We start from the raw sequence: 57,671 nt of genomic DNA, 5'->3' as shown, positions 1-57,671 counted from the left end.
TGGACGCGGGGGCCTCGACCGGTGGCTTCACCGATGTGCTGCTGCGGGCCGGCGCGCGCCAGGTCGTGGCGGTGGACGTCGGCTACGGGCAGCTCGCCTGGTCCCTGCAGTCCGATGAACGCGTCGTCGTCAAGGACCGTACGAACGTACGGGAGTTGACGGTGGAGCAGATCGACGGAGAGCCGGTGGACCTGGTGGTGGGAGACCTGTCGTTCATCCCGCTCGGCCTGGTGCTGCCCGCGCTCGCCCGCTGCGCCGCCCCCGACGCCGACCTGGTGCTGATGGTCAAGCCGCAGTTCGAGGTGGGCAAGGAGCGCCTCGGCAGCGGCGGTGTGGTCCGCAGCCCCGAGCTGCGCGCCGAAGCCGTACGGGAAGTGGCGCGCCGGGCCGGGCTGCTCGGCCTCGGCGTCCAGGGCGTCACGGCGAGCCCGCTGCCCGGCCCGTCGGGAAATGTCGAGTACTTTCTGTGGCTGCGGGCCGGCGCACCTGAGCTGGATCCCGCGGACGTCGACCGCGCAGTGGCGGAGGGGCCCCGTTGACAACGCATGCGGCACAACCCGGGAACGCGGAACGCACCGTCTTCCTGCTGACGCACACCGGCCGCCCGGCCGCGATCCGCAGCGCCGAACTCGTCGTCCAGGGCCTGCTGCGCAACGGCCTCGGCGTCCGGGCGCTCGCCGCGGAGGCGCAGGACCTGCCGCTGCCCTCGTCGGTGGTCACCGTGCCCGACGCGACGACCGCGGCCGTGGACGGCTGCGAACTGCTGATCGTGCTCGGCGGGGACGGGACGCTGCTGCGCGGGGCGGAGATCTCCCGCGCCTCCGGCGTACCGATGCTCGGGGTCAACCTCGGGCGGGTCGGGTTCCTCGCCGAGGCCGAGCGCGACGACCTGGACAAGGTCGTCGACCGGGTCGTCACCCGGGCGTACCAGGTCGAGGAGCGGATGACGCTCGACGTCATCGTCCACAGCAACGGCGACATCGTGCACACCGACTGGGCGCTCAACGAGGCCGCCGTCCAGAAGGTCTCGCCCGAGCGGATGCTCGAGGTCGTCCTGGAGATCGACGGCCGGCCGGTGACCGGCTTCGGATGCGACGGGATCGTCTGCGCCACCCCGACCGGGTCGACCGCGTACGCCTTCTCGGCGGGCGGCCCCGTCGTCTGGCCGGAGGTCGAGGCCCTGCTCATGGTCCCGATCAGCGCCCACGCGCTGTTCGCGAAGCCGCTGGTCACCTCGCCCGACTCGGTGCTCGCCGTGGAGGTCCAGCCGCACACCCCGCACGGGGTGCTCTGGTGCGACGGGCGCAGGACCGTCGAGCTGCCCGCGGGGGCCAGGGTGGAGGTGCGGCGCGGCGCCGTGCCCGTACGGCTCGCGCGGCTGCACCAGGCGTCGTTCACCGACCGTCTGGTGGCCAAGTTCGCCCTGCCCGTGCAGGGCTGGCGCGGCGCCCCGCACTGATCCGCCGGGCCGCTGCTCACACCCTCCTGAGTGAATCCGCCACCGGGGCCCGTCGCACAGCGGGCCCCGGACCTCGTAAGGTCATGTCCGTGTTGGAGGAGATGCGGATACGGTCGCTCGGAGTCATCGACGACGCGGTGGTGGAGCTGTCACCCGGTTTCACCGCCGTGACGGGCGAGACCGGCGCCGGCAAGACCATGGTCGTCACCAGCCTCGGGCTGCTGCTCGGCGGGCGCGCCGACCCCGCCCTCGTGCGGATCGGTGCCAAGGCCGCGGTCGTCGAGGGGCGGATCACGGTGTCCCCGGGCGACGCGGCGGCGGTGCGCGCCGAGGAGGCCGGGGGCGAGATCGAGGACGGTGCGCTGATCGTCAGCCGTACCGTTTCGGCGGAAGGGCGCTCCCGGGCGCATCTCGGGGGCAGATCCGTGCCCGTGGGGGTGCTGTCAGAGCTCGCCGACGAACTCGTCGCCGTGCACGGCCAGACCGACCAGCAGGGGCTCCTCAAGCCCGCACGGCAGCGCCAGGCCCTCGACCGTTACGCGGGCGACGGGGTGGAGGTCCCGCACGCCACGTACGCGGCGGCCTACCGGCGGCTGCGCGCGGTCGTCACCGAGCTCGACGAGCTGACCACCCGGGCCAGGGAGCGTGCCCAGGAGGCGGATCTGCTGCGCTTCGGCCTCGAAGAGGTCGCCGCCGTGGAGCCGCTGCCCGGGGAGGACACCGAACTCGCCGCGGAGGCCGAGCGGCTCGGGCACGCGGAGGCGCTGGCCTCGGCCGCCGCCCTCGCCCACACGGCGCTCGCTGGGAATCCGGAGGACCCGGAAGGCGTGGACGCCACCACCGTGGTGGCGGCCGCCGGGCAGTCCCTGGACGCCGTACGGGCCCACGACCCCGCGCTGGCCGCGCTCGCCGACCGGATCGGGGAGATCTCGATCCTGCTCTCCGACGTGGCCGGGGAGCTCGCCGGATACGCCGACCAGCTGGACGCCGATCCGCTGCGGCTCGCCGCGGTGGAGGAGCGGCGGGCCGCGCTCACCGCCCTCACCCGCAAGTACGGCGAGGACATCACCGCCGTGCTCGCCTGGGCCGAGAGCGGCGCCTCACGGCTGACCGAGCTGGAGGGCGACGACGACCGCATCGGCGAGCTGACGGCCGAGCGCGACGCGCTCCGCGGTGAGCTCTCCGTGCTCGGGCAGGCGCTGACCGACGCGCGGACGGAGGCGGCGGACCGCTTCGCGGCGGCCGTCACCGAGGAGCTGGCCTCGCTCGCGATGCCGCACGCCCGGGTCTCCTTCGCCATCCGGCAGACCGAGGCCCCGGACGAGCAGTCCGGCATCGACGTCGGCGGCCGGAGCGTGCTCTACGGCCCTTCCGGTGCCGACGAGGTCGAACTCCTGCTGGCACCGCACCCCGGCGCCCAGCCCCGGCCGATCGCCAAGGGCGCCTCCGGCGGTGAGCTGTCCCGCGTGATGCTCGCCGTCGAGGTGGTCTTCGCGGGCTCGGACCCCGTGCCGACGTACCTCTTCGACGAGGTCGACGCGGGCGTCGGCGGCAAGGCGGCCGTCGAGGTCGGCCGGCGGCTTGCCAAGCTCGCCCGGTCCGCGCAGGTCGTCGTGGTCACCCACCTCCCGCAGGTGGCGGCCTTCGCCGACCGGCAGCTGCTGGTCGAGAAGACCGTGGACGGATCGGTGACCAGGAGCGGTGTCACCGTCCTCGAAGGCGAGGACCGGGTGCGGGAACTCTCCCGGATGCTCGCCGGGCAGGAGGACTCGGAGACCGCCCGGGCGCACGCCGAGGAACTCCTGGAGACCGCGCGGGTGGACGGGTAACAGCCCCCACCGGCGTCAGCCCGACGCCGCCCGCCTCACTCGAACGGGTGGGGCGGGCCGTCCCGTCGCCGACGCGACGAGGGGAACAACGTTTCGTCAGTGCCGGAACGCACGTACGGACTGGCATCCTTGGCGCCGTACCCACCACCGACTCGGGATCCAGGGATCCCCGGGAGCAGATCAACGTGTCACAGCTGCGTACGGTCCAAGTCCTGGGCGGCGGTGCCGGAAGCAGCGCTCATGTCAGCTCGCTCGCCGCGGGGCTGGTCGCCAGAGGCGTACAGGTCACCGTCTGCGCCCCGGCCGGTTCCTGCCGCGCCCACGGCCTGCCCGCGACCGGTGCCCGCTTCGTCGCGGTGCCCCGGCGCAGCGACCCGGCGGCCGTCGCCGCGCTGCGTACGGCCTGCACCGGCGCGGACATCGTCCACGCGCACGGGCTGCACGCCGCCGTACGCGCCGGGATCGCGCTCAGCGGCCGGGGCATCCCGCTGGTCGTGACCTGGCACACCCGCGCCCATGCCGACGGCGCCCGCGGCCGGCTGCTGCGGCTGCTGGAGCGCAGGGCCGCCCGCGCGGCCGCCATCGTGCTCGGCACCTCGTGGGAGCTGGTCGACCGGGCGCGCCGCAGGGGTGCCAGGGACGCCCGGCTCGCACCGGCGGCGATCCCCGCGGGCCGTTTCCCCGACGCCCCCGACGACGGCAAGACGCGCGCCGAACTGGGCGCGGTCGGAAGGCCGTTGGTGGTGTCGGTGGCGCAGCACGGCCACGAGACGCTGCTGGACGCGGCCCGGGGGTGGCACGCCCTGGACCCGGTGCCGCTGCTGGCCGTCGCGGGGGAGGGGCCCCGGGCCGGCGCCCTGCGGCGCCGGATCGCGGCGGAAGGACTGCCGGTCGTCCTCGCGGGCGGCCCGGAGGACATCGGCGGGCTCCTCGCCGCCGCCGACATCGCCGTACTCTCCGGACGGGGCGAGGCCGGGCCGCTGCTCGCCCAGGAGGCCCTGCGGCTCGGCATCCCGCTGGTCGCCGCCCGCGCCGACGGGCTGCCCGAACTCGTCGGCGACGCGGCCGAACTCGTCCCGTACGGGGACGCCGACGCGCTGTCCGGAGCCGTCGTACGGCTGCTCGGCGACCCCGAGCGGCGGGAGCGGCTCGCCGATGCGGGGCGCGAGCGGGCCGCGGGCTGGCCGACCGAGGACGACACGATCGCCCATGTGCTCTCCGTCTACGACGAGTTGGCGCAGCCCCTGACCGCCGCCCGCGGCTGAACCCTCAGCGGGTGTGCCGGCGGGCCCGCAGCGCCAGGCTCAGGGCGAGCACCGACCGCGGGTCGTCCAGATCGGTGCCGAGCAGCTCGCCGATGCGGGCCAGCCGGTTGTAGAGGGTCTGCCGGTTCAGATGCAGTTCCCGCGCGGCCTCCGCCTTGCGGCCCGCGTGGGCGAGGTACGCCTCCAGCGTGGGCAGCAGCGCCGGACGCGAGGTCCGGTCGTGCTCGCGCAGCGGCCCGATCGCCCGGTCCACGAAGGACGCCAGATCGGGATGGTCGCGCAGCCGCCACAGCAGCAGATCGATGTCCAGGCCGCGCGCGTCGTACCAGGGGCGCTCCCCGAGCCCCTGCGCGGCCGTCGCCGCGTCCGCCGCGTGCCGCAGACCCGCGCCCGCCGCCGCCCAGTCACCGGCGGCCCCGACCACCACGACGAGCGGCGCACGGTCCGCGGCCCGCTCCAGCCCGGCCCGCCCGGCGCCGGTCCGCAGCGCGGCCGCCACCCGGTCCGCGAGCGCCGTGCGCGTGGTCCCCGGACGCAGCGCCAGCAGCAGCGGGACCCTGCCCTCCACCGGGCGCACCCCCACCAGCACCGGGGCCCCCACCGCCACGAGCTCCTCGGCGACGGCCCGGGCCAGCAGCGCCCAGCTGCCCGACGGCGCCGACTCGGGCGCGAGCCGCATCACCACCGGCAGCAGCGGATCCCCGCCCGGCCTGAAGCCCAGGACGCCGGCCTGCGCCGGGGCGTCCTCGGGGGCGATCCGGCCCTCCGCGAGATCCGTGAGGAAGTCACCGCGCCCCCGCGCCGCCACCTCGTCCTCCTGGCGGGCCTGCATCAGCACGACCGCCAGGATCCCCGCCGCCCGCTCGGCCGCCATCCGGTGCACCGTCACCAGCGGACCCGACACCGCGAGCAGCACCAGCCGCGCCCGTACGGAACCCGTCCCCTGGCCGCCGCCCGGCACCTCCACCAGGACCGCTCCGGCCGGTGGCGCCTCACGGGCCGCACGCGCCCCGCGCAGCCCCTCCCAGACCTGGAGCGGATCCGCGCCCACCGGTCCGGTGCCGCTCCCCGCGGCGAACAGCAGCCGGCCGTCCGGAGTCTCCAGGAAGACCGGGTTCGCGGCGAAGTCCGCCAGGATCCCGAGGACCTGAGGCACGCCACCGCCGCCGAGCACGGCCTCCGTACATCGCCGGTGGACCTCCTCCGCCCGCTGGAGCAGGGCGTAGTGGCCGTTGACGATCTCGGTGTGGATCTCCTCGGTCACCGCCACGAACGGCACCTCACGGTGCAGCTGGACGAGCGGCAGCCCCGCCGTCCTGGCCGCCTCCACGATCGCCGCGGGCAGCCGGTCGAAGCGCGGGCCGAGCTCCACGACCAGGGCGGCGATGCCCCGGTCGGCCAGCTTGCGGACGAAGGCGCGCTGGTCGGCGGGGCGCGAGCCCAGGCCGAGCCCCGTCGTGAGCAGCAGCTCCCCGCCCTTGAGGAGGGCCGGAATGTTCGGCGCCTCACCGGCGTGCACCCAGCGCACCGTACGGTCCAGCCGGTCCGCGCAGGTCAGCACCTCAGGGACCCCGCCGCGCAGCCCGGGCAGCTCCAGCGCCCGCCGCACGGTGATCCCGCCCTCTGTCTCCACCGGTCCAGGCCTCGTGCTTCCGTGTCCGCGCGTCCGCGCTCGTGCCCCGTCTGCGAGGGACGCGGAGCGCCCCGTCAGGAAGTTACCGGCAGCCGGCCGGGCACGTCACACCACGGCCACGGCCGGCTTGACGTTGTGGTTCAGGTGGAACACGTTGTCCGGGTCGTGACGCGCCTTGACGCGCGACAGCCGTTCGTAGGCGCCCTCGCCGAAGCCGGAGACCACCCGTTCCTGGCCCTCCCGCCCGATGAAGTTGAGGTAGACCGCGCCGCTCGCCCACGGCATGACGGCGCTCCGCACCCGGCGCACCCACGCCCTGACCCGGTCGTCGTCCGCCTCGTCCTCCCAGACGCCGAACGGATGCACGGCCCAGGGGGAGGAGCGCCAGGGCAGCGGGTAGTCGGCCGGTCCCCGGGCCACCGCGCCGCCCATCGGGAACAGCACGTGCTGGGTGGCCGAGGGGACGGGCATCGTGGCGGCGCCGGCGCAGTAGGCGTCCACGGCGTCGTCGGGCAGGCCGTCCAGATACTCCGCCGACCAGTAGTTCCGCATGCCGGGCGGGTCGTCGAGCATGCACTGCAGGTCCGCGTACGGAATCTCGGTGATCACGTCCGCCTCGCGCTCCAGCGCCAGCAGCGGCGCGACGACATCGCGCAGCTCCGCCTCCGGGCCGGTGTACGTCACCAGCACCCCACACACGAGCCGGCCGACCAGGGCCTCGGGCACCCACTCCTCCGGCGGCCCGGTGATGTAGATGCAGGCACCGCCCGCCGCGTCCGGGGCGGACTCCAGCACGTCCCGGTACGTACGCACCGCTTCCGGGCCGTTCTCGGGGCGGAACAGGAGCAGCGCGATGCTCATCACCGGCAGGTCGTGCAGCCGCAGGGTCAGGGAGGTCACCACGCCGAAGTTGCCGCCGCCGCCGTGCAGGGCCCAGAAGAGCTCCGGATTCTCGTCCGCGTTCGCGTGCACGGTCCGCCCGTCCGCCGTCACCACGTCGGCGGCCAGCAGATTGTCACAGGCCAGCCCGAAGGCCCGCTCCAGCCACCCGGAGCCGCCGCCCAGCGTGAAGCCGCCGACACCCGTCGTGGAGACCCGGCCGCCCGTGGTCGCCAGGGAGTACGGCTGGGTGGCCCGGTCCAGGTCACCCATGACGGCTCCGCCGCCGACACGGGCCGAGCGGGCGTCCCGGTCGACCTCCACGGTGTGCATGCGGCGCAGGTCGATCACCAGGCCGCCCTCGCTCAGCGCCATGCCCGCCACGCTGTGCCCGCCGCCGCGCACGGCGACCTCCAGGTCCTGCTCACGCGCGAGACGCAGCGCCCGCGCCACGTCCGCCGCGGAGGCGCACCCGGCCACCACCGCGGGTCTGCGGTCGATCATGCTGTTGAAGACCGTGCGGGCCTCGTCGTAACCGGGGTCGCCCGGGACGTGGATCTCACCGGTGAACTCGGCGCGGAAGGCCGCCGGAACGGCCTCCGCCGCAGGGGTGCGGGTCGTCATGACGACCCCCTTCGCAGGGCGTGACAGTTCCCTTCCATCGTAGGACCGGCCGCCGGCATCGGCCGTCCCACAGAGGCCCTGTCACGCCCGGGAGGTCAGCCGACGTACGCCCCGCTGGCCGTCAGCCGCAGCGCCGTGTCGATCAGCGGGACATGGCTGAACGCCTGCGGGAAGTTGCCCACCTGGCGCTGGAGCCCCGAGTCCCACTCCTCGGCCAGCAGGCCCAGGTCGTTACGGAGGGACAGCAGCTTCTCGAAGAGCCTGCGGGCCTCGTCGACCCGGCCGATCATCGCCAGGTCGTCCGCCAGCCAGAACGAGCAGGCCAGGAACGCCCCCTCGTCGCCCTCCAGACCGTCGACGCCCGCGTCGTCCCCCTCGGTGGGGTAGCGCAGGACGAAGCCGTCCTCCGTGGACAGCTCCCGCTGGATCGCCTCGATCGTGCCGATGACGCGCTTGTCGTCGGGCGGCAGGAAGCCCATCTGCGGGATCAGCAGCAGGGACGCGTCCAGCTCCTTGGAGCCGTAGGACTGGGTGAAGGTGTTGCGCTCCGGGTCGTAGCCCCGCTCGCAGACGTCGCGGTGGATGTCGTCGCGCAGCTGGAGCCACCGCTCCAGCGGCCCCTCCGCGTCCCCGGACTCGATCAGCTTGATCGTGCGGTCGACGGCGACCCAGGCCATCACCTTGGAGTGCACGAAGTGCCGGCGCGGCCCGCGCACCTCCCAGATGCCCTCGTCCGGCTCGTCCCAGTGCTTCTCCAGATAGCTGATCAGCTTCAGCTGGAGGCCCATGGCGTAGTCGTTGCGGGTCAGCCCCGTCATGTGCGCCAGGTGCAGCGCCTCGGTGACCTCGCCGTACACATCGAGCTGGAGCTGGTTCGCCGCGCCGTTGCCGACCCGGACCGGGGCGGAGTTCTCGTACCCCGGCAACCAGTCCAGCTCCGCCTCGCCGAGCTCACGCTCACCCGCGATGCCGTACATGATCTGGAGGTTCTCCGGGTCGCCCGCGACGGCCCGCAGCAGCCACTCGCGCCAGGCGCGGGCCTCCTCGCGGTATCCGGTGCGCAGCAGGGAGGAGAGCGTGATCGCCGCGTCCCGCAGCCAGGTGTAGCGGTAGTCCCAGTTCCGGGAGCCGCCGATGTCCTCGGGCAGGGAGGTGGTCGGCGCCGCCACGATGCCGCCCGTGGGCGCGTAGGTGAGCGCCTTGAGCGTGATCAGCGAACGGACGACGGCCTCCCGGTAGGGGCCGTGGTACGTGCACTGGTCGACCCACTCGCGCCAGAACTGCTCCGTGGCGTCCAGGGAGGCCTCGGGCTCCGGCGTGGCGGGCGGCTCGTGGTGGGAGGGCTGCCAGCTGATGGTGAAGGCGATCCGGTCGCCGGGGGCCACGGTGAAGTCGGAGTACGTGGTCAGGTTCTGGCCGTACGTCTCCGCGTCCGTGTCCAGCCACACCGAGTCCGGGCCCGCGACGGCGACCGTACGGCCGTCGACCTTGTGGACCCAGGGGGTGACCCGCCCGTAACTGAAACGCATGCGCAGCTCGGAGCGCATCGGCACCCGGCCGCTCACGCCCTCCACGATGCGGATCAGCTGGGGGGCGCCGTCACGCGGCGGCATGAAGTCGGTCACGCGGACGGTGCCGCGGGGGGTGTCCCACTCGGATTCCAGGACGAGGGAGTCACCGCGGTAGCGCCGCCGGTCCGCGGCCGGGGGTTCCGCCCCTTCGGGACGGGCGGGTCCCAGCCGCCAGAAACCGTTCTCCTCGGTACCGAGAAGTCCGGCGAAAATCGCGTGCGAGTCGAAGCGTGGGAGGCACAGCCAGTCCGCTGTGCCGTCCCGGCAGACCAGGGCTGCGGTCTGCATGTCTCCGATGAGTGCGTAATCCTCGATGCGCCCGGCCACGTGCGTCTCCAGTCGAACGGCCATGTCGCCCCGCAGGGCGCTTACTGCTGGTCAAGGGGTCGTTGTAATCGAACCGACGAGCTCTTGCACGGGTGAGCGGGCTGGGGTGGAGCCGCTGGGCCGGCCAACTCGGCAGCGAGTGTCCGAGCAGGATACGACGCACCTGGGGGTTCCGCGCGACTGTCCGCCAGTTGTCCTCCGCTTGTCACCGGCGAATGGGTGGGACCTGAAACGGACGTGATGATCTTGTGCCGGTACGGGAGGAGGCATGGCCGGAAGCGGCCTCCCTTCGTCGCTGTTACCCTGGTAGCCCGTGGACCGGTGGTCGTCCCGACAGTGGACGAGGCCCCCGAACCGCAGCGACGGCACCTGAAGAAAATCTTCCTAGGCACGCCGGTACGCACCTCACGATCGCGACCACGGGAGCCCCCTTTGGCTATGCAGCCCACATCCACGACGACCAAGCACATCTTCGTCACCGGGGGTGTCGCCTCCTCCCTCGGCAAGGGTCTGACTGCCTCCAGCCTGGGTGCCCTGCTCAAGGCACGTGGCCTGCGGGTCACCATGCAGAAGCTCGACCCCTATCTCAACGTCGACCCCGGCACGATGAACCCCTTCCAGCACGGTGAGGTGTTCGTCACCAACGACGGCGCCGAGACCGACCTGGACATCGGCCACTACGAGCGCTTCCTCGACGTCGACCTCGACGGCTCGGCCAACGTCACGACCGGCCAGGTCTACAACACGGTCATCGCCAAGGAGCGGCGCGGCGAGTACCTCGGCGACACCGTCCAGGTCATCCCGCACATCACCAACGAGATCAAGCACCGCATCCGCCGCATGGCGACCGACGACGTCGACGTCGTCATCACCGAGGTCGGCGGCACGGTCGGCGACATCGAGTCGCTGCCCTTCCTGGAGACGGTCCGCCAGGTCCGCCACGAGGTCGGCCGCGACAACGTCTTCGTCGTGCACATCTCGCTGCTCCCCTACATCGGCCCCTCCGGCGAGCTGAAGACCAAGCCCACCCAGCACTCCGTCGCCGCGCTGCGCAACATCGGCATCCAGCCGGACGCCATCGTGCTGCGCGCCGACCGCGACGTACCGACCGCCATCAAGCGCAAGATCTCGCTGATGTGCGACGTCGACGAGTCCGCCGTGGTGGCCTGCAAGGACGCCCGGTCGATCTACGACATCCCCAAGGTGCTGCACACCGAGGGCCTGGACGCCTACGTCGTCCGCAAGCTCGACCTGCCGTTCCGCGACGTCGACTGGACCACCTGGGACGACCTGCTGGACCGCGTCCACAACCCCGACCACGAGGTCAACGTCGCCCTGGTCGGCAAGTACATCGACCTGCCCGACGCCTACCTCTCCGTCACCGAGGCCATCCGGGCCGGCGGCTTCGCGAACAAGGCCCGGGTCAAGGTCAAGTGGGTCGCCTCCGACGACTGCAAGACCCCGGCCGGCGCGCAGAAGCAGCTCGGCGACGTCGACGCGATCTGCATCCCCGGCGGCTTCGGCGAGCGCGGTGTGGTCGGCAAGGTCGGCGCCATCCAGTTCGCCCGTGAGAACAAGGTGCCGCTGCTCGGCCTCTGCCTCGGCCTCCAGTGCATCGTGATCGAGGCCGCGCGGAACCTCGCCGGGATCCCCGACGCCAACTCCACCGAGTTCGACGCGGCCACCGGCCACCCCGTCATCTCGACGATGGAGGAGCAGCTCGCGTACGTCGAGGGCGCCGGCGACCTGGGCGGCACCATGCGGCTCGGCCTGTACCCGGCCAAGCTCGCCGAGGGCTCCCTGGTCCGCGAGGCCTACGCCGACGAGCCGTACGTCGAGGAGCGCCACCGCCACCGCTACGAGGTCAACAACGGCTACCGCGCGGAGCTGGAGAAGAAGGCCGGACTGGTCTTCTCCGGCACCTCCCCGGACAACAAGCTCGTCGAGTACGTCGAGTACCCGCGTGAGGCCCACCCCTACCTGGTGGCCACCCAGGCGCACCCGGAGCTGCGCTCCCGCCCGACCCGCCCCCACCCGCTCTTCGCCGGCCTGGTGAAGGCCGCCGTGGAGCGCAAGGTCGCGGCGCGGGGGACCGGCGCCGACGCGTAAGGCGATACGGTTGACCGGGGTACGGATCCTTCACGGGATGCGTGCCCCGGTTTCTGTTTGTTCGTGGAAGGACGTACATGGGTTTCCAGGACACGCCCGAGGAGTGGCAGGTCACCGCGACGGTGACCCCCTTCACCGGTAACAAGACCAGCGTCCGCACCGACGACGTCGTGATGCCCGACGGAAGTGTCCACAGCCGCGACTACCAGGTCCACCCCGGTTCGGTGGCCGTGCTCGCCCTCGACACGGACGGCCGCGTCCTCGTCCAGCGGCAGTACCGCCACCCGGTGCGCCACAAGCTGTGGGAGATCCCGGCGGGGCTCCTCGACATCCCCGGCGAGAACCCCCTGCACGCCGCGCAGCGCGAGCTCTACGAGGAGGCGCACGTCAAGGGCGAGGACTGGCGGGTGCTGACCGACGTCTACACCACGCCCGGCGGCTGCGACGAAGCCGTGCGCGTCTTCCTCGCCCGGGACCTCTCCGAGGCCGAGGGCGAGCGCTTCGAGGTCTCCGAGGAGGAGGCCGACATGGAGCAGGCATGGGTCCCCCTGGACGAGCTCGTGCGGGGCGTCCTCGCCGGCGACCTGCACAACAACTGCCTGGTCGTGGGCGTGCTTTCGCTCACCGCGGTGCTCGCCGGCGACGGTGTGGACGCGCTGCGCCCGGCCGACGCGCCCTGGCCGGCCCGCCCGTTCGACGCCTGAGGCCGCCCGGCCCGTCCGCCCTCCGGTGAGGGCGGACAGGCGGGGCCGCTCGGAGGCCGGTCAGGGGCCGGTCAGGGGCCGGACAGGGGTCGGTCGGGGGTCGGTCAGGGGCTGATCGTACGAAATTCTGATCCGATCGAGGGACCTGTCCGCCGCGCTCGGCCGTGATCGTCCGCACCACTGAACTACGCTCGAAAGGCCCCGACCGGACTTCCGGCGGGCAACCGCGTGCAGCGAAGTGGAGCGTGGCCCGTGACCGATCAGGCGGTGGACACCAACGGCCCGGCCGGAGTGGCGGGGACGGCGGGAGCCAAGGAACCGCCGGATCTCACTCCACGTCAGTTCTTCGGCCGCGAACGCGAGTTGAAGGCACTTCAGGAAGACATCGAGCGCGCGGGACTGGACACCCTGGCAGGGCGCAAAGCGGCTCGTGCCCGGGTCCTCCTGATCGCCGGCCGGCCCGGATCCGGACGCACCGCACTCGCCGCCGAACTCACCCGCAGGCTCGTCGAGCCGGGCGACTATCCCGACGGGGTGTTCCGGGTCCCGCTCACCGAACCCGGCGGCGCACGCGTCCCGGCGGAGCGCACCGCACGCGCGCTCCTGGACCAGCTCTCCGTCACCACCCCGCCCGGGGCGGACGAGGACGAGCTCTCCGAGATGGTCCGCGAGGCGTTCGCCGTACGCCGCGCGCTGATCCTCCTCGACGACGCGGTGGACGCCGAGCAGGTCGACCCGCTGCTGCCGGACAACCCCGACTGCCTGGTCGTCGCCACCTCGACCGGCCCGCTCACCGGCATCCCCGACGTCCGCCCGTGCACCATCGGCGGTCTGGACGCGGGCTCGGCCGTACAGCTCCTCGCCCGCACCATCGGACAGGTCCGCATCACGGTCGACCCCCGGACCGCCGAGGCGCTCACCGAGGAGTGCGGCGGGCAGCCCGCCGCACTGACCCTGGTCGCCGGGTGGCTCGCCGCCCGCCCCGGCGCGTCGGTCGCCGATGTCGCCAAGCAGCTGCGCGACCAGGAGGGCGGACCCGAACTTCCCGCCGCCGCACGGCCGTTGGCCCGGGCCTTCGGGCTGGTCCACGACTCGCTGCCGCCGGCCGCCGCCCGGATACTGCGTCTGCTCGCCCTCGCCCCCGCCGGGCTGGCCGACGCCCACACCGCCTCCGCGCTGGCCGGGTGCTCCGTGTCGGTGGCCCAGACGACCCTGGACGACTTCGTCCGGTTCGGGCTGCTCGGCAGCAACGGCGCCGAGCAGCCCCAGTACGAGGTGCCCGGCTGCCTCGCCCCGCTGCTCCGCGCGGCGCTGGAGGAGCAGGAGCGGCCCGCCGAGATCCAGCTGGCCCGGGCCAGGATGCTGGAGCGGACCGTGCGCCGGCTCCAGGCCTGCCGCGCGGTCACCGAGCCCGAGGACTCCCCGGCCCGCCGCCGCCTCGCGGGCCTGCCGCGCTCGCTCCGGTTCCCCGGCCCGGAGGCGGCGGCCGAGTGGCTGCGGATGCGGGAGCCCGCGCTGCTGGCCTGTGCCCGCGCGGCCGTCGGCGACGGCGGCCTGGACACCCTCGCCCGCCGGCTGGTGGCCGCGCTCGTCCGCGCCCTCGCCGTGCACCGGGGCACCGAGAACGCCGCTCCCGTGCTGTACGGGCTGCACGGCCTGGTCCTCGACGTGGCCGAGCGGCGGGACCTGCCCCGGGAGAAGGCCGCCGCCCTGCTCAACCTCGCCGACCTGGACGCCAGGACCGGCCGTACGCGGGAGGCGCTGGCCCGCTACCGGGCGGCGCTGGACGCCGGGCGCGCCGCGAACGACCTCTACGCGACCGGCCGGGCGATGGAATCCGCAGGCGGCGCCTACGCGGAGCTCGGGGACTTCAACCGCGCCTCCGACTGGTACGGCCGGGCGCTCGCGCAGCGGCTCACCCAGGGGGAGCGGGCCGACGCGGCCCGGCTGTACGGGCGGCTCGGCGCGGTCCACACGTACGCCGGACGCTACGGCCAGGCGCTGCGCGACTGGCGGGCGGCGGCGGCCGGGCACCGCAGGCTCGGGGACCTCCCGGCCCAGGCGCGCGCGCTCAGCGAGGCCGCGCGGGTCCAGGAGTACGCGGGCAGGCCGCAGGAGTCGCTGCACACCTGCCGGGAAGCGGTCGACCTGGCGCGCCGGGCGGGTGACGTGCGGCTTCAGGCCGCGCTGGAGCTCAGGCTCGCCGACACCCTGGACCGGCTCGGGGACCCGGCGGCGGCCCGTCTGCACCGGTCGACGGCCGACAGGCTGCTGGGCGAAGAGGGCTTGGCCTACGAAATCCGCAGTGGTTCGATCAAAACTTAATGCTTTGTAAGGCTGGACAGCGAGAAGTCCTTCATTAATGATGGCTCTGCCGCGCAACCCTGCGGTGTCTCCCCCTATGCTTGATTCATACGGGTTCGCCCCGCTATGTCCGAGCGACTCTCCGAGCCAAGGACCGTGATCGACGTGAAGGTCGGCATCCCCCGCGAAGTCAAGAACAACGAGTTCCGGGTGGCGATCACCCCTGCCGGAGTGCATGAGCTCGTCCGCCACGGCCACCAGGTCCTCGTCGAGCGGCACGCCGGCGAGGGTTCCTCCATCCCGGACGAGGAGTACATCGCCGCCGGTGCGCTGATCCTGCCCACCGCCGACGAGGTCTGGGCCGCCGCCGACCTGCTGCTCAAGGTGAAGGAGCCGGTCGCCGAGGAGTACCACCGCCTCCGCAAGGGCCAGACGCTCTTCACGTACCTGCACCTCGCCGCCTCCCGCGCGTGCACGGACGCCCTGCTCGAATCGGGCACGACCGCCATCGCGTACGAGACCGTCGAGACCGCGAACCGCGCGCTGCCGCTGCTGGCCCCGATGTCCGAGGTCGCCGGCCGTCTCGCCCCGCAGGTCGGCGCGTACCACCTGATGCGCTCGGTCGGCGGGCGCGGTGTGCTCCCCGGCGGCGTCCCCGGCACGGGGTCGGCCCGGGCCGTCGTCATCGGCGGCGGGGTCTCCGGCTGGAACGCCACGCAGATCGCGGTCGGGCTCGGCTTCCACGTGACGCTGCTCGACAAGGACATCAACAAGCTGCGTGAGGCCGACAAGATCTTCGGCACCAAGGTGCGGACGGTCGTCTCCAACGCCCTCGAACTGGAGAAGGCGGTCGTCGAGGCCGACCTCGTCGTGGGCGCCGTGCTGATCCCGGGTGCCAAGGCGCCGAAGCTGGTCACCAACGAGCTCGTCGCCAAGATGAAGCCCGGAAGTGTTCTTGTCGACATTGCGATCGACCAGGGAGGCTGCTTCGAGGACTCGTATCCGACGACGCACGCCGAGCCGACCTTCACGGTCCACAACTCGGTCTTCTACTGCGTCGCGAACATGCCGGGCGCCGTGCCGAACACCTCCACCTACGCCCTGACGAACGCCACGCTGCCGTACATCCTGGAGCTCGCGAACCGGGGCTGGGCCGACGCCCTGCGCCGTGACGCCGCGCTCGCCAAGGGTCTCAACACCCATGACGGCCAGGTGGTTTACCGCGAGGTGGCCGAGGCGCACGGTCTCGACCACGTCGAACTGAGCACGCTTCTCGGCTGAGCGGTCAACCCGCTCCGTCAACCTCACGCGTCCGGCCGGACCTTGCCCAGCAAGGTCCGGCCGGACGCGTGAGGGGCCCCGGCTGAACTCGCCGGAGACGTAACCCTCTACCCTTTTTGCACCCCCGCGAAAGGTGCGCCCCGGGCGCTCCGTGCTCTTGACAGAGGGGTGTTCGATTGCCGACACATCGGGCCGGGTCCGGCGGATTGTGTTGCTGCGAACCGGTGACACGCCATAGAGTCGCCAATCGTCGGCATGGTGCCACGCTGACCTATCGATAAGTTTCCTGGTCACATCCAAGGAGGTAAGACGACTTGTGAATGAGTCGACAATTACTCCCGGGGGTGGTCAACCAGGGATGCCTGCACGGGGTCTGAGCCCGACCGGGCTCGAAGCTGTCGGCTCCGTCGCTGTCCGCACCTTCGCCACCCACCAGCACATGACGACAGCCCCCCAGATGATGGACGGCCTACACGTGAACGCCATGGCCGGCAACGAAAGTGGCCGAGAGACCTCCCACTTCGCCGACTTCGCCGAGGTGCCCGAGGGGCACTTCTACGACCCCGATGCCGAATACGAGCCCGATCCGGAGTACGCGGCCACCCTCGCGCCCGACGCCGCACGCCAGCGCCGCGAGCGGATCGGCCCGACCGGCCGGCCGCTGCCGTACTTCCCGATTCCCGGTCCGCTGACCGATCACGGCCCCGCGAAGATCATCGCGATGTGCAACCAGAAGGGCGGCGTCGGCAAGACCACGTCGACCATCAACCTGGGCGCCGCGCTCGCCGAGTACGGCCGGCGTGTCCTGCTCGTCGACTTCGACCCGCAGGGAGCCCTCTCCGTCGGCCTCGGGGTGAACCCGATGGAGCTCGACCTCACCGTCTACAACCTGCTCATGGAGCGGGGCATGGCGGCCGACGAGGTCCTGCTGAAGACGGCCGTCCCCAACATGGACCTGCTCCCCAGCAACATCGACCTCTCGGCCGCAGAGGTGCAGCTGGTGAGCGAGGTGGCCCGGGAGTCGACGCTGCAGCGTGCCCTCAAGCCGCTGATGGCCGACTACGACTACATCGTGATCGACTGTCAGCCCTCGCTCGGCCTGCTCACCGTCAACGCCCTGACGGCGGCTCACAAGGTGATAGTCCCGCTCGAGTGCGAGTTCTTCGCGCTGCGCGGTGTGGCGCTGCTCACCGAGACCATCGAGAAGGTCCAGGAGAGGCTCAACCCCGAGCTCGAACTGGACGGCATCCTCGCCACCATGTACGACTCCCGCACGGTGCACAGCCGTGAGGTGCTCGCGCGCGTCGTCGAGGCCTTCGACGACCACGTCTACCACACCGTCATCGGACGCACGGTGCGCTTCCCGGAGACCACGGTCGCCGGTGAGCCCATCACCACGTACGCGTCGAACTCCGTGGGTGCCGCCGCCTACCGCCAGCTCGCCAGGGAGGTGCTCGCCCGGTGTCACGCCGAGTGAGTCTGCCGGGGGCCGACGAGCTGTTCCGTACCACCGGGGGCATGGGCCTCCAGGCCTCGTCCCCCGCCGAGCGGCGACGCAAGGCGAACGGCGAGGCGCGGGTTCCCGCACCGGCCGGAGGCAGTGACTCGGCACCGTCGGAAACCGGCCAGGGCGGTGCCCAGGGGAGCGGCGACACATCCGCCGGGGCGTCCCGGGAGTCCCGGGAGGAGCACTCCGCGGCGGACGCCGACGGCGGCGGCTCGCGCAGCCGCGCCGAGGGGGGCGACCGGGGAGCCGCTGGTGCCCAGCCCCAGTCCCAGCCCCGGGTTCGTACGGCGCCGCCCCAGGAGGGGACCGCCACCGTCCAGCCGCAGCGCGGACGGGGCGGCGGGCGGGGAGCGAACCGCCGGCCCAGCGGCCGGGAACGACACGACGAGAAGATCACCGTCTATGTGTCGGCCGAGGAACTGATGGACCTCGAACACGCGCGCCTCGTGCTGCGCGGGGAGCACGGGCTGGCCGTCGACCGCGGGCGCATCGTCCGGGAAGCGGTCGCCGTGGTGCTGGCCGACCTGGAGTCGCGCGGCGACGCGAGCATCCTCGTACGGAGGCTGCGGGGCCGCTGACCGGCGCCGCGCCGGTAGCCTGCCGGGGGAGGGCCGCCGTACGGACGGCCCCGCCCCGGGGCCCACCGCCCGCCTCCCGCCGCACCCCCTGGACCCCAGTACATGCCGACTGCCGACGACCCGCCCCGTCCGACCCGCCGCGCCCTCGGCCGAGGACCGGGGATACGGCCTGCGGAGGCTCCCTCGGCCCCGGCGGCCCCGGACCAGGGCCCTGCGGCGGCCCCTGCGGCTCCTGCGGCGGCCCCTGTGGCTCCCGCAGCGGCCACGGAGGCCCGTGCGGCCGCTGCGACGCCCTCGGAGGCCGCGACGGAGCCGACGGAGCCCCTGGAGGCCACGACGGAGCCGACGGAGCCCCTGGAGGCCGCGACGGCGCCCACGGAGCCCCTGGAGGCCGTGGTGGCTCCTGCGGCGCCCACGGAGCCCCTGGAGGCTCCGGCACCGTCCGCCGAGGCGCCGGCGGCCCCGGACGGCGACGACCGGCGGTTCACCGTGCGGCTGGTCAACTTCGAGGGCCCCTTCGACCTCCTCCTCCAACTGATCTCCAAGCACAAGCTCGATGTGACCGAGGTCGCGCTGTCGAAGGTCACCGACGAGTTCATGGCGCACATCCGGGCCATGGGCGCGGACTGGGACCTCGACCAGACCACCGAGTTCCTCGTCGTCGCCGCGACCCTCCTCGACCTGAAGGCCGCCCGGCTGCTGCCCACCGCCGAGGTGGAGGACGAGGCGGACCTGGCGCTCCTGGAGGCGCGCGACCTGCTCTTCGCGCGGCTGCTCCAGTACCGCGCGTACAAGAGGATCGCGGAGATCTTCAGCGACCGGCTGGAGTCCGAGTCCCGCCGCCACCCCCGCACCGTGGGCCTCGAACCCCAGCACGCCGAGCTGCTGCCCGAGGTCGTGATCAGCATCGGCCCCGAGGGGTTCGCGCGGCTCGCGGTGAAGGCGATGCAGCCGAAGCCCAAGCCGCAGGTGTACGTCGACCACATCCACGCCCCGCTGGTCAGCGTCCGCGAACAGGCGGAGATCGTGGTGGCGCGGCTGCGGGCGGAGGGCGAGATCAGCTTCCGGGAGCTCACCGAGGACGCGGGGGACACCCTCACGGTCGTCGCCCGCTTCCTGGCGCTCCTGGAGCTCTACCGGGAGAAGGCGGTCGCGCTCGACCAGGAGGAGGCGCTCGGCGACCTCCTGGTGCGCTGGGCCGGCGGTGAGGGGGCCGAACCGGTGGTCACGGACGAGTTCGACCAAGAGGTGCGCGAGCCGGAGGAGGACGTACAGGCATGAGCGGAGACGACGAGGGGCGCGAGGCGACGGTCGCCGGGCTCGACCTCAAGCCCGCGCTGGAGGCGGTCCTCATGGTCGTCGACGAGCCCGCCACCGAGGAACACCTCGCCAAGGTGCTCCAGCGGCCCCGCAGGGCCGTCGCGGACGCGCTGCGGGAGCTGGCCGACGAGTACACCGTCCAGCGCCGTGGATTCGACCTGAGGCTCGTCGCCGGAGGCTGGCGCTTCTACACCCGCCCGGAGTACGCGGAGGCCGTCGAGGGCTTCGTCCTGGACGGCCAGCACGCCCGGCTCACCCAGGCGGCACTGGAGACGCTCGCGGTGGTCGCGTACCGTCAGCCGGTCAGCCGTTCGAGGGTCTCGGCGGTACGCGGGGTGAACTGCGACGGCGTCATGCGGACCCTCCTCCAGAGGGGGCTCGTGGAGGAGGCGGGCGCGGAACCCGAAACAGGTGCGATCCTGTACAGGACGACGAACTACTTTCTGGAGCGCATGGGCCTGCGAGGCCTGGACGAGCTCCCGGAGCTCGCGCCCTTCCTCCCGGAGGCGGACGCGATCGAGGCTGAGACGCTAGAGGGTGTGCCGTCGTTCGATCCGGACGCACCGGACACCCCGGATACTCACGCACACGACAAGACGGATTTTTGATGCGAAGCAGTGGCAGGAACAGCGGAAGCGGCAGCGGCGGCAACAGTGGCGGCCGCAGCGGTGGCGGCGGCCGGAGCGCCAGGAACAACGCCGGCACCGGCAGGAACAGCAACCCGAACCCCCGGGTCTCCGGCTCCGGGCGCGACGACAAGCAGGAGCAGCGCCCCCGCCGGCCCCGTCCCGAGGAGCGCCGCTACGACGTGGGCTCCGACAGGCCCGGCGGCGACGGCGGCCCCCGCAAGGGCCGCGGCGCGGCCGCGCGCGGCGGTGCCAAGGGCGGCCCGAAGCCCGCACAGAACGTGAGCAAGGGCGGCCGGCGCCAGGGTGCGCCCGCCCGCCCCCGTGAGCTCGACGCCAAGATCGAGCAGCGCAACCGCGACCGGTACGCGGAGAAGCCCGAGATCAGGACGCCGAAGACGCACCCCGGCGCCGAGCAGGAGGGCGAGCGTCTGCAGAAGGTCCTCGCCCGGGCCGGCATGGGCTCGCGCCGGGCGTGCGAGGAGCTGATCGAGCAGGCCCGTGTCGAGGTCAACGGCGAGATCGTCCTGGAGCAGGGCAAGCGCGTCGACCCGCAGAAGGACGAGATCAAGGTCGACGGCCTGACCGTCGCGACCCAGTCGTACCTCTTCTTCGCGCTGAACAAGCCCGCCGGCGTGGTCTCCACCATGGGCGACCCGGACGGCCGTCAGAACCTCGGGGACTACGTGAACAACCGCGAGACGCGGCTGTTCCACGTCGGCCGGCTCGACACCGAGACCGAGGGCATCATCCTGCTCACCAACCACGGCGAGCTGGCCCACCGTCTGACGCACCCCAGGTACGGCGTGAAGAAGACCTACCTGGCGGCCGTCCAGGGGCCGCTCCCGCGCGACCTCGGCAAGCGGCTCAAGGACGGCATCGCGCTGGAGGACGGCTACGCCCGCGCCGACCACTTCCGGGTCGTCGAGAACACCGGGAAGAACTACCTGGTCGAGGTCACCCTCCACGAGGGCCGCAAGCACATCGTCCGCCGGATGCTGGCCGAGGCCGGCTTCCCGGTCGAGCGCCTCGTGCGGACGTCCTTCGGGCCGATCCCGCTGGGCGACCAGAAGTCGGGCTGGCTGCGCCGCCTGACCAACACCGAGGTCGGCATGCTCATGCGCGAGGTCGGCCTGTAGCCACCGCGCACCCCGAACGGCCCGCGGCCGGTCCCTCGTTCACTTTTTCGAACGGGACCGGCCGCGGGCCTTTCGCGTCCGCCGTTTCTTCTTTATAGTCATAGTGACCATAAAGAAGGAGGCGGCGTGACGCTCGCGGACGTACTCGATCCCCTGCAACAGCCCCTGGTGACGGTCCTGGACACCCCGGTCAGCTGGACCGAGGTGCTGGGCTTCGGCAGCGGTGCGCTGTGCGTCTGGCTCGTCGCCCGCCAGCACCTCGCCAACTGGCCGATCGGCATCGCGAACAACCTGTTCTTCATCCTGCTGTTCGCCCAGTCCGGTCTGTACGCCGACGCCGGCCTGCAGATCGTCTTCATCTCCCTCGCCGCGTACGGCTGGTGGACCTGGACCCACGGGGGTGGACCAGGGACATCCGTCCTGCCGGTGCGGAGCACCACCCGCACCGAATGGACCTGGCTGCTCGCGGCGGGGGCGGTGGGGACCCTCGGGCTCACCCTGCTGCTGTCCCGGGCCACGGACTCGACCGTGCCGTTCTGGGACGCCCTCACCACCTCGCTGTCGCTCATGGCGACGTACGGGCAGTGCCGCAAGCGCGTCGAGTCCTGGTGGCTGTGGATCGCCGCCGACCTGGTCTACATCCCGCTGTACGCCTACAAGGAGCTCTACCTCACCTCCCTGCTGTACGCCGGTTTCCTCACGCTCTGCCTCGTCGGGCTGCGCCACTGGAACCGCGATCTGGCCGCCGGCCGGCGCGAGGGCGCGGTGGTGCCGGTATGAGGCGCCACGGGCACGGGCTCGTCCTCGGGAAGTTCTATCCGCCGCACGCCGGCCACCACCACCTCGTACGCACCGCGCGGGACCGCTGCGAGAAGCTCACCGTCCTGGTCTGCGCCGCCTCGGTCGAGTCCGTGCCGCTGGCCGACCGGGTCGCCTGGATGCGGGACGCGCACCCCGACGTCCGGGTGGTGGGCGCCGTCGACGACATCCCCATGGACGTCACCGACGCGGCGGTCTGGGACGCCCACATGGACGTCTTCACCGCGGCCGTGCCCGAACGGGTCGACGCCGTCTTCACCTCCGAGGCGTACGGCGGGGAACTGGCCCGCCGCTTCGGCGCGGAGTCCGTCCTCGTCGACCCCGGCCGCACCCTCTTCCCCGTCTCGGGCACCGCCGTCCGCGCCGACCCCGCCGGCTGCTGGGACTACCTGGAGCCGCCCGTACGGGCCGGCCTCGCCCGCCGGGTCGTCGTCCTGGGCGCCGAGTCCACGGGCACCACCACCCTGGCCCTGGCGCTCGCCGAGCACTACCGGCGGCGCGGCGGGATCTGGGCACGCACCGGGTACGTCGCCGAGTACGGGCGGGAGTTCAGCGAGGCGAAGCTCGCCGCCCTGCGCGAGCGGTGGCCGGACGCCCGGTGGGAGGACGTCTCCTTCACCACCGACGACTTCCCCCTCATCGCCGAGACGCAGAACGCCAGGGAGGAGGCCGCCGCACGGACCGGGTCCCCGGTGCTCTTCTGCGACACCGACTCCTTCGCCACCACCGTCTGGCACGAGCGCTACGTCGGCGGCCGCAACCCGCTCGTCGAGAAGACCGCCGACCGGGTCACCCACCACCTCTGGCTGCTCACCGGCCACGAGGGTGTCGCGTTCGAGGACGACGGACTGCGCGACGGGGAGGAGCTGCGACCCTGGATGACCGAACGCTTCCGCGCCGAACTGACCCGTACCGGAAGGCGGTTCGTCGAGATCACCGGCGACCGGACCGAACGCCTCGGGCAGGCGGTCGCCGCCGTGGACGAACTCCTCGCCGACGGGTGGCACTTCACCGCACCCCTGCCGGAGAAACGATGAGCACCGCCCCCGAGGGGTACGACCCCCACGCCTTCGTCCCCTTCGCCGTCACCGTCGACCTCGCCGTCTTCACGGTCCGCGAGGCACGGCTCCACGTCCTGCTCGTGGAGCGCGGCGAGGCCCCCTACAAGGGGCGGTGGGCGCTGCCCGGCGGATTCGTCCTGCCCCGGGAGTCCGCCGAGGAGGCCGCCCGCCGCGAGCTCGCCGAGGAGACCGGCCTCACGAAGAGGTCCGTGTGCTCCTTCCACCTGGAACAGCTGCGCACCTACAGCGACCCGGACCGCGACCCCCGGATGCGAGTCGTCTCCGTCGCGTACGCCGCACTTGTGCCCGACCTCCCGGAACCCCGGGGCGGCGGGGACGCGGCGCACGCGCAGTGGTGGGACGCGGCCTCCACCGGGCCGCTCGCCTTCGATCACGACCGCATCCTGGCCGACGCGCACGACCGGATCGGTGCCCGGCTGGAGTACTCCTGCCTGGCGACCGCCTTCTGTCCCGCCGAGTTCACCCTCGGGGAGCTCCAGGGGGTCTACGAGACCGTCTGGGGCGTCGAGCTCGACCGGCCCAACTTCCGGCGCAAGGTCCTCACCACACCCGGCTTCGTCCAGGCCGTGGACGGACCGCCGCGCCGCACCGGCGGACGGGGAAAACCGGCCGCCCTCTACCGGGCGGGTACCGCCACCGCCCTGCACCCACCACTCCTGCGCCCGGAAGGACGCCCTGAAGGACGGACATCATGATCCCGACACGGATTCTCACCAAACAGGCGGCCACGGGCACGCTGACCGGGCTCGCGCTCGGCGACGCGCTGGGCTTCCCCACCGAGTTCAACGACGTCCCCGCGATCCTCGCGAAGTGCGGGCCCTGGCGCGGGATGCGGCTCCCGGAGCCCGCGTTCGTCACCGACGACACCCAGATGACGCTCGCCCTGGGGCGCGGCATCCGGACCGCCATGGACCAGGGACTCCTCACCCCCGAGCGGATGACGGACCCCGTACGCCAGGAGTTCGTCCGCTGGAACCGCTCACCCGACAACAACCGCGCTCCCGGCCGCACCTGCCTGGAGGCGTGCGCGCTGCTGGAGGGCGACCGGGTCTGGCAGGAGGCCAGCCGTACGGGGTCGAAGGGCTGCGGCGCCAACATGCGTGTCGCACCCGTCGGGCTGGTGCCCGGCCTCAGCGACGAACAGCGTGCCGGGGCCGCCCAGCTCCAGGCCGCCCTGACCCACGGCCACCCCACCGCCCTCGCGGCCTCCGACCTCACGGCCCGCGCGGTGTACCTCCTCGCCCAGGGGGCCGAACCGCTCGGCCTGGTGGGCCAGCTGCGCTCGTACGCGTACGAGAACCGCGGCCGCTACCTCACCCGGTGGCTCGGTGACCTGTGGCGGTACACCCATGACGCCTCGCCGGAGGCGTTCATCGGCCGCGGCTGGGACGAGTGCCTGGCCGCGCTGGGACACGTCCAGGACGCCCTTCTGCGGCCGTCACCCGAGACCGACCCGTGCGAGCGCACCGGGGACGGCTGGATCGCCGAGGAGGCACTCGCCACCGCCCTGCACTGCTTCCTGCTCTTCCCCGAGGAACCCCTGACCGCCCTGCGCCGGGCCGCCTGCACCCGGGGCGACTCCGACTCCATCGCCTGCCTCACGGGCGCATTCGCCGGCGCGCACCTGGGGGCCGGCGCCTGGCCCAAGGAGTGGTCGGAGCGCATCGAGTACCGCAGCGACCTGCTGTCGCTGGCCGCGCTCTGGGACGCTTGATCCATGCCCAGTGACACGACGCTCCTGCGAGAGGCCGGGCTGCCGGTCACCGACCTGACCCCGGTCCTCGGACAGGAGCCCTGCCCGCTGCTGTTCGCCACGGTCTCGGGCGCCCATCTGTACGGCTTCCCCTCACGGGACTCGGACGTGGACCTGCGGGGGGTCCACGTCCTGCCCGCCGAGGACCTCGTCGGCCTCCGGACACCGGAGGAGACCCGGTCACGGATGTGGGACCACGACGGGGTCGAGATGGACCTCGTCACCCACGATCTCCGCAAGTTCGTCCGCCTCATGCTGAAGCCCAACGGCTATGTGCTGGAGCAGCTGTCGTCCCCGCTGGTGGTTCACACCACGGAGCTGCACGCCGAACTCGCCGCGCTGGCACCGGCGGTGGTGACCCGTCATCACGGCCACCACTACCGGGGGTTCGCCGGGACGCAGTGGCGGCTGTTCGGGAGGACCGGCGAACTGAAGCCGCTCCTCTACACGTTCCCCGCCGTGCTCACCGGCATCCACCTGATGCGCTCCGGCACGCTGGTGGCGCATCTGCCGACGCTGCTGGACGAGGTGGCCGCGCCCGGCTACCTGCCCGCGTTGATCCAGGCGAAGGCGGAGGCCGAGCACGGGGCCGCGCGGCTGCCCGACGGCCCGGACGTCACCCGTGACGTCGAGGCGCTCCACGCCGTGCTCGACGAGGCGCAGGCCGCCTCACGGCTCCCGGAGGCCCCGTCGGCCTTCGACGCCCTGCACGACCTCGTCGTCCGCGCGCGGCTGGGGGAGACCCTTCCGTCCTGACGGCCCGCCGGCCGCCCTCTCACCCGCGTTCGCGCAGATGGGAGCGGCGGCCGTCCCGGTCGAAGATGCCGAGGACCTCGGCCGGGCCGCCGACGGCGCCCAGCGCGTGCGGGAGCATCGTGGTGAACTCCGCCGCCTGTCCCTTCTCCACCCGCAGCCGCCGCTCGCCGAGCAGCAGCAACGCCGTGCCGGACAGCACCGTGAACCACTCGCGGCCGGGGTGCGCCTTGAGCGCGGAGGGGCCTTCGGGCGGCGGGCCGGTCAGCCGTATCCGGGCCACGGTGACGCCGGGATCGCCGCGCATCGCCCACTGGGTCAGGCCCCGCGCCAGGTCACGGGTGGGGTTCATGACGACGTCCTCGGCGTCCGTCTCGACGAGCTGGTCGAGCGAGGTGCCCAGCGCCCTGGCGATCACGGTGAGCTGGTCGAGCGCGATCCTGCGGTGACCCGTCTCGATCCTGCTGAGGGTGGAGGGGCTGAGGTGGCAGCGGGCGGCGAGATCGTCGAGCGACCAGCTGTGCGCCGCGCGCAGCGCCCGGATCCGCATGCGCACGAGGCCGTCCAGATCACTTCCTTCTTGCGTCATGGGCAAGACGGTATGCGATGCACGCAAAGATTCGTAGGCTCGGTGGCATGACATCCGCCGCTTCCCACTCCCACGCCGCCACCCCGCACCACCACGGTCCCGGCCACCACCACGAGCACAGCCATGAGCACGGCCACGAGCACGGGCACGCGGACGCCGGCCAGGACGAGGTGCTCGCCCAGGTGCTCGACCTCGACGCCGCGATCGTCGCCCCGTACCTCACCGCGGTGACCGGCCGGATCGCCGGCCTCGCCGGGGACAGCGTCAGCCACGTCGTCGACCTGGGATCGGGCACCGGGGCCGGCACCTTCGCCCTGCTGGAACGCTTCCCCCACGCCCGGGTGACCGCCGTCGACAGCTCTCCCGCGATGCTCGCCCGGCTCGTCGCGGCAGCCCGCGCCAAGGGCCTGGGCGACCGGGTGGACACCCTGGAGACGGACGCGGGCGCCGGACTCGCCGGCATCACGGACGCCGACCTCGTCTGGGCCTCGGCCTCCCTGCACCACGTGGACGACCCGGCCGCCGCCCTCACCGGGGTCCGCACCGCGCTGCGCCCCGGCGGACTGCTGGCCGTCGCCGAGCTGGACGGGCTGCCGCGCTTCCTCCCGGACGACGCGGTGGCCAGCCGGCCCGGCCTCGAAACCCGGTGCCGCGAGGCGCTGGACGGCCTGCACGCCGAGCAGGTGCCGCACCTGGGCGCCGACTGGGGAGCCCTGCTGGGCGCCGCCGGCCTCACCGTCGAGGAGGAGCACACGGAGTCGCTGGAGCTGCGCGCCCCCCTGCCCGCCGGCACCGGTGACTACGCCCACCTCGTGCTCGGCCGCATCCACGGCGCCCTCGACGGCCGGGCGGACCCCGCCGACCTCGCGGCGCTCTCCACCCTGCTCGACGGCGGCCCGGCGGACGTACGGCACCGGGACGACCTGGTCGTCCGCTCGACACGGCAGCTGTGGGTGGCGCGACGCCCCGCGGACACCACCGCCTGAGGGCCGATCCGCCAGGAATCGCAGGACAGCCCTCAGCCGCTCGCCGACGCCCGCCGGGTCCGTACGAGGAAGGCCTCCACCCGTTCCCGGGCGGGCTCCGGGGGCAGCGGGGAGCGGGAGGCGGCCTCGTCGTTCTCCTCGGCCAGGCGCGTCATCCGGCGCTCCACCTCGGCCCACGGGACCTCGCCCCGCTTCACCGCCAGCAGCTCCTCGCGGGCGTCCCCGACCCCGATCCTCAGCTCGCCCGTCCGCAGCAGGTCCCGCCCCGACGTCAGCAGCCGCAGCAGGTGCATGGCGTGCTTCCAGCGCGGAGCGCCGTGCGTCCGGACGTCGGCCTCCAGCTTCCGCCGCTGGCCGAGCGCGTAGCGTACGAACGTCCCGTGCGCCTGCCGGGACAGGAAGGCGCCGCGCAGGCCGATCAGCTCCCGGCCCGTGGCGTCGGCGTGCTCCACGAGCGGGGAGTGCAGGCACTCCAGCACATTCGGGTTCGCCCGCAGGGCCAGCTCGCAGAAGCGCTCCAGCTCCCACGAGAACTGTTCGTCGGCCGGACCCTCGACATGCGTCGGCGGCTTCGTGAAGCCCCAGAACAGCGGGGTGGGAGCGAGGAAGACCCCCCGCCGGTCCGTGTCGCTGTCGTCGGTGGCCAGCCCGAAGGCGCGGGAGCCCATCACACAGGAGTAGACGGTGTGCTCCCGTACGAGCCGCTCGCCATCAGGGGTGATCATGCGCGCGAGGGTACGCGGCCACCGCGTCCTCCGTCAGGCGAGCCGGATGCCGCCGCCCTCCACGGTGATCCGCTCGGCGGGCAGCGGGCGGGTCGCGGGGCCCTGTTCGACCGCCCCGTCCTCGATGGCGAACCGGCTGCCGTGGCACGCGCAGTCGATGGTGCCGTCGGCGACCGAGGACACGATGCAGCCCGCATGGGTGCACACCGCGGAGAAGGCCTTGAACCGCCCGGCGGCCGGCTGGGTCACCACGACCTTCCGGTCCTCGAAGATCTTGCCGCCGCCCACCGGGATCTCCGACGTCCCGGCCAGCTCCGCGCTCCCGGACGCGGGCGGGGAGCTCTCGCCGCCCCCGCCCCCGCCGGACGACCCGCAGCCGGTCACCAGGGTCGCGGCTCCCGCCGACAGGACCGTCCTTCGCCGTGCGTTCATGTCTCTCCTCGCAGGATCGATGCGTCCGGACGAACGAAGGCATCCTGACCCCGCGGGGCGCCCCGGCCGCGCAGACACGGCGGCACGCACGCCCGCCGTGTCCCTGCGTGTCCTTCCGAGCCCCGCCGTGTCCCTCCCGTCGTCTCACGGAGAGAGCACCGATGACCGGCGGCGCCGCCGCACCTCTACGCTGAAAGGGCACGCAGCACGAGCGACGAGGGGTACAACGACGTGGCGGTACGAGCAGTCCGTGGAGCCGTCCAGCTGGACCGGGACGAAGCCGGACACATGGACGAGCGGGTGAGCGAACTCCTCACCGCGGTCCTGGAGCGCAATCAGCTCGTCGCCGACGACCTGATCAGCGTGTGGTTCACGGCCACCCCCGACCTGCACTGCGACTTCCCGGCCGCGGCCGCCCGGGGCCTCGGTATCGTCGACGTACCGCTGATCTGCGCCCAGGAGCTCGACATCACCGGGGCCATGCCCCGCGTGGTCCGCATCCTGGCGCACGTGGAGACGTATCTCTCCAAATCCGAGATCAGCCACGTCTACCTCGGCGCCACCGGCGCCCTCCGCAAGGACATCGCCCAGTGAGAACAGCCCTCGTCATCGGTACCGGCCTGGTCGGCACCTCCGCCGCCCTCGCCCTCGCGGGGCGCGGCGTCCAGGTCCACCTGGCCGACCGCGACCCGTCGTCGGCGCACACCGCCGCCGCCCTCGGCGCCGGCACGGACGAGGTGCCCGACGGACCCGTCGACCTGGCGATCATCGCCGTACCGCCCGCCCACACCGCCTCCGTGCTGGCCACGGCGATGCGTGACGGCGTCGCGCGCGCCTACCTCGACGTCGCCAGCGTCAAGGGCGGCCCGCGCCGTGAGCTGGAGGCCCTGGGCGTCGACCTCACGCCGTACATCGGCACGCACCCCATGGCCGGCAAGGAGCGCTCCGGGCCGCTCGCCGCCACCGCCGACCTCTTCGAGGGCCGCCCCTGGGTCCTCACCCCGACCCGGGAGACCGACACCGAGGTCCTCAACCTCGCCCTGGAGCTGGTCGCGCTCTGCCGGGCCGTCCCCGTCGTCATGGACGCCGACGCCCACGACCGCGCCGTCGCCCTGGTCTCCCACACCCCGCAGCTGATCTCCTCGATGGTCGCCGCCCGGCTGGAGGAGGCCGACGAGACCGCCGTACGCCTGTGCGGCCAGGGAATTCGGGACGTCACCCGCATCGCGGCCTCCGACCCCCGGATGTGGGTGGAGATCCTCTCCGCCAACCCCGGCCCGGTCGCCGACGTGCTGGCGGGCGTCGCCACCGACCTGGAGGACACGGTCCGGGCGCTGCGCGGCCTCCAGTCCGCCGACGAGGACAAGCGCCGCACCGGCACCGAAGGCATCGAGGACGTCCTGCGCCGCGGCAACGCCGGCCGGGTCAGGGTCCCCGGCAAGCACGGGGCCGCCCCCGCGTCGTACGAGATCGTCGCCGTGCTCATCAGCGACCGGCCGGGCGAGCTGGCGAGCATCTTCGCCGACGCCGGACGGGCCGGCGTCAACATCGAGGACGTCCGCATCGAGCACGCCACCGGCCAGCAGGCCGGACTGGTCCAGCTGATGGTCGAGCCCAGCGCCGCACCCGCGCTCGCCGCCGCCCTCGGGGAGCGCGGCTGGTCGATCCGCCCGTAGCGGGCCGGGGGACGGGCCCGGAGACAGGGGTACAAAGGCGCTTCGCGCACTCGGTAACCTTGTGGGGAGGGCGCCCCGGTCTGCCCTGCCCCCGCTCCGCCCGTCCCCGTGTACCAGGAAGGTGTCCACCACCGTGGAAACCGTAAGCGCCGCCGCCCGGACCGCCCCGGCCGCAGTGATCGTCGCCATCGACGGCCCCTCCGGCACCGGCAAGTCGAGCACCTCCAAGGCCGTCGCCGCGCAGCTCGGCCTGAGCTACCTGGACACCGGCGCCCAGTACCGGGCGATCACGTGGTGGATGCTGAACAACGGCATCGACGTGCAGAACCCGGCCGAGATCGCCACGGCCGCCGCCAAGCCGGTCATCCTCTCGGGCACGGACCCCTCCGCCCCGACGATCACCGTCGACGGCGAGGACGCCTCGGGCCCCATCCGCACCCAGGAGGTCACCTCCAAGGTCAGCGCCGTCAGCGCCGTGCCCGAGGTGCGTGCCCTGATCACCGAGCTGCAGCGCTCGATCGCCAAGGAGGCCGAGCGGGGCATCGTCGTCGAGGGCCGTGACATCGGCACCACCGTGCTCCCCGACGCCGACATCAAGATCTTCCTGACCGCCTCCCCTGAGGCGCGCGCCGCCCGCCGCAGCGGTGAGGTCAAGGGATCCGACCTGGCCGCGACCCGGGAGGCGCTGATCAAGCGGGACGCCGCCGACTCGGGCCGCAAGACCTCGCCGCTGGCCAAGGCCGGTGACGCCGTCGAGGTGGACACCACCGACCTGACCCTCACGCAGGTCATCGAGTGCGTCGTCACCCTCGTCGGGGAGAAGCAGGCCGCGAAGTGACCGGAGCCACCACCGCGCCCACGCCGCGCGGAGCGGCCGTCGGGCGCGGGATCGGCATCGGGCTCATGTACGGGCTGTTCAAGCCCCGTGTGCTCGGAGCGTGGCGCGTCCCCACCACCGGACCCGTCATACTCGCGGTGAACCACGCGCACAATCTCGACGGACCGATGCTGATGGGCACCGCGCCCCGGCCCGTCCACTTCCTGATCAAGAAAGAGGCGTTCGTCGGCCCCCTCGACCCGTTCCTGCGCGGAATCGGGCAGCTGAAGGTGGACCGTACGACCGTCGACCGCAACGCCATCACGCAGGCACTCGGCGTGCTGGACGACGGCGGCGTCCTCGGGATATTCCCCGAGGGCACCAGGGGCGAGGGCGACTTCGCCTCCCTGCGTGCGGGGCTCGCGTACTTCGCGGTGCGCGGCGGGGCGCCGATCGTGCCCGTCGCGGTCCTGGGAAGCACGGAGCGCCGCGGACGGTTGATATCGGCACTGCCGCCGCTGCGCAGCAGGGTCGACGTCGTCTTCGGTGACGCCTTCCAGGCCGGCGACGGCAGTGGGCGGCGCACCAGAAAAGCGCTGGACGAGGCGACCTTGCGGATCCAGGGTGAGCTGACCGCCCACCTGAAGAACGCCAGGCGCCTCACCGGACGCCTGTGACACGTGAGTAGTGGGCCGCGCGATCGTGGCCCATCGATGATGATGCAAAGAGGAACGGACTTCATGAACGACCAGATTCACTCCGACGGCTCGGACCACGAGCACGGAGCACTTGGCGATGCCGAGTACGCGGAGTTCATGGAGCTCGCCGCGCAGGAGGGGTTCGACCCCGAGGAGGTCGAGGGCGCGATCGGTGAGGCCGGTCACGGACCGCTTCCCGTGCTCGCCGTCGTCGGCCGCCCGAACGTCGGCAAGTCGACCCTGGTGAACCGGATCATCGGCCGCCGCGAGGCCGTCGTCCAGGACAAGCCCGGCGTCACCCGTGACCGCGTCAGCTACGAGGCCGAGTGGGCGGGCCGCCGCTTCAAGGTCGTCGACACCGGCGGCTGGGAGCAGGACGTGCTGGGCCTCGACGCCTCCGTCGCCGCCCAGGCCGAGTACGCCATCGAGACCGCCGACGCGGTGGTCTTCGTGGTCGACGCCACCGTCGGCGCCACCGACACCGACGAGGCCGTCGTCAAGCTGCTGCGCCGCGCGGGCAAGCCCGTGGTCCTGTGCGCCAACAAGGTCGACGGGCAGAGCGGCGAGGCCGACGCCACCGCGCTCTGGTCGCTGGGCCTCGGCGAGCCGCACCCCGTCTCCTCGCTGCACGGCCGTGGCACCGGCGACATGCTGGACGCGGTCCTGGAGGCCCTGCCCGAGGCCCCGGCGCAGACCTTCGGCACCGCGCTCGGCGGCCCGCGCCGCATCGCGCTCATCGGCCGCCCGAACGTCGGCAAGTCCTCCCTGCTGAACAAGGTCGCCGGTGAGGACCGCGTCGTCGTCAACGCCCTGGCGGGCACCACCCGCGACCCGGTCGACGAGCTGATCCAGCTCGGCGGGACCACCTGGAAGTTCATCGACACGGCGGGCATCCGGCGCAAGGTCCACCTCCAGGAGGGCGCGGACTACTACGCCTCGCTGCGTACCGCGGCCGCCGTCGAGAAGGCCGAGGTCGCCGTCATCCTGATCGACTCCAGCGAGTCGATCAGCGTGCAGGACCAGCGCATCGTGACGATGGCGGTGGAGGCGGGCCGTGCCGTCGTCGTCGCCTTCAACAAGTGGGACACGCTCGACGAGGAGCGCCGCTACTACCTCGAGCGCGAGATCGAGACGGAGCTCGCCCAGGTGGCCTGGGCCCCGCGCGTCAACGTCTCGGCCGTCACCGGCCGGCACATGGAGAAGCTGGTCCCCGCGATCGAGACCGCGATCGAGGGCTGGGAGACCCGCGTCCCCACCGGCCGGCTGAACGCCTTCCTCGGCGAGATCGTCGCCTCCCACCCGCACCCGGTGCGCGGCGGCAAGCAGCCCCGCATCCTCTTCGGCACCCAGGCGGGCACCAAGCCGCCGCGGTTCGTCCTCTTCGCGTCCGGCTTCCTGGAGCACGGCTACCGCCGCTTCGTCGAGCGCCGTCTGCGCGAGGAGTTCGGCTTCGAGGGCACGCCGCTGCACATCTCCGTGCGGGTGCGCGAGAAGCGCGGCCGCAAGAAGTGACCCGGTGACACGGCGAAGCCCCGGACCATCCGCGTGAGCGGGGGTCCGGGGCTTCGCCGTGTCCCTCAGGCGTCCGTGGAGCCGGGCGGCAGGGCCGCGGGCCTGGCCCGGCCCGCGTGCCGCCCGACCCGCTGCCAGGAGCCGGGGTTGCCGCCGCCCGCGCTGTGACTCCCCTGGGCGTTCGCCGTCGTACGGCTGCCCAGTGGTGCACGGCTGCCGAACGTCCCGATGCCGAACGTTCTGAAGCCGAGATTCTCCTCACCGGTGCGGTCCCCGGGAAGCGCCCGGAACGATCGCCTGTACTCGGAGTACAGCGCGTCGTAGATCGGGGTGGGGGACTTACCGCCCGAGGGCTCCTGCGACGGGCGCATGGCCGGGATCGGGGTCTGCTGCTGGCGAGGAGGGTCGTATGAGTGCACGTAGGTGCCAACGACCTCACCGCCCGTCGGATGCGGGCCCGACGGAGAAAACGCAGTCCGGCGGGGAGCGGAGGGCAGCGGCGGCACGGTCAGGTCCCGGCGAGCGGCATCGTCGCGGCGACCAGGAGACCGTTGACCGCGGCCTTGTCCAGCGCGTCACGGAGCAGGTCCTCACGCGGCTGCTGGCCGATGGAACCGGCCGGGGCGGCGAAGACCAGCACGCTCTGCGCCTTGTTGGCGGCCGTCCGCCAGCCCTCGGTGACCTGGAGCGGCTGGTGCGCCTGCCACCAGGCGACCGGACTGCCGCCGCCGGCGCCCGGCTGGAGCACCGCGTGCAGCTGGCCCATGGCGAGGAGGACCGACCAGCCGGGGAGGACGCCGGGAAGCCGGTTCAGATGGGGCGTGGGCTGGAAACCCTGCTCCAGCAGCAGCTGGAGGAACTGGTCGCCGCCGCTGCCGTCCGTGCCGGGCCGGGCGATCGGCCCGGTCGGTTCGACGACCAGGGCCGGGCGGAGGTCGTCCTCGATCAGGACGAGACCGCTGGTGATGCCGAGGACGGCCTGTTCGGGCATGAGGCCCTCCGGATTCTGTGGCTCGCTGCCGGTGATGGACCGCACGGCGCCCTGGAGCTGGTCCTCCGCGACCTGGACGACCTGCGAGGGGATGCAGGTCGCGTGGGCGAAGGCGAGCACGGCGGTCTCGTCGCCCACGAACAGCACCGTGCTGGTGCGCTCCTGGTCGGAATCGCCGGGGGTGCGGCATGAGGTGCAGTCGTAACTGCCTGGGGCACTGTCGCCGACGAGCAGCCGGTCGGCTTCGGCATCGCCGATCTCGGCGCGTACGTCCTCGCTGACGTCGAGCATGCGCGGCACGGGTGGCTCCTCGAACTCGGTGCGTGGGCCGGGTGGTTCCCGGCTCATGAAGAGACAACGGAAGACCCGGGGCCGGAGTCACGCGCGAATGCGGGGGATTAGGAGCCGGAGCCGGCGGACCGAGGGAGCGGGCGGATCGCGCATACGATCCGGAACCGAACATTCCGCGTAAGTGTCCCTGGAGCACGTATTCCCGTTCGAAGTGTCACGGGTCTGTACGACTCCTGTGCGAATGCTGTGGCAGGACATGACGCAACGTAAGGTCCGTTGCAGACCAGTCGAACAGGGGAAACGACTACGTAATGCACATTTCATTTCTGCTCCACAACGCGTACGGCATCGGGGGAACGATCCGTACGACCTTCACGCTCGCCGGGACGCTGGCCGAGCAGCACGACGTCGAGATCGTCTCCGTCTTCCGTCACCGCGACGACCCGAAGCTCGGGGCGCCCGCCGGTGTGCGGATGAGTCATCTCGTCGACCTGCGCAAGTCGAGCCCGGAGTACGAGGGATCCTCCGCCGAACATGCCAGGCCCGCCTCCGTCTTCCCGCGTGGCGACACCAGGCACCGGCAGTACAGCAGGCTCACCGACAGCCGCATCGCGGCCCATCTGGGCGCGCTGGAGGCCGATGTCGTCGTCGGCACGCGCCCCGGTCTCAACGTCCACATCAGCCGTCAGACGCGGCGCGGACCGGTGCGCGTGGGCCAGGAGCACCTCACGCTGGAGAGCCACGGCTACCGGCTCCGCCGCGAGATAAGCCACCGGTACGCGCAGCTCGACGCCGTCACGACCGTCACCGAGGCCGACGCCCGGGACTACCGCACCGGTCTGCGGCTGCCCGGCGTGCGGATCGAGGCCATCCCGAACAGCGTGCCCGAGCCCGCGGGCCCGCCCGCCGACTGCGACGCCAAGTGGATCGTGGCGGCGGGCCGGCTGCACCGCGTGAAGCGCTACGACGTCCTGATCCGGGCCTTCGCCGAGATCGCGGCGGCCCGCCCGGAGTGGCGGCTGCGGATCTACGGCGCCGGGGACGCCTCCGGCAACGAGCAGCAGCCCCTGCGCGCGCTCGTCGACGAGCTGGGGCTGCGGGAGCGGGTGTTCCTCATGGGCTCCGCCGACCCGATGGAGGAGGAGTGGCCCAAGAGTTCCATCGCCGCCGTCACCTCCGAGCGGGAGTCGTTCGGCATGACCATCGTGGAGGCGATGCGCTGCGGGGTGCCGGTCGTGGCGACCGACTGCCCGCACGGCCCCGCCGAGATCATCGACGACGGCGTGGACGGCCGGCTGGTGCCGCTGGGGGACACCGGCGCCTTCGCCAAGGCCCTGCTCGGCCTGATCGACGACGACGGCCTGCGCCACCGGATGGGCCGGGCGGCACGGGCCTCCGCCACGCGCTTCGACCCCGCGCCGATCGCGGAGCGGCACGAGAAGCTCTTCGCCGAGCTGGCCGCGCGGGGCGGGGGAGCGGGATCGCAGGGCCTTCTGCGCGGCGCCTACCACCGGTCCAGGGGCACCGTCCTGGACGGGGCGTACGCGCTGCGTTACAAGGCGGCCGGGGTGATCCGCCGAGGGCGGGCCTGAGCCGGAGCGGCACCCGGACGCCGTGCGGGCTGCCGGATGCCGCACCCGGACCGTCGTATTCCGGATGGGTGCGGAGCCCCCGGGGGTCCTTCGCCAGGAGGCCCCCGGGGCGCGGGCGCGGGAAAAGTAAGGCACGCATAAGGGCGAGTGAATTCGAGGTGGCGCGCCCGTATATTCCGCTTTTCCGCAGGCTCCGGAAATGTGGTCACGTGGTGTATCCGGCGTCCGTGCTTTACTCCGGCGGGCGCTTCCCGGCGCATTCACCGGGGGTCATTCAATTCGGACGGTATGCCGTCCGGGTGAAGCGGTCCTCCGTACACGCGCGTGGGGATCCTGTGACACAAGCGTGACAGCGGAGGTGCGGGGGATGCGTCGCGGCCCGTGACCGCGACCGCTTCCGCCACGGCGCGGGGCGGCCTACGGTGAGGGGTATGGCACCTGTACCGACCCCACCCGCCCAGCCGGACGACACCCCCGAGTCCTACGTCGGCCTCGACGCCGACGCCGCCGAACGGCAGGCCAGAGCGCGAGGCTGGAGCACGGTCCGGGCTCTTCCGCCGGGCACCGTCATCACCATGGAGTTCCGCGGCGGCCGCATCAACTTCGAGGTGGACGCCTCGACCGTGACCCGCTGCTGGGTCGGCTGACCGGCCCCGACGAACGAAGGCCCGGACGAACGAAGGCCCCGACGCGAGTCGGGGCCTTCTCCGTGGTGTGGGCCGTGCGCGCGCCCCGGCGGGTCAGGGGGCGACCGGACCGCCCGCCACCGGCCGGGACGGGCCGGCGCTGGTCCTCGGGGAGCGGTCCGCGTGCGGCGGCCGGCGCGAACCGGCCGGGGCCGGCGGCGTCCGTTCCGGGCGCCCGGGGTGGGCCAGGTGCGTCCTGGCCCTGGCGGCCGCACCGGGATGACCGGCGGCCCCGGGCGCCTGGCCCGTGCTCGCGGCCTCCTGGACGCCTTCCGCGGCCGTCCCGCCGCCCAGCGCCTGCGGCAGCAGGACCGGCTCAGGGGTCACGGGAGCCGGCGGAACCGGCTCCCGGAGGCCACGGCGGTTACGCCACCGCTCCCGCACCGAGAGGATCCAGACCTCCGTGCGCGTGATCAGCGGCTCGAACCAGGGCAGGGCGAGCAGGATGAGCAGACCGGCCGCCCAGCCCAGCAGCACATCGCTGAGCCAGTGGGTGCCGATGTACACGGTGGTGAGTCCCACGCCCAGGGAGACGAAGGCCGACACGGCCGACAGATAGCGCCTGGCCCGTGGCGTGGTGGCCAGGTAGGCGAGGATTCCCCAGGTCACGACGGCGTTGGCGGTGTGACCCGAGGGAAATATATCGCCGCCGGCGAAGAGCTCCGCCGAGCCGATCTGGGTGGCGTAGTGCGGGCCGAGCCGCCCCAGCCCGAGCTTGACCGCGCCCACCGACAGGTTGAGCAGCAGCAGGGAGGCGCCCAGCGTGAGCAGCGGGCGCAGCGTGTGCTGGCGCCACGAGCGCCAGCCGAGCCAGGAGGCGACCATCACGGCCGTGGGGCCACGCTGGCCGAGCACGACGTAGTAGTCGAGGAAGGCGTGGAGCTCCGGCCACTGCTGGTAGGGCCGGAACAGCATGACCTTCCAGTCGAGGGCCACCAGCCAGGACGAGACCAGCACGGCGACGACGATGGCGAGATAGAACGCCAAAGTCCCGCCGAAGAGAGCGATGCGGTGACGGCTCATCCGCGGGGTCTCTATCTTCGGCGGTTCCGGCTCCCGGTCCAGACGGGCAAAGATGTCGGTACGCACGCAATGGACGTTACAGCGAGTGAGTGTGTGATCCGGCCGATCCCGCGTCTTTGTGATGACGATGTGATGTGGACTTTGTCTCAGACCGGTATCCATTCCCCGCGTCCCGGGGAATGGTTTCGGGCCGTCCCCTATTACTTCCGGGCCCTATTCGTAGAAATGTTTGGGGGTCGATGAAATGGACCGGCGTCACCGTGACCAGGTGGGCGCTGCTCCATTCGGGTGAGCCGCCGGGTGCGGCCGGGCCGCGCCGCCGGAGCCCCGGCGCGACACCCCGGCGTCACCCCGCGTGCAGGGTCCGGAGTGGTGTACGCCACACCCGGTGGCCGGTGAACGTATGAGCTGCACCACGCGTGACCACCTGGAACTCGCGTACGCTGACGGCTCACTCGCCCATCGATGCCGGGCCCGGGGGACGCCGTGAGCCGGACCCCCAGTGGGTCTGCCGAGCGCGAGGGACTCATTGTGGGAGGTACGTACATGACCGGGACGTCCACGGCCGTGAGCAGGCTGCGCGCAGCGGCCGACGGTGCCAACCGCTGGGTCGTCCTGGTCGTCCTCTGCCTCAGCCTGCTGCTCGTCGCGCTCGACGCGACCGTGCTGCACGTGGCCGTACCCGCCGTCACCGAGGACCTGCGCCCCAGCGCCGTCGGCCTGCTGTGGATCGTGGACGCCTACCCGCTGGTCTGTGCCTCGCTGCTGATCCTCTTCGGCACGCTCGGTGACCGGATCGGCAGACGGCGCGTCCTCCTCCTCGGTTACGCGCTCTTCGGCCTCGCCTCCGCGCTCGCCGCGACGGCCGGGTCACCCGGAGTGCTGATCGCGGCGCGTGCCCTGCTCGGCGTGGGCGGCGCGATGATCATGCCGGCCACGCTGTCGATACTCCGCCAGGTCTTCCCCGACCGCCGGGAGCGGGCCCTGGCCATCGGCATATGGACCGCGGTCGCCGCGGTCGGCGCCGCGACCGGTCCCGTCATCGGCGGCTTCCTGGTCGAGCACTACTGGTGGGGCTCCGTCTTCCTGATCAACATCCCGCTGATGGCGCTCATCCTCCCGGTCGGCCGCTGGCTGCTGCCCGAGTCGCGCGGTGAGGACGACGGCCCCTGGGACGTGCTCGGCGCGCTGATGGCCGCGGGGGGCGTGCTCGGGGTCGTCCTCGGGATCAAGCGGATCGGCGGCGGCGAGGGAGTGCTGAACCCCGCCACCCTCGTGCCGCTGTTCGCCGGCGCCGCGCTGCTCGTCCTCTTCGTACGCAGGCAGAAGCGGCGTACGCATCCGCTCATCGACATCGCGATGTTCTCCCGGCCCGCCTTCACCACCGCGGTCGGCTGCATCGTGCTCGCCATGCTGGCCCTGGTCGGCCTGGAGCTGATCGCGGTCCAGTACCTCCAGCTGGTCCTGGACCTGAGTCCGCTGGAGACCGGCCTGCGGCTGCTGCCGCTGACCTTCGCCGCCATGGCCGCGGGCGCCACCGGCTCGTACACCCTGAGCCGGATCGGTCCCCGGCGGATGGTCGGCTGGGGCTTCGTGCTCACGGCGGCCTCGGTGCTCCTGCTGACGCTGATGGGCCAGCACGACCGGCCCGTGCTGCTGACCGCCGGCTTCGTGCTGCTGGGCTTCGGGCTCCAGTCCACGCTCTTCGGGGCGTACGAGTCGATGCTGAGCGAGGCCCCGGCCGAGCGGGCCGGCGGCGCGGCCGCGATCGGCGAGACCTCGTACCAGCTCGGCGCGGGCATGGGGATCGCGCTGCTCGGCAGCGTCATGAACGCGGCCTACGCCCCGGGGCTCTCCCGGCTCCACGAGGAGGGCGTGCCCGCCGCCGCGGGTTCGGCCGCCTCGCACTCGCTGGGCGAGGCCTACCAGGTGGCCGGCCGGCTGGGCGGGCCCACGGGCGACCTGCTGCGGAACACGGCCCGCCACGCCTTCGTCGACGGTCTGCACATCACGCTGCTGGTCAGCGCGGGCCTCCTGCTGCTCGGAGCGCTCGCCGCGCTGCGTCTTCCGCGCGTCATGGACTGTCCCCCGGCGAAGGGGGCCTGCCACGAGCAGGAAGCCGCCCTCCCGGAGCAGTCCACCAGGCCCACGCCGCCCGGTGAGCCCCGCCGGCTCCCGTCGCCGGCAGCTCCGGCGCGCCGGGCCGCCCTTCCCGCGCGGCGCGAACCCGCCGAGGCCACGGGCTCTGGACGATCAGCACGCTGAGCCGTAACGTCGGCGGGGCGCCGTAACTACCACTGCTAGTTTTTAGTACCGTGGCGCGTTCTCTGTACCGTGCGAGCCGCCGGAGGCACTCATGTCCACCACCGAGTCCGCGAAGCCGTCAGACCCCCCGAGGAGCCGGCCGTTCGACCCCGGCGATCCGCTCGGCATCGACGACCTCCTCGACCCCGAGGACCTCGCGATCCGCGACACCGTGCGCACCTGGGCCGCCGACCGGGTCCTTCCGCACATCTCCGAGTGGTACGAGAACGGCGAGCTCCCCGGCATCCGCGAGCTCGCCCGCGAGCTGGGCTCGCTCGGCGCCCTGGGCATGTCCCTCCAGGGATACGGCTGCGCCGGGGCGAGCGCCGTCCAGTACGGCCTGGCCTGTCTGGAGCTGGAGGCCGCCGACTCCGGCATCCGCTCCCTGGTCTCCGTCCAGGGCTCCCTCGCCATGTACGCCATCCACCGCTTCGGATCCGAGGAGCAGAAGCAGCGCTGGCTGCCCGGTATGGCGGCCGGCGAGACCATCGGCTGCTTCGGCCTCACCGAGCCCGACCACGGCTCGGACCCCGCCGGGATGCGGACGTACGCCGAGCGGGACGGCGACGACTGGGTCCTCACCGGCCGGAAGATGTGGATCACCAACGGCTCGGTCGCCGGGGTCGCCGTCGTATGGGCGCAGACCGACCAGGCGGGCGGCGGCTCGGGAATCCGCGGCTTCGTCGTGCCGACGGACAGCCCCGGCTTCTCCGCGCCCGAGATCAGGCACAAGTGGTCGCTGCGCGCCTCGGTCACCAGCGAACTGGTCCTGGACGGCGTGCGGCTGCCCGCCGACGCGGTCCTGCCCGGGGCCACCGGGCTGCGCGGCCCGCTCAGCTGCCTCAGCCACGCCCGCTACGGAATCGTCTGGGGGGCCATGGGCGCCGCGCGCGCCAGTTTCGAGGCGGCTCTCGACTACGCGAAGTCCCGTGAGCAGTTCGGCAGGCCCATCGGCGGATTCCAGCTCACCCAGGCCAAGCTCGCGGACATGGCCCTGGAACTCCACAAGGGCATCCTGCTCGCCCACCACCTGGGCCGCCGGATGGACGCCGGCCGGATCCGCCCCGAGCAGGTCAGCTTCGGCAAGCTGAACAACGTGCGGGAGGCGATCGAGATCTGCCGCACGTCACGTACGATCCTCGGCGCCAACGGGGTCTCGCTGGAGTACCCCGTGATGCGGCACGCGACGAACCTGGAGTCGGTGCTCACCTACGAGGGCACCGTGGAGATGCACCAGCTGGTGCTCGGCAAGGCGCTCACCGGTCTGGACGCTTTCCGTTAGGGCTTCCGGCGAGCGCCCTGCTCAGCTCTGGTTGAAGAAGCCGTCGGCCGGCCGGCCGGCGGCTTCGCCGTTGACCACCTGGGTGTGGGCGGGGGTCAGCAGGAAGACCCTGGTCGCCACGCGCTCGATGGAGCCGCGCAGTCCGAAGGTGAGTCCCGCCGCGAAGTCCACGACGCGCTTCGCGTCGGTGGGGTCCATCGACGTGAGGTTGACGATCACCGGCACACCGTCCCGGAAGAGCTCGCCGATCCCACGCGCGTCCCGGAAGCTGTCCGGCGTGACGGTGGCGATCCGGCGGCCCGTGTCCTCGGCCTTCTCGGAGGCCACCTGCACGCGGGGGTCGGTCACCCATGGCTGATTCGTGCCGGTCTCCGCATCCTCGGAGTACTCGTCGTCGTAGTACCGCTCGTCGTTGTCCTCCACGAGGCCCAGCCAGGCGCTCGCCTTGCGCACCGATCCCATGGACGCCTCCTCTCACCGCGGTTCGTTGGTGTTCCGTATCTCTTTCCTATCCCTATGGTCGTCCATGATGCGGATTCAGCGCCAAGGGGATAGGCGCCGCGCGCGCGATTCGTGACGCTACTGGTGCAGAACATGTGGCGATTCGTCAGGGTTCGTACCGCATAGGGGGGCTTGCGGAAAGAAAATATGATGCCCCCGTCCGTACGGGTGAGATGGCGGGCGTACGGGTGAACGGAACCCTGGATACGATGCACGCCGCGCCGGAGTACGGGCGCGGCTCGTCAGGTGAACGGCTCCCGGGGGATCGTCGTGTTCGGAATCGTGAGGCCCTGTACCCATCGGCTGTCCGAAGGGCTCAGGACCGAGTGGATGGCTCATCTCTGCGGGCTCTGTCTCGCGCTCCGGGCGGACCACGGGCAGTTCGCCCGGGTCGCCACGAACTACGACGGCCTGATCGTCTCGGTCCTGACGGAGGCTCAGTCCGAGCGCACCACGGGGCTGCGGCGCACCGCCGGACCGTGCCCGCTGCGCTCCATGCGGACGGCGCCGGTCGCCCGGGGCGAAGGAGCCAGGCTCGCCGCCGCCGTGTCGCTCGTCCTGGCGTCCGCGAAGGTGCGCGACCATGTCGCGGACCGCGACGGGCTGTTGAAGCGGCGCCCGGTGGCCGCCGCCGCACGCCGGGTCGCCGCGGGCTGGGACAGGGCCGGGGCGCGCACCGGGGCCGAGCTCGGCTTCGACACCGCCGTCCTGGTCGACGCCGTCGACCGGCAGACCGGCATCGAGTCCCTCGCCGGCCCCGGCACCTCCCTGCTGACCGTCACCGAGCCCACCGAGACGGCGACGGCCGCGGCCTTCGCGCACACCGCCGTACTCGCGGGCAGGCCGGGGAACGCCGAGCCGCTGGCCGAGGCGGGCCGGCTCTTCGGGAGGCTCGCGCATCTGCTGGATGCCGTGGAGGACCGGGAAGCTGACGCCGCGTCGGGTGCCTGGAACCCGCTCACCGCCACCGGCACATCGCTCGCCGAGGCCCGCCGGCTCTGCGACGACGCGCTGCACGGCGTGCGCCTGGCGCTGCGCGACGCGGAGCTCACCGACGGCGCGCTGGCCCATGTGCTCCTGGTGCACGAACTGCGGCGCTCCGTGGACCGGGCCTTCGGCTCCACGGCGTGTTCGCACCAGGCCGGCGGGGCACCCTCGGGCGCCTACGGGCCGCCGCCCGGCAACCCGTACACGCCGACGCCCGGCGGTCCGTACGGTCCTCCGGGACCGCCGCTCCCGCCCGAGCCACCGCGCAACCGCCGCGGCCTCATCGCCGGCTGCCTGGTCTGGGCCGGCCTGGCCTGCACCTGCCAGATGTGCTGCGCGAGCAACTTCAACGACCCGTGGAGCGGCCAGGAGCGCGAAGGGCTCTGCCACAAGGGCGACTGCTGCGACTGGTGCGAGGGCTGCGGGGAGGGCTGCAGCTGCTGCGGCAACTGCTGCAGCTGTTGCGAGAGCTGCGACTGCGGGTGCGACTGCTGATCCGGCGTCAGACGGCCGCCGCGGTCCCACCCGGCGGCCTCACCTGATCTCGGGCGGTGAGATCTGCGAGGTCTCGATCGCCGACCCGGTGGTGCCCCACTTCTTCAGGATGCGGTCGTAGGTCCCGTCGGCCTTGAGACCGTTCACCGCCGCCTGGAAGGCCGGCGCCAGCGGGGTGCCCTTCTTGAAGACGAAGCCGACGTCGAGGCGCTTGTACTCGTTGAGGAAGCGCAGCCCGTCCAGCTGGGCCACGCCGTAGCGCAGTCCGTTGATCGTGTTCATCACGATGTCGCTGCGGCCCTGCTGGAGCGAGATCCAGACGGCGGACGGATCGCCGTACGTCTTGACCTCGTACGGCTTCTCGCCCGCGTCGGCGCACAGGTGCTTGTTCTCCTCCAGCGTCGCCTCGAAGGTGGTCCCCGCTCCGGTGCCGATGGTCAGTCCGCAGAGCTGCGTGAGGTCGGTGACCTTCTTCAGGTCGCTGTCGTCACGGACGGCGAAGCCCTGACCGTCGTTGATGTACGTGACGAAGTCGATGGTCTTCCGGCGCTCGTCCGTCACGCCGAAGTTGCCCGTGCCCACGTCGTACTTGCCGCTGCCCAGGGCGGGGAGGATCGCCTCGAAGGCGGCGATCTCCCGCTTCAGCCTCAGCCCGAGGGCCTTGGCCACCGCGTCCGCGAAGTCGACGTCCGCCCCCGCGAGCGTCTTCCCGTCCTCCAGGTAGGCGGCGCCGCCGGGAGGCGAGCCGGTGGCGGACGCGATCGTCAGCGTGCCGGCGGCGCGCACCTTCTCGGGCAGCAGCTTCGCCGCGTCCTCGTTCTTCCTCACCGACGAGACCACGTCGGTCGTCGGGATCTTCCCCTTCGCCGGGGAACCCGCGGCGGCGGGCGCGGTGGCGGGGTCGCCCGATCCGCAGGCACTGAGCGAGAGTGCGGCCACGGTGATCAGTGCGAAGGCAGCGGTCTGCCGGGTTCGGGGCATGACGGAGTTTCTCCGGATTCGTCGACCCCGCTCCGGGGCCAGGGCAGCACGGAGCGTCGGGGCGGGAGATCAGCTGTTACGAGGGGAGGGCCGAGCCATGTCGTGCACGCGAAGGAACGCAAGGGACTCCGCTCCAGCGCCGGCGACGGCGCGAGCGGGAGAAAAGGAAACGCAGGGCGTCAGCTCAACAGGAACAGGACCACACGCGACCGAAGTCGATGTGGGAGCGGGTGACCAGCCACTGCTGCGAATACATGGCCCAAGTGGAACAGGCATCCGGTGGCGCGTCAACTGAACCGAGACGTACAGCTCACACTCTGGACAAGCTTGACAACGGCACCCCGTGGCGCTTTTCTCAGAGGCGGACCGGCGCTGAGGGGCCCGGTCCACGTTGTGTTCGCGCTGAAGGCACGCCCCGTGTTCGATCTCTGCATCCACGGAGCCTTCGCATGTCCGCGCAGACAGAAGTCCCCACCCCGTCCTTCTCCGCCCCGCCCGCCGGCCACGCCGGGAGGGAAGAAGCCCCTCGCATCGTGCCCGTACGCCGAACAGGCAGGTGGGCGGCGGCCGTTGTCGTACTCCTCCTGCTCGCGGGCGCTCTCGTCTCCGTCGTCCGCAACGAGGCGTTCCAGTGGGACGTCGTGGGTGCCTACCTCACCACCGACTTCGTGCTGCGCGGCCTCTGGCTCACCCTCTGGCTCACGGGCCTCGTCATGGTGCTCGGCTTCGCCCTCGGCACCCTGCTCGCCGTGTTCAGGCTCTCCGGCAACCCCGTCCTCCGGGCGGTGAGCTGGGGCTACATCTGGCTGTTCAGGTCCACACCGATCCTGGTCCAGCTGCTCTTCTGGTTCAACATCGGCGCCCTCTACCCGCAGATCCTCGGCGTCGACACGGTCGACCTCCTCAGCCCGATCGCCGTCGCCGTCATCGGACTCACGCTCCACGAGGCCGCATACGCCGCCGAAGTGGTCCGCGGCGGCATCCTGTCCGTCGAGCGCGGACAGCTGGAGGCGGCCCAGTCGCTCGGCCTCGGCCCCTGGCGCCGGTTCCGCCGGATCGTGCTGCCGCAGGCCATGCGCTCCATCGTGCCGCCCGCGGGGAACATGCTGATCGGCACGCTGAAGGGCACCTCGATCGTCAGCATCATCGCCGTGCAGGACCTGCTCTACTCCGCCCAGCTCGTCTACCACCGCACCTACGAGGTCATCCCGCTGCTGCTGGTCGCCACCCTCTGGTACGCCGCGATCACCTCCCTGCTGTCCATCGGCCAGTACTACGTGGAACGCCACTACGCACGCGGCACGGCAGGCGCCCGATGAACGGCGGCCCGACGCTCGTCGTCATAGGCGGCGGCCCCCGCGGCACCGGCGTCATCGAACGCATCGCGGCCAACGCGGCCGAGCTGTACGGCGACCGGCCCCTGGACATCCACATCGTCGACCCGTACCCGCCGGGAGGCGGCCGGATCTGGCGGCAGGACCAGTCCCCGCTGCTGTGGATGAACTCCATGGCCGAGGACGTCACCATGTTCACCGACGACACCGTCCAGCTGGAGGGCCCGGTCAGCCCCGGCCCCGCCCTGCACACCTGGGCCGCGGACGTCCGCGAGGGACGGATCGCGGTCTCCGCCGACCCCGCCGTGCTGGCGGAGATCCAGGGCCTCGGCGGCCAGGGCTTCCCCAGCCGGCGGTTGCAGAGCGCCTATCTGCGCTGGGTGTACGAGCGGGCGGTGGCCGCGCTCCCGCCCGGCATCACCGTCCACGAGCACACCGGTCACGCCGTGCGCGTCTCCGGGCCGCGCGGCGGCCGGCAGCGCGTACGGATCCAGGGGCGCGCCGAGCCCCTCGACGCCGACCTCGTCGTGCTCACCGTCGGCCATCTCGACGCCGAACCGGACGCCGAACAGCAGGAGCTGGCCGGCTTCGCCGCCCGGCACGGACTGGTCCACCTGCCGCCCGACTTCACCGCCGACACCGACCTGTCCGCCGTACCGGAGGGCGAACCCGTCCTCGTACGCGGCTTCGGCCTCGCCTTCATCGACCTCATGGTGCTGCTCACCGAGGGGCGCGGCGGACGGTACGAGGACGGGGCCTACGTCCCCTCCGGCAGGGAGCCCGTCCTGTACGTCGGATCGCGGCGCGGCGTCCCGTACCACTCCAAGATCGGCTACACCTGGCAGGGCGAACGGCCGCCCCTGCCCCGCCACTTCGACGCGGACCGGGTGGAGGAGATCCTGAACGCGGGCGGGCCCGTGGACTTCCGGCGCGACCTGTGGCCGCTGATCGCCAAGGAGCTGGGCCACGCCCACTACCACCGGCTCTTCACCGCCCACCCCGAGCGCACCGCCGTGGACCTGACCGACTTCGAGGAGAAGTACGCCGTCGCCGAGCACGGCAGCCCCGAACTCGCGGCCCTCGTCGCCTCCGCCGTCCCCGACCCGGCCGACCGGCTCGACCTCGACGCCCTCGACCACCCGCTCGACGGGGTACGCCACACCTCGTACGACGCACTTCAGGACGGGCTGCGCGCCTACATCACCGCCGACCTCGAACGCCGCCACGACCCCGCGCACAGTCCCGACCTCTCCGTCTTCCTCGGACTGCTCTCCGTCTACGGGCAGCTGACCGGCGCCGGCGACATCGGCGCCTGGTGGCACGGCTTCTTCAACTACATCGCCTCCGGGCCCCCGGGACCACGGCTGCGCCAGCTCCTCGCGCTCTCGCGGGCCGGCGTCGTCCGCTTCCTGGGCGCCGGCATGACCGTCGAGTCCGACGAGGAGCACGGGGTCTTCCGGGCCCGCGGCACCTCCGTGCCCGGCGCCTCCACGGAGGCACGCGCCCTGGTCGAGGCACGGCTCCCCGACCCCTCGCTGCGCAGGACCCGCAGCCCGCTTCTGAGCGCGCTGTACGAGGACGGGGCGGCCGGCACCGACACGGGACTGCTCTCCGTCGACCCCGCCGACGGCCGGATCCTGGACACCGAGGGCCGCCCGCACCCGCGCCGGTTCGCCCTCGGCCCGTACACCACCGCGCGCTCCGCCGGCGCCTTCACCCGGCCCCGCACCGGCGGCGCGGCCTTCCGGCAGAACGACGCCACCGCCCGCGCGGCCCTCGCGTTCCTGCGCGACCTCTCCTGTCGGGACCGCCTCACCGCGTGAGCACGGCCCCTCTCCGTACCCCTGTCGCAGAAGGAACTCCCGTCATGTCGCTGACCAGCGATCCACCCATCCACCCACCGGCCGGGACCGACCCCGCCGGGAAGCCCGCCGCCGAGGAGCACGAGGCCCTGGAGGTCGTCCCCCTGCGCCACCCCTGGCGCTGGGTGGCCGTCGCGGTCACGGCCGTCCTGCTCGCCCAGTTCGTCAACGGCCTCGTCACCAACCCCGGCTGGGAGTGGGACGTCTTCGCCCGCTTCATCACCACCGGGACGATCCTCCACGCCGTCTGGGTCACGCTCCAGCTGACCTTCTACGGCACGGTGGTCGGCTTCGCGCTCGGCATCGTCCTGGCCTTCATGAGGCTGTCCGCCAGCCCGTTCCTCAGGGCGGTCTCGTACGCGTACATCTGGGCGTTCCGCTCCATCCCGCTCATCGTCCAGCTGCTCTTCTGGTTCAACCTGGCCTACCTCTACAAGGAGCTCGAATTCGGCATCCCCTTCGGGCCCGGCTTCGTCTCCTTCGACACCATGAACCTCGTCGGCGCGATGAGCGCCGCCGTCCTCGGGCTCGCCCTGCACCAGGCCGCGTACGCGGCGGAGATCGTCCGGGGCGGCGTACTCGCCGTGGACAGCGGCCAGTTGGAGGCGGCGGCCGCACTCGGCATCCCACGGCTCCGGCAGCTGAGGCGCATCGTGCTCCCGCAGGCCATGCGCTCCATCCTGCCGAACGCCGCCAACGAGATCATCTCCCTCTTCAAGGGCACCTCGATCGTCTCCGTGATGGCGATCGGCGAACTCTTCTACCAGGTCCAGGTCGTCTACGGGCGCAACGGCCGGGTGGTGCCCCTGCTCATGGTCGCCACGGCCTGGTACATCCTCCTGACCACCGTGCTCTCCGTCCTCCAGCACTACGTCGAACGTCACTACGCCAAGGGGGCCGTGCGATGAGCGCGACCGCAGAACCCGCAGAAGCCACCGGACCCGACGCCATGGTCGAGATCCGCTCCGTCCACAAGAGCTTCGGCCCGCTCGAGGTGCTGCGCGGCATCGACCTGTCCGTGCGCACCGGAGAGGTGACCGTCGTCCTCGGCCCCTCCGGCTCGGGCAAGTCCACGCTGCTGCGCACCATCAACCACCTGGAGAAGGTCGACCAGGGCTGGATCAGCGTCGACGGCACCCTCGTCGGCTACCGCAGGTCCGGCGACAAGCTGTACGAACTGCGCGAGCGGGAGGTCCTGCGCCAGCGCACCGCGATCGGCTTCGTCTTCCAGAACTTCAACCTCTTCCCGCACCTCACCGTCCTCGAGAACGTCATCGAGGCCCCGATCGCCGCGCTCGGCCGTCCCCGCAAGGACGCCGTCGCCGCGGCCGAGAAGCTGCTGGCACGGGTCGGGCTCGCCGACAAGGCCGGCGCCTACCCCAAGCAGCTCTCCGGCGGCCAGCAGCAGCGCGTCGCCATCGCCCGCGCCCTCGCCCTGGAGCCGAAGCTGCTGCTCTTCGACGAGCCGACCTCGGCGCTCGACCCCGAACTCGTCGGCGAGGTCCTCGACGTCATCAAGGACCTGGCCCACGGGGGCACCACGATGATCGTCGTCACCCACGAGATCGGCTTCGCCCGCGAGGTCGCCGACACCGTCGTCTTCATGGACGAGGGACGGATCGTCGAGCAGGGCCCGCCCGCCGACGTCCTCGACCACCCCGTCCAGGAACGCACCCGCGCCTTCCTCTCCAAGGTCCTCTGACCCATGTCCCCGCAACCGCAACCGCAACCGCAGCCCCGGCACCCGTCCCCGCAGTCAAGGAGCAGCCACATGACCGTCCGCCGCACCCTCACCGCCGTCCTCGCCACGCTCACCACCGCGGGGCTGCTCACCGCGTGCGGCGGCAGCGACGCCGCCGAGGACGTGATCAGCGCCAAGGGCCAGAAGGACACCGGTATCAACATCGGCCCCGACCAGAAGCGGATCAGAGGGAAGAAGGTGGACGCCATCGCGGCCCAGGTGCCCGCCGCCATCCGCCAGCGCGGCACGCTGCGCATCGGCGGGAGCGCCGACAGCTCGCCACCCCTCGGCTTCTACGCGACCGACGACAAGACCAGGATCGGCGCCGACATCGACCTGGCGACACTGCTCGCCGACACCCTCGGACTGAAGCCGGTGTTCGAGCAGGTCTCCTGGGAGAACCTCTTCGTCGGTCTCGACAGCTCCAAGTTCGACGCGGTCCTCTCCAACGTCACCGTGACCGAGGAGCGCAAGGAGAAGTACGACTTCGCCACCTACCGGCTCGACAACATCGCCTTCGAGGCGAAGAAGGGCTCCGGCTGGAAGGTGAAGGGCCCGGCCGACGTGGCCGGGAAGACCATCGCCGTCTCCTCCGGCACCAACCAGGAGAAGATCCTCGTCGACTGGAGCGAGCAGAACGTCAAGGCCGGCCGGAAGCCGGTCGAGATCAAGTACTTCCAGAACATCACCGACTACTACATCGCCCTCCAGTCGGGCCGCATCGACGCCTACTTCGGCCCGAGCCCCTCCGCCAACTACCACGTCGCGTCGGCCGGCCAGTCCGAGGTCGTCGGCACGCTGTCCGGCGGAGGCGACGCCATCCAGGGGAAGATCGCCGCCACCACGAAGAAGGACAGCGGCCTGGTCGAGGCGTACGGCGCCGCGATCGACCACCTCATCCAGGACGGCTCGTACGCCAAGGTCCTGAAGCGCTGGGGCCTGTCCAACGAGGCCGTCGAGAAGTCGGAGATCAACCCGCCCGGCCTGCCCAAGACCGAGAACTGACCCGAGAGGCCCCGCATGTCCGCCACCAGGCCACTCCACCTCGCCGCCGAGATCGGAGGACCGCCGCGCTACGACGCCGGCTCCTACGCCGCGCTCGCCCGCCTCGCCGAAGGGGGCACCCTCGACTACGTCACCCTGGGCGACTCCTTCAACCGGCCAGGCCCCGACGCGCTCGCCGTCCTGGCCCGCGTCGCCCCGGCCACCACCCGGATCGGCCTCGTGCCGACCGTCACCACCACCCACACCGAGCCCTTCCACGTCTCGTCCGCCGTCGCCACCCTCGACTGGGTCAGCAAGGGCCGGGCCGGCTGGCAGGCGGACGTGTCGACGACCGAGGCCGAGGCCAGGCTGTTCGGCCGCCGCCCGGCCGCACCCGCCGCCGCCCTCTGGCAGGAGGCGGGGGAGGCCGCCGACGTCGGGGCCCGGCTGTGGGACAGCTGGGAGGACGACGCGGAGATCCGCGACGTCGCCACCGGCCGCTTCATCGACCGCGACAAGCTGCACTACGTCGACTTCGAGGGCAGCACCTTCTCCGTCCGGGGCCCCGCCATCGTGCCCCGGCCACCGCAGGGCCGGCCCGTCACCGTCATCGACGGCACGAGCGGACCCGCCCGGGACGCCGCAGCGCGGCACGCCGACATCGTCCACGTACGGGCCACCTCGCCCGAACAGGCGGCCTCGCTCGCCGGTGAACTGCGCGCCGGCGCCGCCGCCCACGGCCGGGACCCCGAGAGCCTGCGGGTCCTGGTCGCCCTCACCGTCGATCTCGGGGACGCCGAGAAGACACCCGAACCCGGCCTGGAGAGCGGCCCGCAACTGGCCGGGCGGAACACCTACTTCCGGGGCGGCCCGGTCGACCTCGCCGAACTGATCACCCGGTGGCACCGGGGCGGAGCCGTGGACGGCTTCCACCTCACCCCCATCACACCGGAGCGCGACCTGGAGAGGATCGTCAACGGGACCGTCGCCCTGCTCCAGCACCGCAGCCTGTTCCGCACCTTCTACCCGGGCGGCACACTCCGCGAGCACCTCGGCCTCGGCCGGCCGGCCAACCGCTACGCCCTCGCGAGGAACTCAGGGGGGACCTCATGACGAAGACGCCGAAGCAGATGCACCTCGCCGCCCACTTCCCGGGCGTCAACAGCACCACCGTGTGGACCGATCCACGCTCCCGGAGCCAGATCGACTTCGCCTCCTTCGAGCATCTCGCCAGGACCGCGGAGCGCGGCAAATTCGACTTCTTCTTCCTCGCGGAAGGGCTGCGGCTGCGCGAGCACAACGGCCGGATCCACGACCTGGACGTCGTCGGCCGCCCCGAGTCCCTCACCGTGCTGAACGCCCTCGCCGCCGTCACCGACCGGCTGGGGCTCGCCGCCACGGTCAACGCCACCTTCAACGAACCGTACGAACTCGCCCGGCGCCTCGCCACGCTGGACCACCTCAGCGACGGGCGCGCCGCATGGAACGTGGTGACCTCGTCCGACGCCTTCACCGGCGAGAACTTCCGCCGGGGCGGCTATCTCGACCGGGCCGACCGATACACCCGCGCCGCCGAGTTCGTCGCCACGGCACGGGAGTTGTGGGACTCCTGGACGCCGGAGGGCACCTCGCGCCCCTTCGCGCACTCCGGGCAGCACTTCGACATCTCCGGGGAGTTCAGCGTCCCCCGCTCGCCCCAGGGGCACCCCGTCGTCATCCAGGCCGGGGACTCCGACGAGGGCCGGGAGTTCGCCGCGTCCGCGGCCGACGTCATCTTCACCCGGCACGGCACCCTGGAGGCCGGCCGGACGTTCTACGCCGACGTCAAGACCCGCCTCGCGAAGTACGGCAGGCAGCCCGCCGACCTGAAGATCATGCCCGGGGTCACCGTCGTCCTGGGCGACACCGACGCGGAGGCCCAGCAGAACGCCGCCGAGATCCGCCACCAGCAGGTGTCCCCGCAGAACGCGATCCTCGCCCTCGAACAGATCTGGGGCCGCGACCTCTCCTCGTACGACCCCGACGGCCCCCTCCCGGACATCGACCCGGACCCCGGGTCGAGCCTGGTCCAGGGCAGGGTCAGGGTCGCGGACCCGCTGGCCGCGGCCGCGAAGTGGCGGGCGCTGTCCGAGGCCAAGGGGCTCTCCATCCGCCAGACGGCGATCGAGGCCACGGCGCGGCAGTCCTTCATCGGTTCGCCCGCGACGGTCGCCGCCGAACTGGAGCGGTTCGTCACCGCCGACGCGGCCGACGGCTTCATCCTCGTACCGCATCTCACCCCCGGCGGCCTCGACGGATTCGTCGACCGGGTCGTCCCGATCCTCCAGGAACGCGGAGTCTTCCGCACCGAATACACCGGCTCCACGCTGAGGTCGCACCTCGGCCTGGCCCGGCCCGTATGGAAAAGTTGACCGCATGAGCACGGACGCACAGCAGGACAGCGAGGAGTTCCACGCCTGGCAGCGCTGGCACGAGCGGCGCATCGTCGCCGTGGCCGCACCGCACGGCCCGCTCTCCCTCACCGGCACCCACTGGCTCGCCGACCACCCGGAGGGGCGAATTCCGGCCGTACCCGGGCTGTGGCGCGAGGAGGACGGCGAGGTGGTGCTCACCGCCACCCCCGACGACGGGCTGACCGTCGACGCGAAGCCGCTGGCCGGCGAGGTCCGCCTCGGCGCCGACCGGGGCCCGATCGACACCTCCCGGGTCGCGCGGGGCGAGCGCCGGCTGGTCGTGCTGAGCCGCGAAGGGCTCTGGGCGGTCAGGGACTTCGACCCGCAGTCCCCGGCCCGGCAGGCCTTCCGGACCATCGACGCCACGCCGTACGACCCGAAGTGGTCGCTGGAGGGCACCTTCCGGCCGTACGCGGCCGACCGGACCGTCCGCGTGGAGAACGCCGACGGACGGGAGCGGGGGCTGGGGCTCTCGGGCGAGATCGCCTTCACCCTGGACGGCGCCGAGCACACCCTCCAGGTGGCGGTCGAGCCCGACGGCTCGCTCTGGGCCGTGTTCGCCGACGCCACCAGCGGGAACGGCAGCTACCGCTTCCGCTTCCTGCGGCCCGAGGCGCCGGACGCGGAGGGCAGGGTACGGGTCGACCTGAACCGCGCCCTGCTGCCGCCGTGCGCCTTCGCCGACCACTTCATCTGCCCCTTCCCGCCGCCGGGCAACACCCTCACGGTGGCCGTGCCGGCGGGGGAGCGGAACCGTATCGACGGCTGACCCGTCCCGTCCGAAAAGGCACCCTTGCGGGCCGGGCCGGCCGGTCACCGAAGCACCGAGCGCGTACGGCGTCAGCGTGTTCCGACCCGGCCGGGCACCGCCGCACTCCCGTGAGCCCCCGCAGAACCCCGGCGGGGGCTCCCCCTCGGACCACGGCTCTTGAGAGGATGTCAGGACGGTCGGTCGCAGAGGTACCACGGGGGGCGGACGCTGTGCGGTCCGGAGGGATGACCTCCGGGAGCCCCCGCAGACACCAGGGGGTTCCAGGTCCGTGAAACGCATCGGAGTGACCGGTCACCGCACCATCCCCCTGGAGGCCCGGGAGCATGTGCTGGAGGAGCTGAGAGCGGCCCTGTGCGGACACGAGGGCTCCCTGGAGGCGCTCTCCAGCCTGGCGGTCGGGGCCGACCAGCTCTTCGCCGACCTCGCCCTGGCCCACGGCGCGGAGCTGACCGTGGTCATCCCCAGCGGGGACTACGAGGACGGCTTCGCCGACGAGGCGGACCTCGCGCGCTACCGGACGCTCAAGGCCCGGGCCGCCCGCGAGATCCGGCTGGACTTCCCGCACTCCACCGACGAGGCCTACTACGCGGCCGGCGCCTACATCGCCGACCACTGCGACCGGCTGATCGCGGTCTGGGACGGCCTCCCCGCGCGGGGCCTCGGAGGCACCGGCGACATCGTGACGTACGCCCGCAGCCTCGGGCGGCCGGTCACCGTCATCTGGCGCGAGGGGGTGGAGCGCGGCTGACCCACCGCGCGTCTGCCTGCCCCCGGGCGCACGGACCTGCCGCGCGTCGGCCTGCCCCCGGCGTACGGACCCGCCGCGTGCCTCACATCCGGTGCCTGACCAGCCAGTCCGTGTGCTCGGGGGAGACGATCCGCTCGGTCTCGAAGACGGCGGCCGCCCACTGCCGCTCGGTCAGGGTGGTCTCCATCGCGGCCTGCATGTTCTCCAGATCGTCCTCGACCAGGGAGTGCGCGGTCACCAGCGGATGGTGACGGCGCGTCTCGTTCCAGGCGAGGCAGGCGGCAGCGGCGGCGGAGAACGTGCCGGTGAGCGCGAAGGACCCGGCCTCCCCGAAGGTCCGCAGCACGGCGAGGACCAGCGCGGGCAGTGTCAGCGCGGCGATGGTGCTCGACCAGACGAGCGCCCCGCGCCGCGACACCAGCCTGCGCCTGCGGTACCAGCGCCGCTGCTCGATCAGCCGGTCCCGGATGTACGTCTCCTTGCGTACGGTGAACGCCTTCTCCCGCAACTCCCGCATGGACGCGGTGATCAGGCCGCCACCCGAGTCGGCCATCTCCTCCCGGGGGTCGTCCCACCCGACCTTCCGCAACTCCTGGAGCCCCTCCTCCAGCCGGCTGGCGAACACCGCCTCGGGGTGCTGGACGGCCGAGTCGAAGGGGGAGCCGTGGACCGCGTACCGCCAGCAGTTGGACTTGATGAACTCCGCTGCGGAGCGGTTGAGTTGCCAATGCGACTTTGCTTTGCGGCGGGACGCGAGGTACGTCGTGATCAGGACACCGAGATACGCCAACACCGCGATACCATCGAGGAGTTGGATGCCGCTCCCGACCTCGGCGCGCCAGGGCAGGGCGGCGGGCACGGTGCCCAGGACGAGCAGGGCGAGCTGGCCGCGGGTGGTGTTGACCGCCTCGCGCTGGCGCGCGACGGCGACCGCGTCGGTGTGGTGGAAGAGTGCGGGCAGATCAGCGCTCCTGAAGACCATGCTCTGCAGCGGTCCTGGAATCGCCGTCATGATCACTCCTGTATTCGATGTTGTGGTCGTCCCGGCCCGCACATGAATGGTTTCCGGCCCATTTGGAGTAGTCCTGCAAATCACTCGGGTTACGGCTGTACGAGTCGAGTTGCACGCCGGGGCCATGAGAGTAAAGTCGTGCCGCCGGACACTGCAATGGTGCAGGTGCCGGTGCAGTTTCCGTGTCCGGAACGAGCCCATCAAGGACGGCCGTGAAGACCTACGAATCCACCCCGAGCTTCGCTGTCGCGAAGCGTCGTGTGCCGCTTGCGAAGATCGACGCATCCGGCAGCGCAGCAGCCAGGAAGATGGGCAGGGTGCTCGCGACGGCAGGCGGCCGCCCGACACAGATCTCGACATTCAACTCCTCGTTGTAAGAACCGCGAGACAGCCGGCGCCGTAAAGCAGTTTGAATTCCACCCGTTCGGGCGGTCGGCTCATGTGGCCGGCGGCCGGAATCCTGGCGCGGCTGGACTAGAGTGGTGGAATGACAGGCCCCGCGGTCCCGTTCCGCGAAATCGTTCTGAAGGTCCACAGCAGGTGCGACCTCGCCTGCGATCATTGCTATGTCTACGAACATGCTGATCAGAGCTGGAGAACCCGGCCGAAGACGGTTTCTGACGACGTCATCTCCAAGACGGCACAGCGCCTCGCCGAGCACGCGAAGACACACGCACTGCCCTCCGTGTCAGTGATCCTGCACGGAGGGGAGCCTCTGCTCGCCGGCCCCGCCCGTCTGCGGCGCGTGTGCGAGGAGTTCGGGTCGGCCCTGTCGGGCGTCGCCGGCCTCGACCTCCGGATCCACACCAACGGCCTCCAGCTCAGCCCCCGTTACCTGGACCTCTTCGACGAGTTCGACGTCAAGGTGGGCATCTCCCTGGACGGCGACCGTGCGGCCAACGACCGGCACCGGCGATTCGCCGACGGACGCAGCAGCCACCCCCTCGTACTGAAGGCCGTCGAGCTGCTCCGGCAGGAGCGCTACCGCCATCTCAACCTCGGGCTGCTGTGCACCGTCGACATCGAGAACGACCCGCACGCCGTGCTGGACGCCCTGGTCGCGCTCGACCCCCCGCTCATCGACTTCCTTCTGCCGCACGCCACGTGGGACGAGCCCCCGCCCCGGCCCGACGGATCGCCCACGGCCTACGCCGAGTGGCTCCTCGCTGTCTTCGACCGCTGGCAGGAGGAGGGCGGCCCGGTGCCGGTGCGCCTGTTCTCCTCGGTGCTCTCCACGCTGAGCGGCGGCCCCAGCCTCACCGAGTCCCTCGGCCTCGCCCCCACGGACCTCGTCGTCGTCGAGACGGACGGTCAGCTGGAGCAGGTCGACTCCCTCAAGAGCGCCTACGAGGGCGCCGCCGCCACCGGGTTCGACGTGTTCTCGCACTCCTTCGACGATGTGGCCGCCCACCCCGGGGTCCGGGCGCGGCAGCTCGGTCTGGCGGGCGTCAGCGAGACGTGCCGCAGCTGCCCCGTCGTACGGTCGTGCGGTGGAGGGCTCTACACCCACCGGTACCGCCCGGAGAACGGCTTCGACAACCCCTCCGTCTACTGCGCCGATCTGGAGGCGCTGGTCCGGGGGATCCAGGAGCGCACGAGTGCGTCCACCGTGTCCCCGGCGCTGGACGACCGGCGTGAACTGGTCGCGGAGCAGCACGACCTGACCCGTACGCTGCTCGCCGGCCTCCACGAGGCGCTGGACGGGCGCGGCGGTGCCCGGTGGGACGAGGCCTGGGGGCTCGCGGGCGTCCTGGAGTCCTCGCCCGAGGGCGCCGCGGGCCTCGACCGGGTCCTGGCGCACGCCTATACGCGTACATGGCTGCTGGACGTCCTGGAAGGGCTGCACGCCGAGCGGCCCGAAGCGGTCGGCCAGGCGCTGCGGTTCCCGTCGTACGTGGCGGCCGCCGCGGTGCGGTCCGGTCTCGGCCTGGAGGTGCGGGCGGACTACCGGGACGGCCGGCTCCACCTGCCCACGCTCGGCGAGCTGCGGGTCGCGGACCCCGGCGCGACGGGCCGCGTCCGGATCCGGGCCGCCGACGGGGGGTTCGCGGTCCGGGGGGAGGACGGCGGAGAGCGGATCGTCCCGACGGCGGCCGAGGGTCCCGGCTGGCTCCCGGTGCGGTACGTCACCGCGGAGGGCGCTCCGCGGCTCGCCATCGAGGACCTGGACCCGTACCGCGACTGCTTCGAGGCTCCGGCCGCGCCCCGTCTGGACCGGGCCGGCGCGCAGGCCTGGAGCGAGGCCGTCGGCCGGGCGTGGGGACTGCTGGAACGGGAGGCGCCCGGGCAGGCGGCGGACGCCGGGGAGACGCTGACCACCCTCACGCCGCTCGTCGCCGGCCGGAACACGGGACGGCCGCACGGCTACGGCGCCATCGGCCTCGTGCCGGCGGGGAACACCCGGGAGCTCGCCCTCGCCTTGCTGCGCGGTCTGCGCAGGGCCCGGCTGCGGGCTCTCCTGGACGTCACGGATCTCCACGCGCTGGACGGGGCCTGGGAGTACCGCCTTCCCTGGGAACGGAATACAAAGGTCCCCTTTTCCGGGCTGCTTGCGGGAACGTATGAACGCGTGGGACTTTCCTTCCTCGTTCCCGGATTCATGGACGGGGTGCCCGAGGCGCTCGACATGATGGAC

The 57,671-nt window shown here is 72.3% G+C and carries 52 protein-coding genes (2 of these 52 running past the window's edge); 40 read left to right on the top strand and 12 right to left on the bottom strand.

Annotation, left to right across the window (positions count from 1 at the left end):
* From ACZ607_RS29010 to ACZ607_RS28995, 4 genes are all read left to right on the top strand, one after another.
* Positions 1-539: the 3' portion of a TlyA family RNA methyltransferase gene (locus tag ACZ607_RS29010; RefSeq protein ID WP_469739323.1), read on the top strand. 277 nt of this gene lie to the left of the window's left edge; only the last 539 of its 816 coding nucleotides appear in the window; its start codon lies beyond the left edge, outside the window; its stop codon occupies positions 537-539.
* Positions 536-1,459, top strand: coding sequence for an NAD kinase (locus tag ACZ607_RS29005; RefSeq protein WP_469739321.1), 924 nt, complete (start codon positions 536-538; stop codon positions 1,457-1,459). Before ACZ607_RS29010 ends, ACZ607_RS29005 begins: the two co-directional genes overlap by 4 nt.
* An 83-nt stretch (positions 1,460-1,542) precedes the next feature.
* The gene (gene recN / locus ACZ607_RS29000) at positions 1,543-3,288 is read left to right on the top strand and encodes a DNA repair protein RecN (protein ID WP_469739319.1); all 1,746 of its coding nucleotides are present in this window, start codon (positions 1,543-1,545) and stop codon (positions 3,286-3,288) included.
* A gap of 185 nt (positions 3,289-3,473) precedes the next feature.
* Positions 3,474-4,553, top strand: a complete 1,080-nt coding sequence (locus ACZ607_RS28995) for a glycosyltransferase family 4 protein (protein ID WP_469739318.1) — start codon at positions 3,474-3,476, stop codon at positions 4,551-4,553.
* 4 nt (positions 4,554-4,557) lie between these two features.
* On the opposite strand, the gene ACZ607_RS28990 is transcribed toward ACZ607_RS28995, so the two are convergent.
* The 3 genes from ACZ607_RS28990 to ACZ607_RS28980 form a co-directional block, all read right to left on the bottom strand.
* A complete protein-coding gene (locus ACZ607_RS28990; RefSeq protein ID WP_469739316.1) occupies positions 4,558-6,186 on the bottom strand; it encodes a PucR family transcriptional regulator in 1,629 nt (542 codons plus the stop codon).
* A gap of 105 nt (positions 6,187-6,291) precedes the next feature.
* Positions 6,292-7,689, bottom strand: coding sequence for an FAD-binding oxidoreductase (locus ACZ607_RS28985; protein WP_469739314.1), 1,398 nt, complete (start codon positions 7,687-7,689; stop codon positions 6,292-6,294).
* A gap of 95 nt (positions 7,690-7,784) precedes the next feature.
* Positions 7,785-9,587: a glycoside hydrolase family 15 protein gene (locus ACZ607_RS28980; RefSeq protein WP_469739401.1), complete on the bottom strand. Its 1,803-nt coding sequence runs from the start codon at positions 9,585-9,587 to the stop codon at positions 7,785-7,787.
* A gap of 438 nt (positions 9,588-10,025) precedes the next feature.
* Between ACZ607_RS28980 and ACZ607_RS28975 the strand changes: the two genes are divergently transcribed.
* From ACZ607_RS28975 to ACZ607_RS28910, 14 genes are all read left to right on the top strand, one after another.
* On the top strand, positions 10,026-11,696 hold the full coding sequence (locus tag ACZ607_RS28975) for a CTP synthase (RefSeq protein WP_469739312.1): 1,671 nt from the start codon (positions 10,026-10,028) through the stop codon (positions 11,694-11,696).
* A 77-nt stretch (positions 11,697-11,773) separates the two neighbouring features.
* Positions 11,774-12,400 (top strand): NUDIX domain-containing protein, encoded by a 627-nt coding sequence (locus ACZ607_RS28970; protein WP_469739310.1) that lies wholly within the window; start codon positions 11,774-11,776, stop codon positions 12,398-12,400.
* A 252-nt stretch (positions 12,401-12,652) separates the two neighbouring features.
* The gene (locus ACZ607_RS28965) at positions 12,653-14,725 is read left to right on the top strand and encodes a tetratricopeptide repeat protein (RefSeq protein ID WP_469739309.1); all 2,073 of its coding nucleotides are present in this window, start codon (positions 12,653-12,655) and stop codon (positions 14,723-14,725) included.
* A gap of 144 nt (positions 14,726-14,869) precedes the next feature.
* The gene (gene ald, locus ACZ607_RS28960; RefSeq protein WP_469739399.1) at positions 14,870-15,985 is read left to right on the top strand and encodes an alanine dehydrogenase; all 1,116 of its coding nucleotides are present in this window, start codon (positions 14,870-14,872) and stop codon (positions 15,983-15,985) included.
* A 358-nt stretch (positions 15,986-16,343) separates the two neighbouring features.
* Entirely contained in the window at positions 16,344-17,462 is a 1,119-nt protein-coding gene (locus ACZ607_RS28955) for a ParA family protein (protein WP_469739308.1), read from the top strand.
* Positions 17,459-18,070, top strand: coding sequence for a hypothetical protein (locus tag ACZ607_RS28950; protein ID WP_469739397.1), 612 nt, complete (start codon positions 17,459-17,461; stop codon positions 18,068-18,070). Before ACZ607_RS28955 ends, ACZ607_RS28950 begins: the two co-directional genes overlap by 4 nt.
* Positions 18,071-18,172: 102 nt before the next feature.
* Positions 18,173-19,351: a segregation and condensation protein A gene (locus ACZ607_RS28945; RefSeq protein WP_469739306.1), complete on the top strand. Its 1,179-nt coding sequence runs from the start codon at positions 18,173-18,175 to the stop codon at positions 19,349-19,351.
* Positions 19,348-19,998, top strand: coding sequence for an SMC-Scp complex subunit ScpB (gene scpB / locus ACZ607_RS28940; RefSeq protein ID WP_469739304.1), 651 nt, complete (start codon positions 19,348-19,350; stop codon positions 19,996-19,998). Before ACZ607_RS28945 ends, scpB begins: the two co-directional genes overlap by 4 nt.
* Positions 19,998-21,155, top strand: a complete 1,158-nt coding sequence (locus ACZ607_RS28935; RefSeq protein ID WP_469739301.1) for a pseudouridine synthase — start codon at positions 19,998-20,000, stop codon at positions 21,153-21,155. Before scpB ends, ACZ607_RS28935 begins: the two co-directional genes overlap by 1 nt.
* A gap of 126 nt (positions 21,156-21,281) precedes the next feature.
* The gene (pnuC, locus tag ACZ607_RS28930) at positions 21,282-21,935 is read left to right on the top strand and encodes a nicotinamide riboside transporter PnuC (protein WP_469739298.1); all 654 of its coding nucleotides are present in this window, start codon (positions 21,282-21,284) and stop codon (positions 21,933-21,935) included.
* Complete coding sequence (locus ACZ607_RS28925; protein WP_469739296.1) at positions 21,932-23,011, top strand: AAA family ATPase; 1,080 nt, start codon at positions 21,932-21,934, stop codon at positions 23,009-23,011. The genes pnuC and ACZ607_RS28925 overlap by 4 nt, the downstream gene beginning before the upstream one ends.
* Entirely contained in the window at positions 23,008-23,751 is a 744-nt protein-coding gene (locus tag ACZ607_RS28920; protein WP_469739294.1) for an NUDIX hydrolase, read from the top strand. The genes ACZ607_RS28925 and ACZ607_RS28920 overlap by 4 nt, the downstream gene beginning before the upstream one ends.
* Positions 23,748-24,770: an ADP-ribosylglycohydrolase family protein gene (locus ACZ607_RS28915; RefSeq protein WP_469739293.1), complete on the top strand. Its 1,023-nt coding sequence runs from the start codon at positions 23,748-23,750 to the stop codon at positions 24,768-24,770. Before ACZ607_RS28920 ends, ACZ607_RS28915 begins: the two co-directional genes overlap by 4 nt.
* 3 nt (positions 24,771-24,773) lie before the next feature.
* A complete protein-coding gene (locus ACZ607_RS28910) occupies positions 24,774-25,565 on the top strand; it encodes a nucleotidyltransferase domain-containing protein (RefSeq protein ID WP_469739290.1) in 792 nt (263 codons plus the stop codon).
* A gap of 19 nt (positions 25,566-25,584) precedes the next feature.
* Here ACZ607_RS28910 and ACZ607_RS28905 read toward each other — a convergent pair whose 3' ends face one another.
* Positions 25,585-26,151: a helix-turn-helix domain-containing protein gene (locus ACZ607_RS28905; protein ID WP_469739287.1), complete on the bottom strand. Its 567-nt coding sequence runs from the start codon at positions 26,149-26,151 to the stop codon at positions 25,585-25,587.
* Between the two features lie 47 nt (positions 26,152-26,198).
* Here ACZ607_RS28905 and ACZ607_RS28900 point away from each other — a divergent pair, with 47 nt between their 5' ends.
* Complete coding sequence (locus ACZ607_RS28900; protein WP_469739284.1) at positions 26,199-27,137, top strand: class I SAM-dependent methyltransferase; 939 nt, start codon at positions 26,199-26,201, stop codon at positions 27,135-27,137.
* Between the two features lie 32 nt (positions 27,138-27,169).
* Here the strand turns inward: ACZ607_RS28900 and ACZ607_RS28895 are convergent, their stop codons facing one another.
* The gene (locus ACZ607_RS28895) at positions 27,170-27,862 is read right to left on the bottom strand and encodes a nucleotidyltransferase domain-containing protein (protein ID WP_469739282.1); all 693 of its coding nucleotides are present in this window, start codon (positions 27,860-27,862) and stop codon (positions 27,170-27,172) included.
* 33 nt (positions 27,863-27,895) lie between these two features.
* Complete coding sequence (locus ACZ607_RS28890) at positions 27,896-28,294, bottom strand: Rieske (2Fe-2S) protein (RefSeq protein WP_469739280.1); 399 nt, start codon at positions 28,292-28,294, stop codon at positions 27,896-27,898.
* A gap of 231 nt (positions 28,295-28,525) precedes the next feature.
* Here ACZ607_RS28890 and aroH point away from each other — a divergent pair, with 231 nt between their 5' ends.
* The 5 genes from aroH to der all read left to right on the top strand — a co-directional run bounded on the left by aroH (position 28,526) and on the right by der (position 32,997).
* Positions 28,526-28,888, top strand: a complete 363-nt coding sequence (gene aroH, locus ACZ607_RS28885) for a chorismate mutase (protein WP_469739278.1) — start codon at positions 28,526-28,528, stop codon at positions 28,886-28,888.
* Positions 28,885-29,970 carry a prephenate dehydrogenase gene (locus tag ACZ607_RS28880; RefSeq protein ID WP_469739276.1) on the top strand — a complete coding sequence of 362 codons (1,086 nt, stop codon included), beginning with the start codon at positions 28,885-28,887 and terminating at the stop codon, positions 29,968-29,970. The genes aroH and ACZ607_RS28880 overlap by 4 nt, the downstream gene beginning before the upstream one ends.
* Before the next feature lie 121 nt (positions 29,971-30,091).
* Positions 30,092-30,808 (top strand): (d)CMP kinase, encoded by a 717-nt coding sequence (cmk, locus tag ACZ607_RS28875; RefSeq protein WP_469739274.1) that lies wholly within the window; start codon positions 30,092-30,094, stop codon positions 30,806-30,808.
* On the top strand, positions 30,805-31,464 hold the full coding sequence (locus ACZ607_RS28870) for a lysophospholipid acyltransferase family protein (protein ID WP_469739271.1): 660 nt from the start codon (positions 30,805-30,807) through the stop codon (positions 31,462-31,464). Before cmk ends, ACZ607_RS28870 begins: the two co-directional genes overlap by 4 nt.
* 63 nt (positions 31,465-31,527) lie before the next feature.
* A complete protein-coding gene (gene der, locus ACZ607_RS28865; protein WP_469739269.1) occupies positions 31,528-32,997 on the top strand; it encodes a ribosome biogenesis GTPase Der in 1,470 nt (489 codons plus the stop codon).
* A gap of 65 nt (positions 32,998-33,062) precedes the next feature.
* Here der and ACZ607_RS28860 read toward each other — a convergent pair whose 3' ends face one another.
* A complete protein-coding gene (locus ACZ607_RS28860; RefSeq protein WP_469739267.1) occupies positions 33,063-33,368 on the bottom strand; it encodes a hypothetical protein in 306 nt (101 codons plus the stop codon).
* 137 nt (positions 33,369-33,505) lie between these two features.
* Positions 33,506-34,288: a hypothetical protein gene (locus ACZ607_RS28855; protein WP_469739265.1), complete on the bottom strand. Its 783-nt coding sequence runs from the start codon at positions 34,286-34,288 to the stop codon at positions 33,506-33,508.
* Positions 34,289-34,590: 302 nt separating this feature from the next.
* On the opposite strand from ACZ607_RS28855, the gene ACZ607_RS28850 reads away from it, so the two are divergent.
* Complete coding sequence (locus ACZ607_RS28850; RefSeq protein WP_469739263.1) at positions 34,591-35,871, top strand: glycosyltransferase family 4 protein; 1,281 nt, start codon at positions 34,591-34,593, stop codon at positions 35,869-35,871.
* Between the two features lie 431 nt (positions 35,872-36,302).
* Positions 36,303-36,518, top strand: coding sequence for an I78 family peptidase inhibitor (locus ACZ607_RS28845; RefSeq protein WP_124279509.1), 216 nt, complete (start codon positions 36,303-36,305; stop codon positions 36,516-36,518).
* A 93-nt stretch (positions 36,519-36,611) separates the two neighbouring features.
* Here ACZ607_RS28845 and ACZ607_RS28840 read toward each other — a convergent pair whose 3' ends face one another.
* Positions 36,612-37,646 carry a phosphatase PAP2 family protein gene (locus ACZ607_RS28840; RefSeq protein WP_469739261.1) on the bottom strand — a complete coding sequence of 345 codons (1,035 nt, stop codon included), beginning with the start codon at positions 37,644-37,646 and terminating at the stop codon, positions 36,612-36,614.
* A gap of 480 nt (positions 37,647-38,126) precedes the next feature.
* Here ACZ607_RS28840 and ACZ607_RS28835 point away from each other — a divergent pair, with 480 nt between their 5' ends.
* Both ACZ607_RS28835 and ACZ607_RS28830 read left to right on the top strand, forming a co-directional pair.
* Positions 38,127-39,845 carry an MFS transporter gene (locus ACZ607_RS28835; protein ID WP_469739259.1) on the top strand — a complete coding sequence of 573 codons (1,719 nt, stop codon included), beginning with the start codon at positions 38,127-38,129 and terminating at the stop codon, positions 39,843-39,845.
* 91 nt (positions 39,846-39,936) lie between these two features.
* Complete coding sequence (locus ACZ607_RS28830; protein WP_469739256.1) at positions 39,937-41,166, top strand: acyl-CoA dehydrogenase family protein; 1,230 nt, start codon at positions 39,937-39,939, stop codon at positions 41,164-41,166.
* A 21-nt stretch (positions 41,167-41,187) separates the two neighbouring features.
* On the opposite strand, the gene ACZ607_RS28825 is transcribed toward ACZ607_RS28830, so the two are convergent.
* Complete coding sequence (locus tag ACZ607_RS28825; protein WP_469739253.1) at positions 41,188-41,628, bottom strand: cell division protein SepF; 441 nt, start codon at positions 41,626-41,628, stop codon at positions 41,188-41,190.
* 309 nt (positions 41,629-41,937) lie between these two features.
* On the opposite strand from ACZ607_RS28825, the gene ACZ607_RS28820 reads away from it, so the two are divergent.
* A complete protein-coding gene (locus ACZ607_RS28820; protein ID WP_469739251.1) occupies positions 41,938-43,149 on the top strand; it encodes a DUF5685 family protein in 1,212 nt (403 codons plus the stop codon).
* 39 nt (positions 43,150-43,188) lie between these two features.
* Here the strand turns inward: ACZ607_RS28820 and ACZ607_RS28815 are convergent, their stop codons facing one another.
* Entirely contained in the window at positions 43,189-44,130 is a 942-nt protein-coding gene (locus tag ACZ607_RS28815; protein WP_469739249.1) for an ABC transporter substrate-binding protein, read from the bottom strand.
* A 449-nt stretch (positions 44,131-44,579) separates the two neighbouring features.
* Here ACZ607_RS28815 and ACZ607_RS28810 point away from each other — a divergent pair, with 449 nt between their 5' ends.
* The 9 genes from ACZ607_RS28810 (at position 44,580) to ACZ607_RS28770 (ending at position 54,024) form a co-directional block, all read left to right on the top strand.
* A complete protein-coding gene (locus ACZ607_RS28810) occupies positions 44,580-45,449 on the top strand; it encodes an amino acid ABC transporter permease (RefSeq protein WP_469739247.1) in 870 nt (289 codons plus the stop codon).
* Positions 45,446-47,287 (top strand): FAD/NAD(P)-binding protein, encoded by a 1,842-nt coding sequence (locus ACZ607_RS28805; protein WP_469739244.1) that lies wholly within the window; start codon positions 45,446-45,448, stop codon positions 47,285-47,287. The genes ACZ607_RS28810 and ACZ607_RS28805 overlap by 4 nt, the downstream gene beginning before the upstream one ends.
* A gap of 44 nt (positions 47,288-47,331) precedes the next feature.
* Positions 47,332-48,234, top strand: a complete 903-nt coding sequence (locus ACZ607_RS28800; RefSeq protein WP_469739242.1) for an amino acid ABC transporter permease — start codon at positions 47,332-47,334, stop codon at positions 48,232-48,234.
* 41 nt (positions 48,235-48,275) lie between these two features.
* Positions 48,276-49,028, top strand: coding sequence for an amino acid ABC transporter ATP-binding protein (locus tag ACZ607_RS28795; RefSeq protein WP_469739393.1), 753 nt, complete (start codon positions 48,276-48,278; stop codon positions 49,026-49,028).
* Between the two features lie 69 nt (positions 49,029-49,097).
* Positions 49,098-50,072: an ABC transporter substrate-binding protein gene (locus ACZ607_RS28790; protein WP_469739240.1), complete on the top strand. Its 975-nt coding sequence runs from the start codon at positions 49,098-49,100 to the stop codon at positions 50,070-50,072.
* Between the two features lie 15 nt (positions 50,073-50,087).
* Positions 50,088-51,164, top strand: a complete 1,077-nt coding sequence (locus ACZ607_RS28785; RefSeq protein WP_469739236.1) for an LLM class flavin-dependent oxidoreductase — start codon at positions 50,088-50,090, stop codon at positions 51,162-51,164.
* A gap of 17 nt (positions 51,165-51,181) precedes the next feature.
* Complete coding sequence (locus ACZ607_RS28780) at positions 51,182-52,462, top strand: NtaA/DmoA family FMN-dependent monooxygenase (protein ID WP_469739390.1); 1,281 nt, start codon at positions 51,182-51,184, stop codon at positions 52,460-52,462.
* Positions 52,463-52,466: 4 nt separating this feature from the next.
* The gene (locus tag ACZ607_RS28775) at positions 52,467-53,273 is read left to right on the top strand and encodes a DUF1684 domain-containing protein (protein ID WP_469739234.1); all 807 of its coding nucleotides are present in this window, start codon (positions 52,467-52,469) and stop codon (positions 53,271-53,273) included.
* 271 nt (positions 53,274-53,544) lie between these two features.
* Complete coding sequence (locus tag ACZ607_RS28770) at positions 53,545-54,024, top strand: hypothetical protein (protein ID WP_469739232.1); 480 nt, start codon at positions 53,545-53,547, stop codon at positions 54,022-54,024.
* An 82-nt stretch (positions 54,025-54,106) separates the two neighbouring features.
* On the opposite strand, the gene ACZ607_RS28765 is transcribed toward ACZ607_RS28770, so the two are convergent.
* The gene (locus tag ACZ607_RS28765; RefSeq protein ID WP_469739229.1) at positions 54,107-55,036 is read right to left on the bottom strand and encodes a DUF4231 domain-containing protein; all 930 of its coding nucleotides are present in this window, start codon (positions 55,034-55,036) and stop codon (positions 54,107-54,109) included.
* 212 nt (positions 55,037-55,248) lie between these two features.
* Between ACZ607_RS28765 and fxsA the strand changes: the two genes are divergently transcribed.
* The gene (fxsA, locus tag ACZ607_RS28760; RefSeq protein WP_099177920.1) at positions 55,249-55,413 is read left to right on the top strand and encodes an FxSxx-COOH cyclophane-containing RiPP peptide; all 165 of its coding nucleotides are present in this window, start codon (positions 55,249-55,251) and stop codon (positions 55,411-55,413) included.
* Positions 55,414-55,523: 110 nt separating this feature from the next.
* Positions 55,524-57,671, top strand: partial view of a radical SAM/SPASM protein FxsBH, inactivated beta-hydroxylase extension form gene (fxsBH, locus tag ACZ607_RS28755; protein ID WP_469739227.1) — the 5' portion only. The gene runs 129 nt beyond the window's last position; 2,148 of the gene's 2,277 nt are visible here — the first part of the coding sequence; it begins with the start codon at positions 55,524-55,526; its stop codon lies beyond the right edge, outside the window.

The sequence above is a fragment of the Streptomyces sp. NPDC104381 genome, from assembly GCF_055583745.1.
This window is presented reverse-complemented; position numbering and strand designations above follow the sequence as displayed.

Bases quoted from the DNA above. Each gene is read 5' to 3' on its own strand.
- recN (WP_469739319.1), top strand. From the start codon at position 1,543: ATGTCCGTGTTGGAGGAGATGCGGATACGGTCGCTCGGAGTCATCGAC.
- ACZ607_RS28985 (WP_469739314.1), bottom strand. From the start codon at position 7,689: ATGACGACCCGCACCCCTGCGGCGGAGGCCGTTCCGGCGGCCTTCCGC.
- ACZ607_RS28975 (WP_469739312.1), top strand. From the start codon at position 10,026: ATGCAGCCCACATCCACGACGACCAAGCACATCTTCGTCACCGGGGGT.
- ACZ607_RS28970 (WP_469739310.1), top strand. From the start codon at position 11,774: ATGGGTTTCCAGGACACGCCCGAGGAGTGGCAGGTCACCGCGACGGTG.
- ACZ607_RS28955 (WP_469739308.1), top strand. From the start codon at position 16,344: ATGCCTGCACGGGGTCTGAGCCCGACCGGGCTCGAAGCTGTCGGCTCC.
- ACZ607_RS28945 (WP_469739306.1), top strand. From the start codon at position 18,173: ATGCCGACTGCCGACGACCCGCCCCGTCCGACCCGCCGCGCCCTCGGC.
- scpB (WP_469739304.1), top strand. From the start codon at position 19,348: ATGAGCGGAGACGACGAGGGGCGCGAGGCGACGGTCGCCGGGCTCGAC.
- ACZ607_RS28935 (WP_469739301.1), top strand. From the start codon at position 19,998: ATGCGAAGCAGTGGCAGGAACAGCGGAAGCGGCAGCGGCGGCAACAGT.
- ACZ607_RS28925 (WP_469739296.1), top strand. From the start codon at position 21,932: ATGAGGCGCCACGGGCACGGGCTCGTCCTCGGGAAGTTCTATCCGCCG.
- ACZ607_RS28920 (WP_469739294.1), top strand. From the start codon at position 23,008: ATGAGCACCGCCCCCGAGGGGTACGACCCCCACGCCTTCGTCCCCTTC.
- ACZ607_RS28915 (WP_469739293.1), top strand. From the start codon at position 23,748: ATGATCCCGACACGGATTCTCACCAAACAGGCGGCCACGGGCACGCTG.
- ACZ607_RS28910 (WP_469739290.1), top strand. From the start codon at position 24,774: ATGCCCAGTGACACGACGCTCCTGCGAGAGGCCGGGCTGCCGGTCACC.
- ACZ607_RS28905 (WP_469739287.1), bottom strand. From the start codon at position 26,151: ATGACGCAAGAAGGAAGTGATCTGGACGGCCTCGTGCGCATGCGGATC.
- ACZ607_RS28900 (WP_469739284.1), top strand. From the start codon at position 26,199: ATGACATCCGCCGCTTCCCACTCCCACGCCGCCACCCCGCACCACCAC.
- ACZ607_RS28895 (WP_469739282.1), bottom strand. From the start codon at position 27,862: ATGATCACCCCTGATGGCGAGCGGCTCGTACGGGAGCACACCGTCTAC.
- ACZ607_RS28890 (WP_469739280.1), bottom strand. From the start codon at position 28,294: ATGAACGCACGGCGAAGGACGGTCCTGTCGGCGGGAGCCGCGACCCTG.
- der (WP_469739269.1), top strand. From the start codon at position 31,528: ATGAACGACCAGATTCACTCCGACGGCTCGGACCACGAGCACGGAGCA.
- ACZ607_RS28860 (WP_469739267.1), bottom strand. From the start codon at position 33,368: ATGCGCCCGTCGCAGGAGCCCTCGGGCGGTAAGTCCCCCACCCCGATC.
- ACZ607_RS28850 (WP_469739263.1), top strand. From the start codon at position 34,591: ATGCACATTTCATTTCTGCTCCACAACGCGTACGGCATCGGGGGAACG.
- ACZ607_RS28845 (WP_124279509.1), top strand. From the start codon at position 36,303: ATGGCACCTGTACCGACCCCACCCGCCCAGCCGGACGACACCCCCGAG.
- ACZ607_RS28835 (WP_469739259.1), top strand. From the start codon at position 38,127: ATGACCGGGACGTCCACGGCCGTGAGCAGGCTGCGCGCAGCGGCCGAC.
- ACZ607_RS28830 (WP_469739256.1), top strand. From the start codon at position 39,937: ATGTCCACCACCGAGTCCGCGAAGCCGTCAGACCCCCCGAGGAGCCGG.
- ACZ607_RS28825 (WP_469739253.1), bottom strand. From the start codon at position 41,628: ATGGGATCGGTGCGCAAGGCGAGCGCCTGGCTGGGCCTCGTGGAGGAC.
- ACZ607_RS28815 (WP_469739249.1), bottom strand. From the start codon at position 44,130: ATGCCCCGAACCCGGCAGACCGCTGCCTTCGCACTGATCACCGTGGCC.
- ACZ607_RS28810 (WP_469739247.1), top strand. From the start codon at position 44,580: ATGTCCGCGCAGACAGAAGTCCCCACCCCGTCCTTCTCCGCCCCGCCC.
- ACZ607_RS28805 (WP_469739244.1), top strand. From the start codon at position 45,446: ATGAACGGCGGCCCGACGCTCGTCGTCATAGGCGGCGGCCCCCGCGGC.
- ACZ607_RS28800 (WP_469739242.1), top strand. From the start codon at position 47,332: ATGTCGCTGACCAGCGATCCACCCATCCACCCACCGGCCGGGACCGAC.
- ACZ607_RS28795 (WP_469739393.1), top strand. From the start codon at position 48,276: ATGGTCGAGATCCGCTCCGTCCACAAGAGCTTCGGCCCGCTCGAGGTG.
- ACZ607_RS28790 (WP_469739240.1), top strand. From the start codon at position 49,098: ATGACCGTCCGCCGCACCCTCACCGCCGTCCTCGCCACGCTCACCACC.
- ACZ607_RS28785 (WP_469739236.1), top strand. From the start codon at position 50,088: ATGTCCGCCACCAGGCCACTCCACCTCGCCGCCGAGATCGGAGGACCG.
- ACZ607_RS28780 (WP_469739390.1), top strand. From the start codon at position 51,182: ATGCACCTCGCCGCCCACTTCCCGGGCGTCAACAGCACCACCGTGTGG.
- ACZ607_RS28775 (WP_469739234.1), top strand. From the start codon at position 52,467: ATGAGCACGGACGCACAGCAGGACAGCGAGGAGTTCCACGCCTGGCAG.
- ACZ607_RS28765 (WP_469739229.1), bottom strand. From the start codon at position 55,036: ATGACGGCGATTCCAGGACCGCTGCAGAGCATGGTCTTCAGGAGCGCT.